The 56,182-nt window shown below is 74.8% G+C and carries 52 protein-coding genes (2 of these 52 only partly in view); 19 read left to right on the top strand and 33 right to left on the bottom strand.

Annotated features, from left to right (window positions below):
* On the top strand, nt 1-178 hold the end of the coding sequence (locus ACFCZN_RS05700) for an AMP-binding protein (RefSeq protein ID WP_430556125.1). The gene continues 1,478 nt to the left of window position 1, outside the view; only the last 178 of its 1,656 coding nucleotides appear in the window; its start codon lies beyond the left edge, outside the window; its stop codon occupies nt 176-178.
* Between the two features lie 74 nt (nt 179-252).
* On the opposite strand, the gene ACFCZN_RS05695 is transcribed toward ACFCZN_RS05700, so the two are convergent.
* The 9 genes from ACFCZN_RS05695 to ACFCZN_RS05655 form a co-directional block, all read right to left on the bottom strand.
* Complete coding sequence (locus ACFCZN_RS05695) at nt 253-1,527, bottom strand: ABC transporter substrate-binding protein (RefSeq protein WP_430556124.1); 1,275 nt, start codon at nt 1,525-1,527, stop codon at nt 253-255.
* A 5-nt stretch (nt 1,528-1,532) separates the two neighbouring features.
* On the bottom strand, nt 1,533-2,705 hold the full coding sequence (locus tag ACFCZN_RS05690) for a branched-chain amino acid ABC transporter permease (RefSeq protein ID WP_430556123.1): 1,173 nt from the start codon (nt 2,703-2,705) through the stop codon (nt 1,533-1,535).
* A complete protein-coding gene (locus ACFCZN_RS05685; protein ID WP_430556122.1) occupies nt 2,702-3,580 on the bottom strand; it encodes a branched-chain amino acid ABC transporter permease in 879 nt (292 codons plus the stop codon). The genes ACFCZN_RS05690 and ACFCZN_RS05685 overlap by 4 nt, the downstream gene beginning before the upstream one ends.
* A 48-nt stretch (nt 3,581-3,628) precedes the next feature.
* Complete coding sequence (locus ACFCZN_RS05680) at nt 3,629-4,348, bottom strand: ABC transporter ATP-binding protein (RefSeq protein ID WP_430556121.1); 720 nt, start codon at nt 4,346-4,348, stop codon at nt 3,629-3,631.
* Entirely contained in the window at nt 4,345-5,136 is a 792-nt protein-coding gene (locus ACFCZN_RS05675; protein WP_430556120.1) for an ABC transporter ATP-binding protein, read from the bottom strand. Before ACFCZN_RS05675 ends, ACFCZN_RS05680 begins: the two co-directional genes overlap by 4 nt.
* Before the next feature lie 128 nt (nt 5,137-5,264).
* Nucleotides 5,265-6,020 carry a glucose 1-dehydrogenase gene (locus tag ACFCZN_RS05670; RefSeq protein ID WP_430556119.1) on the bottom strand — a complete coding sequence of 252 codons (756 nt, stop codon included), beginning with the start codon at nt 6,018-6,020 and terminating at the stop codon, nt 5,265-5,267.
* A 48-nt stretch (nt 6,021-6,068) separates the two neighbouring features.
* On the bottom strand, nt 6,069-7,118 hold the full coding sequence (locus ACFCZN_RS05665) for an NADPH:quinone oxidoreductase family protein (protein WP_430556118.1): 1,050 nt from the start codon (nt 7,116-7,118) through the stop codon (nt 6,069-6,071).
* Between the two features lie 60 nt (nt 7,119-7,178).
* Entirely contained in the window at nt 7,179-7,763 is a 585-nt protein-coding gene (locus ACFCZN_RS05660; protein ID WP_429763316.1) for a TetR/AcrR family transcriptional regulator, read from the bottom strand.
* An 11-nt stretch (nt 7,764-7,774) separates the two neighbouring features.
* Complete coding sequence (locus ACFCZN_RS05655; RefSeq protein WP_430556117.1) at nt 7,775-8,536, bottom strand: SDR family oxidoreductase; 762 nt, start codon at nt 8,534-8,536, stop codon at nt 7,775-7,777.
* A gap of 165 nt (nt 8,537-8,701) precedes the next feature.
* On the opposite strand from ACFCZN_RS05655, the gene ACFCZN_RS05650 reads away from it, so the two are divergent.
* Together ACFCZN_RS05650 and ACFCZN_RS05645 are read left to right on the top strand one after the other, a co-directional pair.
* Nucleotides 8,702-9,232, top strand: a complete 531-nt coding sequence (locus ACFCZN_RS05650; RefSeq protein WP_429763314.1) for a YbhB/YbcL family Raf kinase inhibitor-like protein — start codon at nt 8,702-8,704, stop codon at nt 9,230-9,232.
* Nucleotides 9,233-9,252: 20 nt separating this feature from the next.
* A complete protein-coding gene (locus ACFCZN_RS05645) occupies nt 9,253-9,822 on the top strand; it encodes a YbaK/EbsC family protein (protein WP_430556116.1) in 570 nt (189 codons plus the stop codon).
* Between the two features lie 70 nt (nt 9,823-9,892).
* Here ACFCZN_RS05645 and ACFCZN_RS05640 read toward each other — a convergent pair whose 3' ends face one another.
* From ACFCZN_RS05640 to ACFCZN_RS05620, 5 genes are all read right to left on the bottom strand, one after another.
* Nucleotides 9,893-10,945: a siderophore-interacting protein gene (locus ACFCZN_RS05640; protein WP_430556115.1), complete on the bottom strand. Its 1,053-nt coding sequence runs from the start codon at nt 10,943-10,945 to the stop codon at nt 9,893-9,895.
* A gap of 96 nt (nt 10,946-11,041) precedes the next feature.
* Entirely contained in the window at nt 11,042-11,977 is a 936-nt protein-coding gene (locus tag ACFCZN_RS05635; protein WP_430556114.1) for a universal stress protein, read from the bottom strand.
* Nucleotides 11,978-12,023: 46 nt separating this feature from the next.
* Nucleotides 12,024-14,120 (bottom strand): iron ABC transporter permease, encoded by a 2,097-nt coding sequence (locus ACFCZN_RS05630; protein ID WP_430556113.1) that lies wholly within the window; start codon nt 14,118-14,120, stop codon nt 12,024-12,026.
* 20 nt (nt 14,121-14,140) lie between these two features.
* Nucleotides 14,141-15,127, bottom strand: a complete 987-nt coding sequence (locus tag ACFCZN_RS05625; RefSeq protein WP_429763309.1) for an ABC transporter substrate-binding protein — start codon at nt 15,125-15,127, stop codon at nt 14,141-14,143.
* A gap of 99 nt (nt 15,128-15,226) precedes the next feature.
* On the bottom strand, nt 15,227-16,033 hold the full coding sequence (locus ACFCZN_RS05620) for an ABC transporter ATP-binding protein (RefSeq protein WP_430556206.1): 807 nt from the start codon (nt 16,031-16,033) through the stop codon (nt 15,227-15,229).
* Between the two features lie 227 nt (nt 16,034-16,260).
* On the opposite strand from ACFCZN_RS05620, the gene ACFCZN_RS05615 reads away from it, so the two are divergent.
* The gene (locus ACFCZN_RS05615) at nt 16,261-18,213 is read left to right on the top strand and encodes a beta-N-acetylglucosaminidase domain-containing protein (protein WP_430556112.1); all 1,953 of its coding nucleotides are present in this window, start codon (nt 16,261-16,263) and stop codon (nt 18,211-18,213) included.
* A 73-nt stretch (nt 18,214-18,286) separates the two neighbouring features.
* Here the strand turns inward: ACFCZN_RS05615 and ACFCZN_RS05610 are convergent, their stop codons facing one another.
* A complete protein-coding gene (locus ACFCZN_RS05610) occupies nt 18,287-19,138 on the bottom strand; it encodes a TrmH family RNA methyltransferase (protein WP_430556111.1) in 852 nt (283 codons plus the stop codon).
* A 51-nt stretch (nt 19,139-19,189) separates the two neighbouring features.
* The gene (locus ACFCZN_RS05605) at nt 19,190-20,209 is read right to left on the bottom strand and encodes an AraC family transcriptional regulator (RefSeq protein ID WP_430556110.1); all 1,020 of its coding nucleotides are present in this window, start codon (nt 20,207-20,209) and stop codon (nt 19,190-19,192) included.
* A gap of 135 nt (nt 20,210-20,344) precedes the next feature.
* Here ACFCZN_RS05605 and ACFCZN_RS05600 point away from each other — a divergent pair, with 135 nt between their 5' ends.
* Both ACFCZN_RS05600 and ACFCZN_RS05595 read left to right on the top strand, forming a co-directional pair.
* Nucleotides 20,345-21,046: an NAD(P)-dependent oxidoreductase gene (locus ACFCZN_RS05600; RefSeq protein WP_430556109.1), complete on the top strand. Its 702-nt coding sequence runs from the start codon at nt 20,345-20,347 to the stop codon at nt 21,044-21,046.
* A gap of 34 nt (nt 21,047-21,080) precedes the next feature.
* The gene (locus ACFCZN_RS05595) at nt 21,081-21,614 is read left to right on the top strand and encodes an N-acetyltransferase family protein (RefSeq protein WP_429763304.1); all 534 of its coding nucleotides are present in this window, start codon (nt 21,081-21,083) and stop codon (nt 21,612-21,614) included.
* A 32-nt stretch (nt 21,615-21,646) separates the two neighbouring features.
* Here ACFCZN_RS05595 and ACFCZN_RS05590 read toward each other — a convergent pair whose 3' ends face one another.
* The 6 genes from ACFCZN_RS05590 to ACFCZN_RS05565 form a co-directional block, all read right to left on the bottom strand.
* Nucleotides 21,647-23,671: an ABC transporter ATP-binding protein gene (locus ACFCZN_RS05590; RefSeq protein ID WP_430556108.1), complete on the bottom strand. Its 2,025-nt coding sequence runs from the start codon at nt 23,669-23,671 to the stop codon at nt 21,647-21,649.
* Nucleotides 23,668-25,419 (bottom strand): ABC transporter ATP-binding protein, encoded by a 1,752-nt coding sequence (locus ACFCZN_RS05585; protein WP_430556107.1) that lies wholly within the window; start codon nt 25,417-25,419, stop codon nt 23,668-23,670. Before ACFCZN_RS05585 ends, ACFCZN_RS05590 begins: the two co-directional genes overlap by 4 nt.
* Entirely contained in the window at nt 25,419-26,189 is a 771-nt protein-coding gene (locus tag ACFCZN_RS05580) for a TetR/AcrR family transcriptional regulator (protein ID WP_430556106.1), read from the bottom strand. The genes ACFCZN_RS05585 and ACFCZN_RS05580 overlap by 1 nt, the downstream gene beginning before the upstream one ends.
* A 141-nt stretch (nt 26,190-26,330) precedes the next feature.
* On the bottom strand, nt 26,331-27,518 hold the full coding sequence (locus tag ACFCZN_RS05575; RefSeq protein ID WP_430556105.1) for an SPFH domain-containing protein: 1,188 nt from the start codon (nt 27,516-27,518) through the stop codon (nt 26,331-26,333).
* A 94-nt stretch (nt 27,519-27,612) separates the two neighbouring features.
* On the bottom strand, nt 27,613-28,092 hold the full coding sequence (locus ACFCZN_RS05570; RefSeq protein ID WP_429763299.1) for an NfeD family protein: 480 nt from the start codon (nt 28,090-28,092) through the stop codon (nt 27,613-27,615).
* A gap of 125 nt (nt 28,093-28,217) precedes the next feature.
* Nucleotides 28,218-29,015, bottom strand: coding sequence for an ABC transporter ATP-binding protein (locus tag ACFCZN_RS05565; RefSeq protein WP_429763298.1), 798 nt, complete (start codon nt 29,013-29,015; stop codon nt 28,218-28,220).
* 87 nt (nt 29,016-29,102) lie between these two features.
* Between ACFCZN_RS05565 and ACFCZN_RS05560 the strand changes: the two genes are divergently transcribed.
* The gene (locus ACFCZN_RS05560) at nt 29,103-29,870 is read left to right on the top strand and encodes a hypothetical protein (protein ID WP_429763297.1); all 768 of its coding nucleotides are present in this window, start codon (nt 29,103-29,105) and stop codon (nt 29,868-29,870) included.
* Nucleotides 29,871-29,901: 31 nt separating this feature from the next.
* Here ACFCZN_RS05560 and glgA read toward each other — a convergent pair whose 3' ends face one another.
* Nucleotides 29,902-31,215, bottom strand: coding sequence for a glycogen synthase (gene glgA, locus ACFCZN_RS05555; RefSeq protein WP_430556104.1), 1,314 nt, complete (start codon nt 31,213-31,215; stop codon nt 29,902-29,904).
* Between the two features lie 65 nt (nt 31,216-31,280).
* Between glgA and glgC the strand changes: the two genes are divergently transcribed.
* From glgC to ACFCZN_RS05535, 4 genes are all read left to right on the top strand, one after another.
* The gene (gene glgC, locus ACFCZN_RS05550; RefSeq protein ID WP_429763295.1) at nt 31,281-32,525 is read left to right on the top strand and encodes a glucose-1-phosphate adenylyltransferase; all 1,245 of its coding nucleotides are present in this window, start codon (nt 31,281-31,283) and stop codon (nt 32,523-32,525) included.
* On the top strand, nt 32,518-33,258 hold the full coding sequence (gene serB, locus ACFCZN_RS05545; RefSeq protein ID WP_430556103.1) for a phosphoserine phosphatase SerB: 741 nt from the start codon (nt 32,518-32,520) through the stop codon (nt 33,256-33,258). The genes glgC and serB overlap by 8 nt, the downstream gene beginning before the upstream one ends.
* A gap of 74 nt (nt 33,259-33,332) precedes the next feature.
* Nucleotides 33,333-34,817 carry a purine-cytosine permease family protein gene (locus ACFCZN_RS05540; RefSeq protein WP_430556102.1) on the top strand — a complete coding sequence of 495 codons (1,485 nt, stop codon included), beginning with the start codon at nt 33,333-33,335 and terminating at the stop codon, nt 34,815-34,817.
* Nucleotides 34,814-35,380: a cysteine hydrolase family protein gene (locus ACFCZN_RS05535; protein ID WP_430556101.1), complete on the top strand. Its 567-nt coding sequence runs from the start codon at nt 34,814-34,816 to the stop codon at nt 35,378-35,380. The genes ACFCZN_RS05540 and ACFCZN_RS05535 overlap by 4 nt, the downstream gene beginning before the upstream one ends.
* Before the next feature lie 4 nt (nt 35,381-35,384).
* On the opposite strand, the gene ACFCZN_RS05530 is transcribed toward ACFCZN_RS05535, so the two are convergent.
* The 3 genes from ACFCZN_RS05530 to fabG are packed head-to-tail and all read right to left on the bottom strand — an operon-like array spanning nt 35,385 to nt 37,545.
* Entirely contained in the window at nt 35,385-35,933 is a 549-nt protein-coding gene (locus ACFCZN_RS05530; RefSeq protein ID WP_429763291.1) for a SixA phosphatase family protein, read from the bottom strand.
* A 51-nt stretch (nt 35,934-35,984) separates the two neighbouring features.
* Entirely contained in the window at nt 35,985-36,749 is a 765-nt protein-coding gene (gene fabI, locus ACFCZN_RS05525; RefSeq protein ID WP_429763290.1) for an enoyl-ACP reductase FabI, read from the bottom strand.
* A 55-nt stretch (nt 36,750-36,804) separates the two neighbouring features.
* On the bottom strand, nt 36,805-37,545 hold the full coding sequence (fabG, locus tag ACFCZN_RS05520) for a 3-oxoacyl-ACP reductase FabG (RefSeq protein ID WP_429763289.1): 741 nt from the start codon (nt 37,543-37,545) through the stop codon (nt 36,805-36,807).
* Between the two features lie 217 nt (nt 37,546-37,762).
* Between fabG and ACFCZN_RS05515 the strand changes: the two genes are divergently transcribed.
* The 3 genes from ACFCZN_RS05515 to ACFCZN_RS05505 are packed head-to-tail and all read left to right on the top strand — an operon-like array spanning nt 37,763 to nt 39,470.
* Entirely contained in the window at nt 37,763-38,242 is a 480-nt protein-coding gene (locus tag ACFCZN_RS05515; protein ID WP_430556100.1) for a DUF3099 domain-containing protein, read from the top strand.
* Nucleotides 38,242-38,478 carry a hypothetical protein gene (locus ACFCZN_RS05510; protein WP_429763287.1) on the top strand — a complete coding sequence of 79 codons (237 nt, stop codon included), beginning with the start codon at nt 38,242-38,244 and terminating at the stop codon, nt 38,476-38,478. The genes ACFCZN_RS05515 and ACFCZN_RS05510 overlap by 1 nt, the downstream gene beginning before the upstream one ends.
* Nucleotides 38,475-39,470 (top strand): SURF1 family protein, encoded by a 996-nt coding sequence (locus ACFCZN_RS05505; protein ID WP_430556099.1) that lies wholly within the window; start codon nt 38,475-38,477, stop codon nt 39,468-39,470. Before ACFCZN_RS05510 ends, ACFCZN_RS05505 begins: the two co-directional genes overlap by 4 nt.
* On the opposite strand, the gene ACFCZN_RS05500 is transcribed toward ACFCZN_RS05505, so the two are convergent.
* A complete protein-coding gene (locus tag ACFCZN_RS05500) occupies nt 39,443-41,041 on the bottom strand; it encodes an ABC-F family ATP-binding cassette domain-containing protein (RefSeq protein ID WP_429763285.1) in 1,599 nt (532 codons plus the stop codon). The two genes, ACFCZN_RS05505 and ACFCZN_RS05500, sit on opposite strands and share 28 nt — an antisense overlap.
* A gap of 111 nt (nt 41,042-41,152) precedes the next feature.
* Here ACFCZN_RS05500 and ACFCZN_RS05495 point away from each other — a divergent pair, with 111 nt between their 5' ends.
* Nucleotides 41,153-42,634, top strand: a complete 1,482-nt coding sequence (locus ACFCZN_RS05495) for a DUF2809 domain-containing protein (RefSeq protein ID WP_430556098.1) — start codon at nt 41,153-41,155, stop codon at nt 42,632-42,634.
* A 22-nt stretch (nt 42,635-42,656) separates the two neighbouring features.
* Here the strand turns inward: ACFCZN_RS05495 and ACFCZN_RS05490 are convergent, their stop codons facing one another.
* Entirely contained in the window at nt 42,657-43,391 is a 735-nt protein-coding gene (locus tag ACFCZN_RS05490) for a Type 1 glutamine amidotransferase-like domain-containing protein (RefSeq protein ID WP_430556097.1), read from the bottom strand.
* 95 nt (nt 43,392-43,486) lie between these two features.
* On the opposite strand from ACFCZN_RS05490, the gene ACFCZN_RS05485 reads away from it, so the two are divergent.
* The 4 genes from ACFCZN_RS05485 (at nt 43,487) to ACFCZN_RS05470 (ending at nt 47,828) form a co-directional block, all read left to right on the top strand.
* Nucleotides 43,487-44,392 (top strand): neutral zinc metallopeptidase, encoded by a 906-nt coding sequence (locus tag ACFCZN_RS05485; protein WP_430556096.1) that lies wholly within the window; start codon nt 43,487-43,489, stop codon nt 44,390-44,392.
* 66 nt (nt 44,393-44,458) lie between these two features.
* Nucleotides 44,459-45,385, top strand: coding sequence for an ATP-grasp domain-containing protein (locus ACFCZN_RS05480; protein WP_430556095.1), 927 nt, complete (start codon nt 44,459-44,461; stop codon nt 45,383-45,385).
* Entirely contained in the window at nt 45,382-46,656 is a 1,275-nt protein-coding gene (locus ACFCZN_RS05475; protein ID WP_430556094.1) for a glycosyltransferase, read from the top strand. The genes ACFCZN_RS05480 and ACFCZN_RS05475 overlap by 4 nt, the downstream gene beginning before the upstream one ends.
* Nucleotides 46,584-47,828 carry a hypothetical protein gene (locus ACFCZN_RS05470; RefSeq protein WP_430556093.1) on the top strand — a complete coding sequence of 415 codons (1,245 nt, stop codon included), beginning with the start codon at nt 46,584-46,586 and terminating at the stop codon, nt 47,826-47,828. The genes ACFCZN_RS05475 and ACFCZN_RS05470 overlap by 73 nt, the downstream gene beginning before the upstream one ends.
* Here ACFCZN_RS05470 and ACFCZN_RS05465 read toward each other — a convergent pair.
* From ACFCZN_RS05465 to ACFCZN_RS05445, 5 genes are all read right to left on the bottom strand, one after another.
* The gene (locus ACFCZN_RS05465) at nt 47,800-49,542 is read right to left on the bottom strand and encodes an ATP-binding protein (protein ID WP_430556092.1); all 1,743 of its coding nucleotides are present in this window, start codon (nt 49,540-49,542) and stop codon (nt 47,800-47,802) included. The two genes, ACFCZN_RS05470 and ACFCZN_RS05465, sit on opposite strands and share 29 nt — an antisense overlap.
* Complete coding sequence (locus ACFCZN_RS05460; protein WP_430556091.1) at nt 49,542-50,684, bottom strand: PIG-L family deacetylase; 1,143 nt, start codon at nt 50,682-50,684, stop codon at nt 49,542-49,544. The genes ACFCZN_RS05465 and ACFCZN_RS05460 overlap by 1 nt, the downstream gene beginning before the upstream one ends.
* Nucleotides 50,685-50,767: 83 nt before the next feature.
* The gene (locus tag ACFCZN_RS05455; protein WP_430556090.1) at nt 50,768-54,055 is read right to left on the bottom strand and encodes an RICIN domain-containing protein; all 3,288 of its coding nucleotides are present in this window, start codon (nt 54,053-54,055) and stop codon (nt 50,768-50,770) included.
* A 102-nt stretch (nt 54,056-54,157) separates the two neighbouring features.
* A complete protein-coding gene (gene galK / locus ACFCZN_RS05450; protein ID WP_430556089.1) occupies nt 54,158-55,432 on the bottom strand; it encodes a galactokinase in 1,275 nt (424 codons plus the stop codon).
* On the bottom strand, nt 55,432-56,182 hold the 3' portion of the coding sequence (locus tag ACFCZN_RS05445) for a beta-galactosidase (protein ID WP_430556088.1). The gene runs 1,058 nt beyond the window's last position; the window shows 751 of its 1,809 coding nt (coding positions 1,059-1,809); the start codon falls outside the window, past its right edge; the stop codon is at nt 55,432-55,434. The genes galK and ACFCZN_RS05445 overlap by 1 nt, the downstream gene beginning before the upstream one ends.

The following is a 56,182-nucleotide window of genomic DNA, read 5'->3' as shown; positions in this document are numbered from 1 at the left end:
CGTCGTGCCGGCCGACGGGCGCACGCTCGACGCCGACGCCCTCGCCGCCTGGGTCCGCGAACGTGTGGCCGCGTTCAAGTACCCGCGCGTGGTGCACGTGGTGGACGAGCTCCCCCTCGGCCCCAGCGGCAAGATCCTCAAGCGCGAGCTGCCCGCCCGCTTCGCCCCCGTCCGCTGAGCCGTGGTGGGCGCACGTCTGGCGCCATCCGGTACTCGGATGGCGCCAGACGAGCGCCCACGACGGCGGCGAGACTACGGGGCGGGAACGCCGCCGCCTCGCAGCTCCACCGGCTGCGGCTCCACCTCGGTGACCTTCCCGCCCCCGACGGCGTAGGTCGCGCCGACGTAGTCCTGCACGCCGTCGGCGACGACGGTGATGCCGACGCCGTCGAACGCGGAGTGGTCGTCCGGGCCGAACATGAGCGGCAGGATGCCGTTGCCCTCGAGCTTGCCCGATTCGACGGCCTCGACCAGGCTCTCGCGCGTCGGGTCCTCGCCCGCCTGGGCCAGCGCCTCGGCGAACAGGTAGCCGACGCTCATGCCGTACACGGTGTTGCCGTCGAAGCGCGCGCCGTCGTTGTACTCGTCGTTGATCTGCTCGAACAGCTCGACCCACTCGCCGTCCGGCCCGAAGGGCAGGTAGTTCGCGCTGACGAAGCCCTGGAGCAGGGCGGGCGTCACGTCCTCGCCCAGCAGCTCGACGAGCGTCGGGTAGTCGCCGCCCGACGACGACGCCAGCCACCGCGGGCTCCAGCCCATCTTCGCGGCCGTGCCGACCGCGAGCGCCGTGAAGCCGTTCACCGTGGCGAGCAGCACGTCCTCGCACCCCGCGGCCTGGAGGGCCCCCATCTGCGCGGTGACGTCCTGGTTCGACGTCGAGTACGACTCGTGGGCGGTGACGCCGTCCGCGCCGAGGGCGAGCTCCACACCCTCGAGGAACTCCGCCCCGAAGTCGTCGTCCTGCCCGAGGACGCAGACCTTGCTGCCGGCGTGCTCGTCGGCGGTGTACTGCGCGAGCGCGGCGCCCTCGACCACGTAGTCGGCGTTGAAGCCGAACGTGTTCGGGTGCCCCTCGGGGTCGTCCCACATCGTGCTGCCGGACGCGACGAAGAGGTCGGGCACGTCGTTCTGGTCGAGGTAGTCGAGCACGGACGAGTGCGTCGGCGTGCCGAGGCCGCCGAGCAGGGCGAACACCTGGTCCTCCTGCACCAGCTCGCGGACCACGGTCTGGGTGTTCGCCGGGTTGTACCCGTCGTCCTTGACGACGTACTCGATGGAGCGGCCGTGGACGCCGCCGTTCGCGTTGACGTACTCGAAGTACGCCTTCGTGGCGGCCGAGATCGACGCGTACCCGGCGGCGGCCGGGCCCGTCAGCGGCTGGTGCGTGCCGACCGTGACGGTGTCGTCACTGATGCCGGGGGCCGCCGCGGCGGGCGTGCTGCAGCCGGCGAGGGCCAGGCACGCGACGACGGACGCCGCGGCCACGCCGGCCGTCGTACCGACGGTGGCGGTGCGGGGGTTCCGCATGGGGATCACCTCTCGAGTGGTTGTGACGCTGGGGGTGGTGGCGGGGCCGCGGGCGCGTCGGTGCGGCCGCGGGGACGGTGGGGACGGTGGCGACGACGGGCCGCGGCGCGGGCGAGCCCGCCCGGCCAGGCCAGGGTCACGACGATCAGCAGGGCGCCGAAGACCAGCACGGCGAGGTTGCCGGACAGCCGCTGCTCGAGGTCGGCCGGGACGCCGACGGCGCCGGTGACGGTGTCGACGAGCCACGGCAGCAGCACGACGAGCGCCGCGCCGGCGGCCGCGCCGCCGAGGCTGCCGAGCCCGCCGACGACGGCCGCCACGACGAGCAGCAGCGAGAACGCGAGGTCGTAGCGGCCGGGCCCCACCGACTGGGTGACGAGGCACAGGACGGCGCCGCCGAGCCCGGCGGCGAGCGAGCTCGCGACGAACGCGCCGACCTTGACGCGCGCGGGCGACACCCCGGAGAGCCGGGCCGCGGTCTCGTCGCCGTGCACGGCGCGCATGCGCAGGCCCGCGCGCCCGGAGCGCAGCACGGCCAGCGGCGTGACCGCGAGCGCGGCCACGACGATCGCCACCCAGGCGTGCCACTGCTCCACGACGATCAGCCGGGACAGCACCTCGGGCACGCCCTCGAACGGGACCGCCAGGCCCTGGTCGCCGCCGAGCGCCGGCACCTGCGTCGTGAGGGCGGGCAGCGCGACGACCATGGCGAGCGTCAGCCCCGCCAGGTAGGGCCCGCGCAGGCGGGCTCCCGCGAGGCCGAGCAGCCCGCCCAGCGCGCCGGAGGCGACCAGCGACCCGACCAGCCCGAGGACGACGCGCGCGGTGCCGGCCGCCCCGTCGCCGTCGAGGCCGGCGGAGGACGCCGCGTTCACGGCGAGGGCGTAGCCGTAGCCGCCCGCGGCCATGAGCACGGCGTGACCGAGGGAGAGCTGGCCCGTGAGCCCGACGAGGAGCGTGAGGCCGGCCGTCGCGCAGAAGGTCGCGGCGACGACGGCGAGCTGGTAGTTGCGGTACGGGTCGAGCAGGAACGTGGCGGCGACCGCCAGCAGCGTGAGCACGACCGCACGCAGCAGGATCCGCTGGGTCGGGGTGAGGCGGCGGGCGGGCCGCGGGTCGGGGCGGCGCGCGTCGCGCACGGCGGTCTCCTCGGTCTCGGCGGGTCTCGTGGCGGTCATGCGGCACGCACCTGGGCGGCCGCGAAGATCCCGGCGGGCCGCACCAGCAGCACGAGCGTGAGCAGGGCGAGCACGGCGAGCGGCGCGACGCCGGCGCCGAGGTACCCGGTCACGAGGCTGACGAGCACCCCCACGAGGACGCCGCCGATCAGCGCGCCGGTCGGCGAGTCGAGCCCGCCCAGGACTGCGACGGTGAAGGCGTGCACGAAGAGCAGGTCGGCGGAGTGCGCGTTGAGGCCGAGCTCGGTGGGCACGAGCAGGAGCGCCGCGAGAGCGGCGACGGCGCCCGACAGCGCCCAGCCGAGGGTGACCATGCGCGGCACGCGCACGCCCAGCAGCCGGGAGACCTCCGGCGCCGCAGCCGACGCCCGCAGCTGCAGGCCCAGCGTCGTGCCGTTGAAGAGCCACGCGAGCAGCCCGACCACCGCCAGCGCCACGGTCAGCACGAACAGGTCGTACGGCGAGAGCAGGGGGACGCCGCCCACGACGAACGGGCGCTCGTCGAACGGCGCGGCCATCGGCCGGTGCCGGGGGCCGAAGGCGATCCCGAGCGCCGACTGCAGCACCATGACCAGCCCGATGGCGACGATCATCCCGGGCAGCGGGCTGCCCTGCGGCACGCGCCGCACGAGGCCGCGCTCCACGGCCGCGTTCACCGCTGCCCCGGTGAGGAGGGCGGCGGCCAGCCCCGCCCAGAAGGACCCCGTCGCGCCGGTGACGGCGAACGCGGCGAAGACGGCGACGGTGGCGACGGCGGCCTGCGCGAAGTTCACGAGGCGGACGGCGCGCCAGACGATCACGAGGGACAGCGCGAAGAGCGCGACGACGAGCCCCCGGGCGAGCCCGGTGGCGAGGAGGAAGACGAGTCGGTCCATGGGGAGCCTCTCTCGGGGGACGCGGGTCGGGAGCCGGTCGGAAGCCGGTCAGAAGCCCAGGTAGGCGTGGCGGAGGGCGGGGTCGCCGGCGAGCTCGGCAGCGGGGGCGTCGACCACCACCGCGCCGAGGCTCAGCACGACGCCCCGGTCCGCGATCGACAGGGCGCTGGTGACGTTCTGCTCCGCGAGCAGCACCGTCAGGCCGGTCGCCCGCGCCGTGGCGCGCAGCACGCCCATGAGCTGCGCGACGACGCGCGGCGCGAGGCCGAGCGACGGCTCGTCGAGGAGCAGCACGCGCGGGCGGGCGAGCAGGGCGCGGCCGAGCGCGAGCATCTGCCGCTCGCCGCCGGAGAGCTGGTGCCCGAGGCTGGAGCGGCGGCGCGCGAGCGGCTCGAACAGGTCGTAGGTGCGGGCGACGGCGACCCGTCGGGCGGCGCGGCCGGGATGGCACCACAGGGCGCCGAGGTGGAGGTTCTCGTCGACGGTCAGCTCGGTCACGACGCTCCGGCCCTCGGGGACCTGGGCCAGCCCTCGCCGGGCGCGGTCCTCGACGCTCAGGTCGGAGAGGTCGGCGCCGTCGAGCAGCACGCGGCCCGCGCGCGGCGCCGTGAGGCCGGACAGCGCCCGCAGCAGGGTCGTCTTGCCGGCGCCGTTCGCCCCGAGCAGGGCGACCACCTCGCCGGGGGCGACGGCGAGAGCGAGACCGTCGAGCACGGGCGCGCCCGCGTAGCCGACGGTCAGGCCCTCGACGGCCAGGGCGGCGCTCACGCTGCCTCCAGCCCGAGGTAGGCCGCCTCGACGGCGGGGTCGGCGCGGACCTCGTCGGGCGTGCCGCTCGCGACGACGCGCCCGAAGTCGAGCACGACGACCCGGTCGGCCACGGCCATGACGAAGTCGACGTGGTGCTCGACCAGGAGCACCGCGCAGCCGTCCGCCACGACGTCGCGCACGACGTCGGCGAGGGCCTCCACGTCGTCGGCCCCGAGGCCGCCGGCGGGCTCGTCGAGCAGCAGGAGCCGCGGCCGCGCCACGAGCGCGCGGGCGAGCGCCACCCGCTTGCGCACGGGATAGGGCAGGGCGTCGACCGTGGTCCCGGCGTCGACTGTCAGGTCGAGCCGCGCGAGCGCGGCCGCCGCGGCGTCGGAGGCGCCGGCGGTCCCGGCCACCGGCACCAGGACGTTCTCGAGCACCGTGAGCCCGGCGAAGAGGCCGAGCCCCTGGAGCGTGCGCGCGAGCCCGCGCTCGAGCAGCCGGGACGGGGACGCGGGCGCGGGGCGCCCGTCGAGGCGGATCTCCCCCGCGGACGGGCGCACCAGGCCGCACACCGCGTTGAAGACGGTGGTCTTGCCCGCCCCGTTCGGCCCGATCAGGGCGACGGTCTCGGCGCCCTGCCCGGCCCCCTGATCGGCACGGCCGGACGGGTCGCCCACCGTGAGGTCGACGCCGTCGAGGGCGGTGAGGCCGCCGAAGGTCACGGTGAGGCCGGACACCTCCAGGCGCGGGCGGGCGGCGGGGCTGTGCGCGGTCACGGGGGACGCGGGGATACGGCGGGACATCGGCACCTCTTCGTGTCGGGTGGTGCCACGCTAGCCGATAAACCGACTAGCCGGTATGCCCTGGCGAGACATTCTTCAGAATGTTGCAGTGCCGTGACGTCCGGCCCGCCCGGCGGGCCCGGGGACGCTCAGACGCCCGCGGTGAGGCCACCGTCCACGACGAGCTCCGTGCCCGTGAGGTACGCCGACGCGTCGCTCGCGAGGAACACCACGGCGCCCGCCACGTCGTCCGGCACGGCCGCGCGCCCGATCGGGATCGGCACGGCGTCGGTGTCGATGCGCGTCGTCATCTCCGTCCGCACCAGGCCCGGGTGCACGGAGTTCACCCGGACGCCGTCCCGCCCCAGCTCCACCGCGAGCGACTTGGTCAGCCCCCGCACGCCGAACTTGGACGCCACGTAGCCGTGCAGCCGCTCCCCGCCCCGCAGCCCCTCGACCGACGACACGTTGACGATCGACCCGCCCCCGGCGGCCCTCATCACCGGCACGACCGTGCGGCAGCCCAGGAACGTCCCGGTGAGGTTCACGGCGATCACGGCGTCCCACTTGGCCGTGGAGTAGTGCTCGATGGGGGCGGAGTTGGCGATGCCGGCGTTGTTCACGAGCACGTCCAGGCCCCCGAACGCCTCGACCGTGGCCTCGACCGCCGCCGCCCACCCCGCCTCGTCCGTCACGTCGAGACGGACGGACCGCGCCCGGTCGCCGAGGTCGGCCGCGAGGGCCGCGCCCTCGTCGTGGAGCACGTCCGCGACGACGACGGCGGCGCCCGCCGCGTGCAGGGCGCGGACGTACGCCGCGCCCAGGCCGCGGGCACCGCCGGTGACGAGCGCGACCCGCCCCTCGAGCGGGCGGTCGGGGACGGTCGGGACGGGACGAGCGGGCATGGTTCCTCCGAGCGAGATCTGGCGTGCCCCTTCGGTCAGGGGTTCGCGTCAGCCGGCGACGTGGACGACGAGGCGGCCGGTCGTGGTGCCGCCGGCGAGTCGTTGCACGGCGGCGGGGGCGTCCTCGAAGGGCACCTCGTCGGCGACGACCGGCCGCACGGCGCCCTCCGCGACCAGGCGCGTCAGCGCGTCGTGCGCCGCGTCGACCAGGTCGGGACGGCGCTGCTGGTAGAGGGCCCAGTGCAGGCCGAGCACGTCGTAGTTCTTCACGAGGGCGTGGTTCGAGCGCACCGGCGGGACGTCGCCGCTCGCGAAGCCCACCACGACGATCCGCCCCTCTAAGGCTATGCAGCGCGTCGACTGCTCGAACGACGCGCCCCCGACCGGGTCGACGACCACGTCGGCGCCTGCGCCTCCGGTGAGCTCCTTGACCCGGGCGGCGAGGTCGTCGTCGCGCACGAGGACGTGGTGCGCACCGGCCGCCGTCGCGACAGCGGCCTTCGCCGGGCTCCCGACGACGCCGATCACCCAGGCCCCCGCCGCGACGCCGAGCTGCACCGCCGCGGTCCCGACGCCGCCGGCCGCGGCGTGCACCAGCAGGTGCTCCCCCGGCCGGATGCGGGCCTTGCGGTGCAGGGCGAACCACGCCGTCTGGTACGCGATCGTCAGCGCGGCCGCCTCGGCGTCGCCCAGGCCCTCGGGCGCCGGCCGCACGGCGGCGGCGGGCAGCGCCGCCAGCTCGGACAGCACGCCGATCGCGGAGCCGACCACCCGTGCGCCCGGCGCGAGCCCGCGCTCTCCCACCGCGACGCCCTCGCCGAGGGCGACCACGTCGCCGCACAGCTCGATGCCGGGCACGAACGGCGGCTCGGGCCGCACCTGGTACTCGCCGCGGGCCAGCAGGACGTCGGGGAAGTTCACCGCGACGGCGCGCACCCGCACGAGCACCTCCCCCGGCCCCGGCTCGGGCGCGGGCACCTCGTCGAGCCGCAGCACGTCGGCAGGTTCGCCCGGGCCGGTCACGCGCCAGGCGCGCATCGTCGCGGGACCCTCGGCGGCGGGGGTACGGGCGGGGGTCGTGCCGGGCAGAGTCGTCATCGTCGCTCTCGTCTCGTCGGTGTCGTGCCCGCCCGGTCGTCGGCGCCGCGGCGGACCTGGTCAGTCCGCGGCGGTCCGGATCCCGCGCAGGAAGAGCTCCGTGAGCTGCTCGGCCACCTCGGACTTCGTCTCGGGCCCCTCGGGCGAGTACCAGTGCGACAGGTAGTGCACGTCGCTGAAGAAGTGCGCCACCAGCAGCGGCCGCGGGACGTCGGTGCGGAAGACGCCCTCGTCCTGGCCGCGCCGCAGGAGCGCCGCGAACGCGTCGTGGTACTCGCGACGGCGCTGCGTGACCTCCTTGAGCCGCGGCTCGGTGAGCATGTGCATGCTGCGGAAGAAGACGGTGCCCTCCGGCAGGAAGTCGATCGACGTCTCGACGACGTCGACGCACACGGCCCGCACGACGTCCTCGACCGGCCCGCCCGCGGCGACGATCTGGTCGAGGTGGGCCTTCTGCAGCGCCAGCATCCGGTCGTAGATGGCGAACAGGAGGTCGTCCTTGGACTGGAAGTAGTGGTACATGGCGCCCTTGGTGACGCCCGCGGCCTCGACGATCTGCTGCACGCTGGTGGTGGCGTACCCCTGCGTGGCGAACAGGTCCAGGGCGGCCGCGGTGACCCGGTCGGCGACGTTCGTGCTCTTCATGCCCCCATCCTTCACCCGACGGGCGCGATGCTCGCGCCGCCGTCGATCCGGAGCGTCTGGCCGGTGACCCAGGCCGCGTCGTCCGAGAGCAGGAAGGCGACCGGCCCGGCGACGTCGTCGGGCACGCCCAGCCGCGCGAGGGGGTAGCGCTCGGCCACCTGCCCCTCGTGCCCCTCGTAGAGCGCGCGGGAGAACCGCGTCTTCACGACGGCCGGGGCGACGGCGTTGACCCGGAGCGCGGGCGCCAGCTCCTGGGCGAGCTGCTGGGTGAGGTTGATGAGGGCAGCCTTGGACGCGCCGTAGAAGGCGATGTTCGGGCTGGACGACGTCCCGGAGATCGACGCCACGTTCACGACAGACCGGCTCAGCCCGCCGACGACGGCGTCGCGGATCCACTCGAGCGCGGACACGACGTTGACCTCGAGGATCTTGCGCGCGACGCCCGGGTCCACCTCGAGCGCGGGCCCCCACGCCGGGTTGATGCCGGCGTTGTTCACGAGGTGGTCCAGGCGCCCGTGGCGCTCGGCGACGTGAGCCAGGACGGCGGCACGGTGCGCGGGGTCGTCGACCCGGCCCGCCACGCCCGAGGCGCGCTCCGGCCCGAGGGCCGCGACGGCCTCGTCGAGCGCCTCCTGCTTGCGCCCGGTGACGACGACGGCGCAGCCCTCGTCCACGAGCCGCCGGGCGACCGCGAGCCCGATGCCCCGGCTGCCACCGGTCACCAGCGCGACCCTGCCCGTGAACCTGCCCGTGAACCGGTCGACCGACCCCACCATCGCCTCCTCGCGACGCTCCCTGCCGACCGGCGTACCGTCCGGTCGGTTTGCGCAAGCACCGTACCACGGCCCGCCCGCGCCGCGCTCTGGCCTGCATCGCCGCCCTGGCCAGCACCGCGGGCGGTCGGGCAGCATGGCCCCATGACAGGCACGGACACAGGCATGGAATTCGCACGACCGCTGCCCCCGGACCCGTACTCGCTGCTCCCCGTCCCGGCGACGTTCACGCTCAAGAGCGCGGACGTCACCGACGGCGAGCCGCTCGCCGTCGAGTTCAGCGTCGACGGCGCCGACGTGTCGCCCCACCTCGCGTGGTCGGGCGCGCCCGCGGCGACGCGGTCGTTCGTGGTGAGCTGCTTCGACCCGGACGCACCGACGCCGTCGGGCTACTGGCACTGGACCGCCGTCGACGTCCCCGCGGACGTCACCTCGCTGGAGCGCGGCGCGGGCGCGGTCGGCGGGGCGAGCCTCCCGGCCGGGGCGTTCCACGTGCCGAGCGACGGCGGACGGCTCGGCTTCGAGGGGGCCGGCCCGCCGCCCGGCGACCACCCGCACCGCTACGTCTTCGCGGTGCACGCCCTCGACGTCCCGTCGCTCGGCCTGTCCGAGGAGAACAGCCCGGTGCACGTCGCGTTCAACGTCTACTTCCACGTCCTCGCGCGCGCCACGCTCACGGCGACCTACCGCCGGTGAGCGGCGCGACGACACCCGGGATGCCCGGGCTCCCCACCCTCGGCGACCTGACGTGGACGCCCGCGCTCGACCGTCCCGACCTGCTCGCGCCGCCCGTCGCCGACGCGCTGCGCGCCTGGGCCGCGCTGGACGACCGCGTCGGCGGGCTGGTCGCCGTCACGGAGATCGACCCGGACCACGCGGACACGGCCACGCTGAACGACCTGCACGGGCTGCCGCCCGAGGCCTCCGCCAACTGCGTCGTCGTCGCGGGCCGGCGCGGCGACGTCGAACGCGTCGCCGCCTGCGTCGTCACCGCGGCCACGTTCGCCGACGTCAACACCCGCGTGCGCAAGCTGCTCGACGCGCGCAAGGCGTCGTTCCTGCCCATGGAGCGCGCGACCGACGAGTCGGGGATGGAGTACGGCGGCATCACCCCGGTGGGCCTGCCCGCCGGGTGGCGGGTGCTCGTGGACTCCCGCTTCGCCGCACCGGGGGCGCTCGCGCTGATGGGCTCCGGGGTGCGGCGGTCCAAGCTGCTCATGTCCGGCGAGCTCCTCTGCGCGATGCCGGGCGTCGAGGTCGTCGACGGGCTCGGCGTCACCCGCTGACGCCGCACGCACGACGGCGCCCCGCTCCCGAGGTTCGGGAACGGGGCGCCGTCGTCGGCTCAGCGGACCGTCAGCACTCCGCGCGGCCGCGACGCCAGTAGCCCATGAACGCGACGGCCTTGCGGTCGACGCCTTTCTCCGAGACGAGGTAGCGGCGCAGCGTCTTGATCGAGCCGGCCTCGCCGGCGAGCCACGCGTACAGCACCGTGTCCTGCGCGAGCGGCTGGCCGGTCGCGTCGACGGGCACCTCCCAGAGGATGTCCGCGTCGATGTCGACGTCGGGCAGGTCGCCGTCCAGGTCGACGCCCGCGGCGGTCAGCGCCGGGCCGTCGCCCTCCGCGGCCAGCAGCTCGGGAACGGCAGGGGCGTCGGCCGACGGGCGCACGCCCATGGCGAGCAGCCGGTCCGCGGCCTCCTTCACGGCGGGCACGAGCACGTCGCCGTGCTCGCGGTCCTCGCGCGGCAGCCACGAGATCCGCACGCCGGCGGGCGCGGCGAGGGTCCAGCGGTCCTCGCGGTGCGGGACCTCGAGGAAGACCTCGCCGACGGCGTCGTCGGGCAGGGACTCGCAGATCGCGGCGATCGCCGGGACAGCGGTCTCGTCGCCGGCGAGCAGCAGGGCGTGGCTGCGGGCGGGCGGGTTGAACTCGAGCCCGCCGTGCGGCCCGTCCGTGTACGCGGCGTTGGGCCCCATGATGACGAGCGGGGCGCCCGGCTTCGCGCCGTTGGCCCAGCGGGAAGCGGGCCCCGTGTCACCGTGCAGCACGATGTCGACGTCCACCTCGCGCAGGTCCTGCCGGACGGCGCGCACGGTGTAGGTGCGCAGCGGGTTGCGGCGCTCCTCGGGCAGCGCGCGCCACGAGGTGAACCAGTCGGGGTTCTGCCGATCGAGGTACTCCCAGCCGCCGCACGGCGCGGGGAGCAGGAACTTGATCCGCTGGTCCTTGCCGTTGTCGGCGAACCCGTCGAGGTCCTCGCCGGTGAACGTGATGCGGATGAACGACGGGCAGAGCCGGGTGACCCGGGAGACGGTGACGTCGAACATGCGGTACGGCTGCTCGGGGACGACGTCCTGCGCGGCGGTCTGGTCGGCGCGCTCGGTCGCCTCGACGGTCTCGGTCACGGTGGTAAGCCTAACCTCACCTCGCCGGGGGTCCGCAACCCCGGGTGACCGTCGTCACACACGCGCTGAGCACCGGTGGGCACCGGCGCGCACCGCCTACGTGGTCGCCTCCACCGCGCCCGGCGCGCGGACCACCACGACCGGGCAGGCCGCCGTCCGCACCAGGGTGTGCGTCGCGGAGCCCAGGAGCAGGGACGCGAAGCCGCCGCGGCCGCGCGTGCCCAGCACGAGTCGCTCGGCGCGCTCCGCCTCGCGGTGCAGCACCCGGACCACCTGGCCCTCGCGCGTCTCGCCGAGCACCTCCAGCGCCCCCTCGGGCGCGCCGCGCTCCCGCAGCCGCTCCTCGACCCGGGCCAGGGCGTGCTGCAGCACCGGCCCCGCGTCGGCCTCGGTGATGTCGTGCGCCTCGTGCTCGGTGGGTCCGCGCGACGTCACCCACTCGGTCACACCGGGCCGCCACACCACGACGACGCGGAGCACGCGTCCCAGCTCCCACGCGGCGTCGACGGCGGCGTCGAGGGCCACGGCGGACTGCTCCGAACCGTCGAAGCCGACGACGACAGGGGCGTCCGGCGGCAGGTCCGCCCGCGGGCCCTCGGCCGGCACGACGACGACCGGGCTGTGGGCGTGCGCGGTCACCTGCAGCACCACGGTGCCCCGGATCGCCTCGTACAGGCCGCCGTGCCGGGTGGCGCCCAGCACGAGGGCGCCGGCGTCGGCCGACATGCCCACGAGCGCCGCGGACGGGGAGGCGTACTCGACGAAGGTCTCGACGGTCACGCCGGGGGCGACGTCGCGGGCGCGGGCCGCGGCCTCCTCGACGACGGGCCACGCGCCGCCTTCGCCGCGCTCCCCCAGGTCCTCCCCGTGCGGCCGCGCGGCCACCCCCGTGTCGTGGGCGTCGCGCACGTAGACGACGCGCAGCACGGCGCCGCGCGTGCGCGCCTCCCGCGCCGCCCAGGCGAGGGCGACGTCGGCGGGCTCCGACGCGTCGTAGCCGACCACCACCGGGGCGGCCCTGTGCTCGTCCACCCCGTCATCGTCCCTCGCCGCGGCCCCGCTCGAAAGGCGGCGAGGGTCAGGCGGTCGCGCGTCCCCGCGACCGCCAGAGCAGGTAGACGAAGTACGGCGCCCCCAGCAGCGCCGTCCCGAGGCCCGCGGGGATCTGCCCGGGGGCGATGACGACGCGGCCGAGCGTGTCCGCCGCGGACACCAGCACGGCGCCGACGAGGATCGCCACGGGCAGCACCCGCGCGTGCCGGGCCCCGACCAGCGCGCGGGCGGCGTGCGGGGCGACGAGCCCGACGAATCCGATGACGCCCACGGCGCACACGGCGGCGGCCGTGGTCAGCGCGGCGGCCCCGAGCAGCACCAGCCGCGAGCGGTCGACCGGGAGCCCGAGGACGCGGGGGGTGTCCTCGTCGAGCGACAGCACGTCGAGCTCGCGGCGGTAGGTCGCCGCGAGCGGCACCATGACGAGCAGGGCGAGGGCGACGGGCAGGAGCTGCTCCAGGCTGCGCCCGTACGTCGAGCCCGACAGCCACGTGAGCGCGAGGTTGACGTCCCACGGCGCGATGACGAGGACGACGAGCGTGATGAGCGCCGTCGTGCCCGCCTGGGCGCCGATGCCGACGAGGACCAGGCGTTCGGAGCCGAGCCCGCCGCGCGACGACAGCACGTACACGAGGGCGAACACGCCGAGCGCGCACGCGCCCGCAGCCGCCGACATCGGCCAGATGCCGACCCCGGGCACGAGCAGGATCATCAGCACCGCGCCGAGGCCCGCGCCCGACGTGACGCCGAGCAGGCTCGGCTCGGCGAGCGGGTTGCGGCACACGGCCTGCACGATCGTCCCGGCGAGCGCCAGCGCCGCCCCCGCGAGCACGGCGGCGAGCACGCGCGGCACGCGCTGGTCGAGCACGAAGCTCACCTGGCGCCCCGCAGCGCCCTGCACCCAGTTCGAGACGTCGCCGAGCAGCACGATCCGGTCCCCGAGCAGCAGGCCCGCGACCACGGCCGCGACCAGGGCGACGGAGAGGACGACCAGGACGGTGACGACCCACGCTCGTGAGCGGGGCCGCCCCAGCGCCCCTCGGGCGCCCCGTGCCCCCGCCCCGGCGTCGCGCAGCCGCCGGGCCATCCACACGAGGATGCCTGCGCCGAGCACGCTGGTCACGACGCCGGTCGGCACCACGACCGAGGCCTGACCGGGCAGGATCGCGCGCAGCAGCACGTCCGCGCCGAGCACCACGACGACGCCGACGAGGGCCGCGAACGGCAGGAGCAGCACGTGCCGGCCGAGGCCGGGCACCCTGCGACCCACGAGCCGGGCGATGACGGGCGCGGCGAGTCCGACGAAGCCGATCGGGCCGGCCACCGTCACGGCGATCGCGGCGAGCAGGACGGCCGCCAGGACGGCGAGCACCCGCGTGCGGCGCACGTCGATACCGAGGACGCGCGCGGCGTCGTCCCCGAGACCGAGGAGGTCGAGCCGGCGGGCCAGCAGGAGCGCGCCGAGCACCCCGGCGGCCACCACCGGCGCCGCGAGGCTCACCGTCCGCGTGCCCGACTGCACGATGCTGCCGCTCCCCCACGCGAACAGGCCGGTCGTCTCCTGCTCGAAGAGCACGAGCAGCACCATCGTCAGCGAGTGCAGCGCGAGCATGATGGCCGAGCCGGCGAGGACCAGCCGGGTGGGGCCGTCGGCGCCGCCGCGCGCGAGCGCGAGCACGAGCGCCGCGGCCGCCAGGCCGCCCACGAACGCGATGCCGCCCTGCAGGTAGAACGGCACCGACAGGCCGAGCGCGGCCGCCGCGACCACCGTGACGTAAGCGCCGGCGTTGACCGCCAGGGTGTCCGGCGAGGCCAGCGGGTTGCGCGCCACCGACTGCAGCACCGCCCCCGCGACGCCGAGGGCCACGCCCACGAGCAGGCCCGCCAGCAGGCGCGGCAGCCGGGAGGAGACGAGCACGGCGACCGTGCCGTCGTGGTCGGCGCCGACGAGCGCGCGCAGCACGTCGAGCGCACCGACGTCCGCCGTGCCCTGGGTGAGGTGCACCGCGGCCAGGACGAGAACGGCCAGCAGCGCGACGGCGAACGCCGCCACGACACGGACGGGCGCCGCCCGCCGCCCCGGCACGGTGGCGGGGGCGGCGGACAGCGGGGAGACGGTCACGGACACGTGCTGCGGGCGGGTCAGGCGAGCGCGTCGACGAGCGCGTCGATGTACGCCGCGCCCGACAGCGGGCCGCCGAACATCCAGATGCCGTCGGGGATGCGGTGCACGTCGCCCCCCGTGACGAACGGCAGCTGCTCCCACACCTTGTTGCCCTTCAGCCCGTCGGCGAACGGGTCCGCCTCGGAGTCGTTGGCGGCGTAGACGAACTTCACGTCGCCGAGCTTCGTCAGGCCCTCGACGTCGGTCTGCGCGAGCCCGTAGTCGGGGTCGCCGCCCTCGGTCCACGCGTCCTTGAGGCCGACGGCCTCGCCCAGCGCGCCGAAGAAGGACCCGGGCGTGTACATGCGCACGGAGACGGTGCCGTTGGCGATCCACCCGTCGGCCATCGTGAACTCGGCGCCGCCGAGCCCGGCCTCCTCGAGGGCGGCCTTGCCCTCGGCGACCTTGGCGTCGAAGTCGTCGAGCGCGGCCGCGGCGGCGTCCTGCTTCCCCGTGACCTCACCGAGGGTGGTCACGGTCTCCCTCATGTACCCGAGCGGGTCGGTGCCGTCGGAGCCGCGCAGCGTCAGGACCGGCGCGACCTCCTCGATCTGGGCGATGACGTTCTCGGGGAGGTCGGTGGTGGTGACCACCAGGTCCGGCTCGAGCGCCGAGATCGCGTCGAGGCTGGGCTCGCCGCGCGTGCCGACGTCGGGCGTGCCCTCGTCGATCGGCGCGACCGTGTCCCACGTGTTGTAGCCGGCCACGTCGGCCTGGCCCGCGGGCTCGACACCGAGCGCGACGAGGTTCTCCGTGAGGCCCCACTCGAGCGAGACGACGTCGGCCGCAGGGGCGTCGAGGGTGTGCTCGCCGCGCTCGTCGGTGTACGTGACGGGACCGGTCGCGGCCGACGGCTCGGCGGCGGCCTCGGCCGCCGGGTCCTCGGTGGTGCCGCACGCGGTGAGGGCGAGCGCGGCCACGGCGGCGGCGGTTCCGGCCAGCAGCGAACGGGTGGGGATGCGCATGGGTGTCTCGGTGTCCTTCGGGTCGGTGCGCCACGGGTGCGGGCGCGACGGTGCCGGGCGGGGCGCCGGCGGGGTGTGGGTCTGGTGGCGAGGGGGAGGTCAGGCGCCGCGCGCGGCGTGCCTGCCGACCGCCTCGCAGCGGGTGCGGCCGGTGTCCGGGTGGGTCGTGACGTCGACGCGGATGCCGTAGACCTCGGTGAGGAGCTCGCTGGTGAGCACCTCTCCCGCCGGGCCGGAGGCCCGCACCTGGCCGCGGTGCAGCACCACGACGTGGTCCGCGACGGCGGCAGCCTGGTTGAGGTCGTGCAGGACGACGCCCACGGCGACGCCGTGCTCGGTGGCGAGGTCGCGTACCAGGTCGAGCAGCTCCACCTGGTAGCGCAGGTCGAGGTAGGTGGTGGGCTCGTCGAGCAGCAGCACGCCGGTGTCCTGCGCGAGGCAGGTCGCGAGCCACACCCGCTGCAGCTCGCCGCCGGAGAGCTCGTCCACGCCGCGCTCGGCCATCTCGGCGACGCCGGTGACGTCCATGGCGTGCGCGATCGCCCGGGGGCCGTCCGCGTCCGCGGACCGGAAGCGTCCGCGGTACGGGTGCCGGCCGTAGGCGACGACGTCGCGGACGGTCACGCCGCTCGGCGTCGGGTGGCTCTGCGACAGCAGCGTGACCCGCCGCGCGAAGTCCTTGGGGTGCAGGGCGAGCGCGTCGGTGTCGCCGTCACGGTCGCCGTCGGCGAGCGTGACGCTGCCCGCGTCGGGGCGGTGCAGCCGCGCGAGCGAGCGCAGCAGGGTCGACTTGCCCGAGCCGTTGGGGCCGAGCAGCGCCGTCACGGCGCCGGGCCGCAGCTCGATCTCCGCGTCGTCGACGACGGTGCGGCGGTCGTAGGACAGCCGCAGCCCGCGCCCGGCCATCGCGGCGGCGGGACGGGACTCGACCACGGGGGGCGCCGTGGGCGCCAGGGTCTGACTCACGTAGGTGAGGCTAACCTTCACCCCAGGGTTTCGTCATCCCCCTGTTGCGTAATTCCGTGTGGCGCGGGTCACCGACGAGCCCCCTGGCGACGACCTTGCGCTCCTGTTGACAGGAGCATCGACCTTCGCCAGGGTGGTCAAACTGGTCTAGACCAATGGAGGTTCTCATGACCACCGTCAGACGACGACTCGCCGCCGGCACGCTCACGGCCACGATGCTCCTCGCCGCCGGCGTGACGACGACCGCGTCCGCGTCGCCCCCCACCCGGGACGACCTTCCCACCGTCAGCCCCGCACCGCAGGAGATATGGCGTTCCGACGACGACCTCCGCCTCCCCCGGTCGGTGGACGTCGTGGTCGACGCCGACACCGACGACGAGGCGCGCGACGCGCTCACCCGCACGCTGCAGGAGCACGGGGTGCGCACCGTCGTCCGCGGCCCCGACAGCCGGCGTCCGGGCGGCGCGGGGGTCCGCGTCCTCCTCGGCGACGCGTCGCGCACCGACGTCCGGGCCGCCCTGGGCCGCGTCACGGTGCCCGACCACGACGAGGCGTACGCGGTGCAGGTCGACGCGCACAGGGGCCGCGGCACCGTCGTGCTCGCCGGGGCCGACGCGACCGGGCAGTTCTATGCCGTCAAGACCCTCGGGCAGCTCCTGGTCGACGGTCGGCGAGGTACGGCGCTCGCCGGCGCCACGGTCCGCGACTTCCCCGCCATGCCGTTGCGCGGCACCATCGAGGGCTTCTACGGCGAGCCGTGGACGCACGCCGAGCGACTGGACCAGCTGGCCTTCTACGGCGACGTCAAGGCCAACACCTACGTCTACGCCCCGAAGGACGACCCGTACCACCGCGAGAAGTGGCGCGAGGACTACCCGGCCGACAAGCTCGCCGAGCTCGCCGAGCTGGCCGAGGCCGCGACGACGAACCACGTGCGCTTCACGTTCGCGCTCTCCCCGGGCAACAGCGTCTGCTACTCGAGCGACGAGGACATGGCGGCCCTCGAGCGGAAGTTCCAGGCGTTGTACGACGTCGGCGTCCGGGCCTTCAGCGTCCCGCTCGACGACATCGACTACTCGCGCTGGGCCTGCGACTCCGACCAGGAGGCCTACGGCGACCCGTCGCCGGGGAACGCCGGGAAGGCGCAGGCGGACTTCCTCACCCGCGTGCAGCAGGGCTGGATCGAGACCCACGACGGCGCCCGGCCGCTCCAGATGGTACCGACGGAGTACTACAACACCACCGAGTCGCCGTACAAGGCCGCGCTGCGGTCGATGGACGAGGACGTCGTCGTCATGTGGACGGGCAACGACGTCGTGCCCCAGTCGATCTCGGTGGACCAGGCGATCGAGGCCGACACCGTCTTCGGCGGCCCGACCTTCCTGTGGGACAACTACCCGGTCAACGACTACGGCCAGACCAGCGGGCGGCTCCTGCTGGCGCCGTACGACAAGCGCGAGCCGGGGCTGTCGGACCACCTGGCCGGCATCGTCTCGAACCCGATGAACCAGGCCGCGGCGAGCAAGGTCGCCGTCTTCGGTATCGCGGACTTCGCGTGGAACGACCGCGGGTACGACCGCGACCGGAGCTGGCTCGAGGCGATGCGCTACCTGGCCCACGACGACCACGACGCGGTGGAGGCGCTCCTGGCGTTCGGGGACCTCAACCACCTGGCGCCGAGCTTCGGCGACCCGTGGCAGCCGCAGGCCCCCGCCCTCGCGGCGGAGATCGACGACTTCTGGGAGCGCTGGGAGGCCGGCGACCAGGCGCCGGCGATCGCCCGCCTCCGGGACGACGCCCGGACGGTCGCGGGCATCCCCGAGACGCTCCGGCGGTCCGGCGTGGACCCCGCGTTCGTGTCGGACGCCGCGCCCTGGCTGGAGGCGAACGACCTGTGGGGCGACGCGTTCCTGGCCACCCTCGACGCCGCCAGGGCCGACCTGCGCGGCGACGCCGCGCGGCGCGACGCGCTCCTCGCCCGGGCCGACGCCTCGGCCGTGGCGGCCGAGCAGGTGATCGTGGACCCGCCGGACAACCGCTGGGGCGCCGCCCCGGTGAAGCTGGGCGACGGCGTGCTCGACGTCTTCCTCGAGGACCTGACGGCCGAGCTGAAGGGTTGACCGGGTTCACCGAGGGGCGACGAACGGCGAGGGGGTCGGTGCGGTTGCACCGGCCCCCTCGTCCGTGCCGGGATCAGGCCCGGGTCGCCCAGAACGCCACGGCGGACGCGGCGGCGACGTTGAGCGAGTCCACTCCCCCGGCCATGGGGATGCGCACGACGACGCCGGCCGCGGCCACGGCACCGCGCGACAGGCCGTCGCCCTCGGTGCCCAGCACCATCGCGAGGCGCTCGGGCGGGTCCGTCACGAGGTCGTCGAGGGACACCGAGTCGTCGGACAGGGCGAGCGCCGCCACGGTGAAGCCGTCGTCCTGCAGCGCGTGCAGGCCGCCAGGCCAGGAGTCCAGCCGTGTCCACGGCACCTGGAACACGGTGCCCATGGACACGCGCACCGAGCGGCGGTAGAGCGGGTCGGCGCAGCGCGGCGAGACGAGGACGGCGTCCACGCCCAGGGCCGCCGCGCTGCGGAAGATCGCGCCCACGTTCGTGTGGTCCACGATGTCCTCCAGCACGGCGACGCGGCGCGCGCCCGCGCCCCCGCGGGCCGCGGCGAGCAGGTCGTGCACGGAGGGCAGCACCGGTCGGTGCATCGCCGCGAGCGCCCCGCGGTGCAGGTGGAACCCGGTGATCCGCTGCACCACGTCGTCCGACCCGACGTACACGGGGGCGTCGGGGTGGGCGGCGAGCACGTCGGCCATGGAGTCGAGCCACTTCTCGGCCATGAGGAACGACCGGGGGCGGTGGCCCGCCTCGAGCGCACGCCGGATCACGGACGACGACTCGGCCATGTACAGCCCCTCGGCGGGCTCCCTCGCGGCGCGGAGCTTCACGTCCTTGAGGTCGGTGTAGTCGTGCAGGCGCGGGTCCGCGGGGTCGGTGACGCGGGTGGTGCGGGCGTCGTCGACGCCGGGCTCGGGGATGCTCACCGAGGCATTCTCCCCCGCACCGGCACCCCCACCGGACCGGTGCAGCCGCCCTCAGCGTGCGAGCACCTCGGCGAGGCTGCGCGCAGGGCCGGTCGAGCGCCACGCGCCCGGCGTGGCGCCGTGCCGCCGCACGAAGGCGCGGTGGAACCCCGGCACCGAGTCGTAGCCGACCTGCCGGGCCACGCGCTCGACGCTCGCGTCCGGCGCGCGGAGCAGCCGCGCGGCGGCGTCCATCCGGCACCCGGCCACGTAGCCCATGGGCGGCTCGCCCACGGTGCGGGCGAACCGTTCGGCGAACGCGGACCTGGACAGCCGCGCGACGGCGGCGAGCGACTCCAGCGTCCACGGGCGCTGGGGCTCCGCGTGCACGGCACGCAGCACGGGCCCGAGCGCCGGGTCGCGCAGCGCGGCGACCCACCCCGACGCCGGCTCCTCCGCCTCGAGCCAGCGCCGCACCACGTGCACCAGGAGCACGTCGGCCAGCCGGGCCGTGACCACGTCCGTGCCCGGCCGCGGGTGGTGCACCTCGTGGTCGATCGCGGCGACGACGGCGCGCAGCCAGCCGCCGTCCGGCCCGTCGTCCGCGCCCGACCCGCTCGCGGCGTCCGGCGCCCGCAGCACCGGCGGCAGGCTCGCCAGCAGGCGGCCGACACCCGGGTCGGTGAACCCCACCGCCCCGCAGACCAGGGTCGCCGGGCGTCCGCCCCCGTCGATCCGCAGCTGCTCGTACCGGTCGGCGACCACCGTGCGGTCGACGTCCCACAGCCCGGTGGCGGGGTCGTCGGCGGTGCCCGTGATCGCGTGGCCGGCGCCGTGCGGCACCAGCACGAGGTCGCCGGGGCCGAGGTCGTGCCGCCCGCCCTCGACGTCGACGACCGCCCGGCCGTCGAGCAGCAGGTGGAACATGAGGACGCCCGGCAGCGCCGGCATCGCGATGCCCCACGGCTCGGAGAACCGGCCGGTGGAGCAGAAGACGGCGTCCATCTCGAGGGTCCCGAGCACGTCGGCCCAGGGATCGGCCTGAGGCTTCCCGGCGCCCGGGACGGGCAGCAGGGCGGCAGCGTCGCTCATCCCGCCATCCTGCGACCCTCCGGACGAACGGTCAAGACTCCCGGATGTCACCTCATGGTTCGTCCGGCGCCGTGTTGGAAACCTGGAACCAGACGCCGAAGCCGCACGGGGCCCGGCACGACGAGGAGGACTCTCATGGACGTACTGGTGGTCGGAGCGACGCGGGGCAGCGGCCTCGCCATCACCCGCGAGCTCGTGGCCGCGGGGCACCGCGTGACCGCGTTCGGCCGGACGGCGAGCACCGCGTTCGCCGCACCGGTCGCAGGTCCGGACGCGCAGCCGGGGTCCCTGCGGCCCGTCGACGGCGACGCCCTCGACCCCGAGGCGGTCGCCAAGGCGGTCGCCGGGCAGGACGCCGTCGTCGTCACGCTCGGCATCTCGGACAACCCGCTCGCCGTGCAGTGGCTGCGCCGGTCGAGCACCCCTGCGGACGTGCGCTCGCGCGGCACGGCGACCGTGGTCGCGGCCATGCGCGAGACCGGCGTACGCCGCCTGGTCGTGCAGAGCACGTACGGCCTCGGCGGCTCGTGGGCGCACCTCGACCTCACCTGGAAGCTGGTGTTCCGGTTCGTCATCGGCCGCCAGTTCACCGACTCGGGTCGGCAGGAGGAGGTGGTGCGCGCCAGCGGCCTCGACTGGACCCTCGTCCGCCCGGTCTCGCTCACCGACGTCCCGGACGACGCGGCCGACGGCGCCGGCGTCGGGGGCCCCGCCCACGTCACGACCGACGACACGCGGCGCGGGCTCAAGGTGTCCCGCGCGCAGCTCGCGCGGGTGCACGCCGAGGCGCTGGCCGACGTCGCCACCGTCGGCGCCACCCTCAGCGTCTCGGGCTGATCCCGGCGTCGGGGCCCCGTGCGAGGATCGCCTCGTGCCACGCCGAGTGACCACCGCCCCCGCCATCACCGTCCGCCCCCGCGTCGAGGCCGACGTCCCGACGTTGATCGACGTCGTCCGCGAGCAGCAGCCGACCAGCGGTTACCCGCGGGCCTGGCCGCCCGTCGTCGGGGTCCGCGAGTTCCTCGTGCGACCGGACGAGGAGGCCGCGTGGGTCGCCGTCCACGAGGGCCGGGTCGTCGGGCACGTCAGCGTGACGTCGGTGCACGACGACGAGCACGGCGCGATCTGGTCGGCCGGCGCGGGGCGCCCGGTCGACCAGCTCGGGTGCGTCTCGGTGCTCTTCGTCGCGAGCGACGTCCAGGGCATGGGCGCGGGAGGTCGCCTGCTCGACGCCGCGGAGCAGCACCTGCGCGCCCAGGGCCGCACGCCCGTCCTCGACGTCGACGACCGCGACGGCGTCGCGCACGCCGTCTACGTGCACCGGGGCTGGCAGGTCGTGGGCGAGGCCCGCTTCTTCTGGCAGGCCCCCGACTCTCCGCCCGCCCGGCTGCTCGTCCTGCCCTGACCCCTGACGACATCGAGCGTGCCGGGGCGAGGTCAGACCCCGGCGGGACCGGCGACCACGTCCTCCTCGTCCACCACGGGGGCGCTGAACTGCGACTCGTAGAGCCGCGCGTAGGCCCCGCCCGCGGCGAGCAGCGTGTCGTGGTCGCCCTGCTCCACGATCTGCCCGTGCTCCATGACGACGATGGTGTCGGCGTCGCGGATGGTCGACAGGCGGTGCGCGATGACGAACGACGTGCGGTTGGCCCGCAGCGCGTTCATCGCCTGCTGGACGAGCACCTCGGTGCGGGTGTCGACGGAGCTCGTCGCCTCGTCGAGCACGAGGATCTCCGGGTCGGCGAGGAACGCCCGGGCGATGGTCAGCAGCTGCTTCTCGCCCGCCGAGAGCGAGGTCGCCTCGTCGTCGAGCAGCGTCGCGTACCCGTCGGGCAGCGTGCGCACGAACGGGTCCACGTGCGTGGCCCCGGTCGCGGCGAGGAACTCCGCCTCGCCGACCGAGGCGCCGTCGCGCACCCCGTACCGCAGGTTCTCCTCGATGGTGCCCTTGAACAGCCACGTGTCCTGCAGCACCATGCCGATCCGCGAGCGCAGGTCGTCGCGCGTCAGGTCCCGGCTGTCCACGCCGTCGAGCGTGATCCGGCCGGAGTCGACCTCGTAGAACCGCATGAGCAGGTTGACCAGCGTCGTCTTGCCGGCGCCCGTGGGGCCGACGATCGCGATCGTCTGCCCGGGCTCCGCCACGAGGTCGAGATGCTCGATGAGCGGCGTCTCGGGGTCGTAGGAGAACGAGACGTCCTCGAACGCGACCCGGCCCTGCACGTGGTCCAGCCGGCGCGGGTCGGCCGGGTCCGGCTCCTGCTCGGGGGCGTCGAGCAGCTCGAAGACCCGCTCGGCCGACGCGACGCCCGACTGGAGCAGGTTCATCATCGACGCGATCTGCGTGAGCGGCTGCGTGAACTGCCGCGAGTACTGGATGAACGCCTGCACGTCGCCCAGGGACAGCTGCCCCGAGGCCACGCGCAGCCCGCCGATCACGGCCACGATCACGTAGTTGAGGTTGGCGAGGAAGCCCATCGACGGCTGCATCGTGCCGGAGATGAACTGCGACTTCCGGGACGCGTCGTAGAGCGCCTCGTTCTCCGCGCCGAAGGTCCGGGCCGCGGCCTCCTGGCGACCGTAGACCTTGACCAGCGAGTGGCCGGTGAACATCTCCTCGACGTGCGCGTTGAGCCGCCCGGTCGCCGCCCACTGCGCCACGAACTGCGGCTGCGACCGCTTGGCGATCTGCATGGTGAGGATCACCGACAGCGGCACGGTCACCAGCGCGACCAGCGCCAGCACCCACGAGATCCAGAACATCATCCCGAGCACGCCGATCACCGTGAGCACGGAGGTGACGAGCTGCGCGAGCGTCTGGGTCGTCGTCTGCGCGACGTTGTCGATGTCGTTGGTGACGCGCGAGAGGATCTCGCCCTTGGCCTGCTTGTCCACGTAGCTCAGCGGGATGCGGTGCAGCTTGGCCTCGACGTCGTCGCGCAGCCGGCGCATCGTGTTCTGCACGGCGATGGTCATGATCCGCGCCTGCAGCCACCCGAAGAGGAACGCCCCCAGGTAGATGGCGATCACCCACATCAGGATCTCGCCGAGGCGGGTGAAGTCGACGCCCTGGCCCGCCACCACGTTCGGCAGGGAGGAGATCAGGCCGGCCTGTGCGCTGTCCCCGGAGGCGCGCAGCATGGCGGCGGCCTCGTCGCCGGTGGTCCCGGCGGGCACGCCGGCGGCCGCCAGTCCCTTGCCGACGAAGCCCGCGAAGATGACGTTGGTCGCGTCGCCCAGGATCTTCGGCCCCGCCACGGTGAGCGCCACCGAGACGACGCCGCACAGGGTGAGCAGGACGACGCGCGCCCGCTCGGGGCGCATCACCCCCGCGAACCGCACGAGCGACCCGCGGAAGTCCATCGCCTTGGCGCCCGGGGCGCCGCCCATCATGCCCATCGGGCCGCCGCCACGGGGGCCGCCACCCGGCCGGGCCGCCGGTGCCTTGCGTTCGGTGCTCATGCCGCCTCCTCGAGGGACATCTGGGAGGTGACGATCTCCTGGTAGGTCTCGTTGTCGGCCAGCAGCTCGGCGTGCGTACCGCGCCCGACGATGCGCCCGTGGTCGAGCACGAGGATCTGGTCGGCGTCGCGGATGGTCGCCACGCGCTGCGCGACGACGAGCACTGTCGCGTCCTGGGTGCGCGGCCGCAGGGCGGCGCGCAGCCGCGCGTCCGTGCTGTAGTCGAGGGCCGAGAACGAGTCGTCGAACAGGTACACGCGCGGACGCCGGACGACGGCGCGCGCGATCGCGAGCCGCTGGCGCTGCCCACCGGAGAACGTCGTCCCGCCCTGCGCGACCGGCGCCTCGAGCCCCTCGGGGAGCGCCTCGACGAAGTCGCGCGCCTGCGCGATCTCCAGCGCGGCCCACATCTCGTCCTCGGTGGCGTCGGCCTTGCCGTAGCGCAGGTTGTCCGCGACGGTGCCGCTGAACAGGAAGGCCTTCTGGGGCACCAGGCCGAGCTGCGACCCGAGGTCGGCCGTCGCCAGGTCGCGCACGTCCACGCCGTCCAGGAGGACTCGGCCGCCCGTGACGTCGAAGAGCCGCGGCACGAGGTTGACCAGCGTCGTCTTGCCCGCACCGGTGGAGCCGATGATCGCGGTCACCCGGCCGGGCGACGCGGTGAACGTCAGGTCGTGCAGCACGGGCTCGTCGGCGCCCGGGTACCGGAACTCGACGCCCTCGAACGTCACCTCGCCGCGCGGCCCCTCTCCGTCGGCCAGGGAGGTGAGGGAGGCCGGCGCGGCTGGCTCGGTGACCGAGGTCTCGGTGTCGAGGACCTCGGTGATGCGGCCCGCGGCGACCGACGCGCGCGGCACCATCATCACCATCATCGTCGACATCATGACGGCCATGAGGATGTACATGATGTAGCTGAGGAACGCCATGAGCGCCCCCACCTCCATCTGGCCGTTGTCGATGCGCTGCGCGCCGAACCACAGCACGGCGACGCTCGACGCGTTCATGATGAGCATGACCATCGGGAACGCCAGCGCCATGAGCTTGCCGGCGTTCAGCGACGTGTCGTACAGGGCCTCGTTCGTGGCACCGAACCGCTCCAGCTCGCGGTCCTCGCGGACGAAGGCGCGCACCACGCGCAGGCCGGTGATCTGCTCGCGCAGCACGCCGTTGATGGCGTCGATCCGCTTCTGCATGGCCCGGAAGTACGGCACCATCCGCCACATCAGCAGGCCCATCGCGATGCCCAGCACGGGCACCACCACGAGCAGCAGAGCGGACAGCTCGACGTCCTCCTGCAGCGCCATGATGACGCCGCCGACCAGCATGATCGGCGCCATCACCATGATGGTGAAGGTCATCAGCACGACCATCATCACCTGCTGCACGTCGTTGGTCGTGCGGGTGATGAGCGACGGGGCGCCGAACTGACCGAGCTCGCGGGCGGAGAAGCCCTGCACCGAGTCGAACAGGTCGCGGCGCACGTCACGGCCCAGCGCCGTCGCGGCCCGGGCGCCCAGGAACACCGCGCCGATCGCGCAGGCGACCTGGACGAGGCTCACGACGAGCATCCACCCGCCCACCCGCATGATGTAGGCCGTGTCCCCGGTCGTCACGCCGTTGTCGACGATGTCCGCGTTGAGGGACGGCAGGTAGAGGGAGGCGAGCGTCGCGAGCAGCTGGAGCACCAGCAGCACGCCGACGGCGCCGGCGTACGGGCGCAGATAGGTCCGCGCCAGGGAGACGAGCATCAGGGCTCCTGGGGGTGGGAGGTACGGGGCGTCGCCGTCCCGGGGGGAATCTCGGACGCGGTGGTCTTCCGGTCCGCAGTGTTCTGCGCCGCGGTGGCCTCGGGCACGTGTTTTTCTCCTCGATCCTCCGCGATGCCGTGGACGAGCGCATCGGCGACGACCCGGGGCGAGGGTGCCGGCAGCAGGTGGTCGACGCGGGCGTGCGTGCCGGCGATGCTCGCCTCGACCAGGGCCACGGCGACCTCGATCGGCACCCGGAGCCGGTGCTCGTCGGGCTGCAGCACCCCGATCAGGCCGGCGACCGTGGCCTCGCGCTGCTGCTCCCGCTGCTCCATCAGCTGCGCGCGGAAGTCCTGCACGTGCCCGGGCTCGACCTGGTCGCGCGCCCCGGTGCGGTGGTGCAGCGCGCGCAGCACACCCATCCAGCGCATGACGTCGCTCATCCGGCGGCGGCCGAGCTCGATGACCCGCTCGAGCCGCTCCTCGAGCGGCGCCTCGCGGTCGATCGCCGCCAGCTCCGCGCGCGTCTCGACCGGCCCGGACGCGCGGTGCAGGCCCTCGACCGCCACCGCGCCGATGAGCGTGTACTTGTCCCCGAAGGCGCGGAACAGCGTGCCCTCGGCGACACCGGCGGCGTCCGCGAGCTCGCGGGACGTGACGTCGAGGCCGAATTCGCCGACGAGCGGGAGCACGGCGTCGACGATCGCCGAGCGGCGGTCGTCCGGCGCCATGGGGGCGGCACGACCGGTCGGCGTGGGCGGGGGGCTCATGGGCGACACACTAAATGAGTGAGCACTCACTCCGCAACGCGGTCGTCGCTCCCCCGACGGCACCGTCCGGAGACGCACGAGGGCCGTCACCCCTCGGGGTGACGGCCCTCGCGACCGCGCCGGCGACGTGCCGGGCTGCTGCTACTGCTGCGGCTCCTCCGGCTCGCCGCCGAGCGACCGCGGTTGCGCGCCGGGCGACGGCGGCGCCGTCGGGCCGTCCGACGGCCGCTGGCCGCGCTCGGCGGACGGGTCGAACGGCGCACCCGACCGGGTGCCCGCGCTCGTGGCGTCCGCCGTGGCGGCCTCGGCCTGGCGCCGAGCCTCCGCGAGCGCCTCGCCCGGGTCCTCCAGGGCCTGCGCGGGGAGCGACGACGCCCGCGGCCGCGGCTCGGCGGCGCCCTCGTCGTCAGCGGGCGGGGTGGGGATGCCGGGGGTGCCGGGCACGCCGCCGAAGCCCTGGGCGATGGACCCCAGCGCGGCCGTGAACTCGGTCGGCACCACCCACAGCTTCGAGGCCGTGCCGTTCGCGATCTGGGGCAGCATCTGCAGGTACTGGTACGCCAGCAGCTTCGGGTCGGCGTCGCCCTCGTGGATCGCGCCGAACACCTGGAGGATGGCGCGCGCCTCGCCCTCGGCCTGGAGGATCGCCGCCTGGGCGTTGCCCTCGGCCCGCAGGATCTGGGACTGCTTCTCGCCCTCGGCGGTGAGGATCTGCGACTGCTTGACACCCTCGGCGGTGAGGATCGTGGCGCGGCGGTCGCGCTCGGCGCGCATCTGCTGCTCCATCGCGCCCTGCACGCTGGCGGGCGGGTCGATCGACTTGAGCTCGACGCGGTTGACGCGCACGCCCCACCGCCCGGTGGCCTCGTCGAGGACGCCGCGCAGCTGGCCGTTGATCTGGTCGCGGCTGGTCAGCGTCTGCTCCAGGTCCATGGACCCGACGACGTTGCGCAGCGTGGTGACCGTGAGCTGCTCGATACCGGTGATGTAGTTCGCGATCTCGTAGACGGCCGACTTCGGGTCGGTGACCTGGAAGTAGATGACCGTGTCGATGCTCACCACCAGGTTGTCGCTGGTGATCACCGGCTGGGGCGGGAACGAGACGACCTGCTCGCGCAGGTCCACCCGTGCCCGCACCTTGTCGATGAACGGGACGAGCCAGTGCAGCCCGGGCTCGAACGTCTTGTTGTAGCGGCCGAGACGCTCGATGACCTGCGCGCTGGCCTGCGGCACGACCTGGACCATCTTGAACAGCGCCACGACCACGAAGATCACGAGCGCGAGAATCACGATCCACAGCACGATGGTGCCGGCGGAGGGGTCGGACACGAGGGTCCCTTTCTGTCGACGTCGATCAGGGCGCCGGCGGACCGGCGGGTGGTGCAGGCTCAGGAGGTGCGCGGGCGGGGCGGTCGAGCGTCGGTCACGCGGTGCGCTCGGGCTGGGTGTGCGAGGACCCGGCGGGCTCGACGACGGCGGTGGCCCCGTCGATCCGCACGACGCGCAGCTCGGCACCCACGGGCACGCGGCCCGTGGAGTCGGGGACACCGTCGTCGACCAGGCGCGCGCTCCAGACCTCGCCCATCAGCTTGACCCGCCCACCGGCCTCGGTGACCTCGGTGATCGCCACGGCGGGGCGCCCGACGTGAGCGGCGGCGTTGGTCTCGACGAGCGGCACCCGCTGCTTGAGATGCTGAAGCAACCACGGGCGCAGGACGAAGAGCAGCAGCAGGGCGACGGCGCACGCGACGACGAACTGCAGCCACACCGGCCCGCCTGCCGCGGCCGTCACCGCACCACCGAGCGCGCCGCCCGCGAGCATGATGAACACGAGGTCGAGCGAGAGCATCTCGATCGCGGCGAGCAGCAGCGCGCCTCCGACCCACCACAGCCAGGAGTCCACGGCCCTCTCCCCTCGTCGTCCCTCGCGGGAGCGTGCGGTGCCGGGAGACCCCTCAGGGGGGCGACGCTCCCGCCACCAGGTTTTGCACAGACTTTACCAAGCCTGAGCCGACGCGGGAAGCCGTCTCAGCGACCGGCGGGTCGCGCCGCGCGGGCCAGCCAACGGCCGCCGCCGTGGGCGACCATGAGGGGCGTGCCGAACGCCTGCGAGAGGTTGTCCGCGGTGAGCACCTCGCGGATCGGGCCCGCGGCCTGGATGCCGCCACGCTTCATGAGCATGAGGTGCGTGAACCCCGGCGGGATCTCCTCGACGTGGTGCGTCACGAGCACCAGGACCGGCGACGCCGGGTCGGCCGCGAGCTCGGCGAGCGCCCCGACGAGCTCCTCGCGGCCCGCGAGGTCCAGGCCCGCCGCGGGCTCGTCGAGCAGCAGGATCTCCGGGTCGGTCATGAGGGCACGGGCGATCTGCACGCGCTTGCGCTCGCCCTCCGAGAGGGTCCCGTAGAAGCGGTCCGCCAGGTCGGCGACGTCGAACGCCGCGAGCAGGTCCTTGGCCCGCTGCTCGTCGAACTCCTCGTACGTCTCCTGCCAGCGGCCGGTCACGCCGTACGCCGCCGTGAGCACGACGTCGCGCACGGTCTCGCTGCCCGGGATCCGGTCGGCGAGGGCGGCGGAGGCGAAGCCGATCCGGGGGCGCAGCTCGAAGACGTCGACGCGGCCCAGCCGCTCGCCCAGGAGCTCGGCCGTGCCGGCCGTGGGGTGCGAGCGCGCGGCGAGGATCTGCAGCATGGTCGTCTTGCCGGCGCCGTTGGGGCCGAGGACGACCCAGCGCTCGCCCTCGTTCACCTGCCAGTCCACGGCGTCGAGGATGGTGGTGGTACCGCGTCGAACGGTGACGCCCTGCAGGTCGAGAACCGCGCTCATGAGGCCCGACCCTACCCGAGCCGCGCGCCGCGACCGGCCCGCGTCCCGGCCTGCGACGACGGCGGCGGGACGTCTACTGTGAGGGCCGTGGAGACCGACCCGACCGCGCTGCCCCGCAGCGTCGTGCTGGCGCTCTGGCTCGCCACCACCGGCGCCGCGCCCGGCGTCGTCGTGCGCAGCGTGCAGGGCGACGACGAGCCGCACGGCGTCGTGGGGATGCCGGGGCGGGAGGACGACGCCGACCTGCGCGCCCTGGTAACCGCCTGGCTCGCCGGGCCCCGCGAGGTCTGCGCCCTGCTGCCCGCGCCCGGCGACCTGGGCGGCGCACCCGCGGCCGTCAGCGCCGAGGCCACCGACGCCGGCGAGTGCATGATGATCACCACCCCGGCCGGGTCGTGGGCCGCGGTCCCGGCCGTCACGGCGTTCGGCAGCGCGCTGGAGCCCGGCCACCTCGTGGCCTGGCAGGTGCGGCCCGTGCCCGCCTGGTCGACCCACGTCGCCGGGACCCTCGGTTCCCTCGCCGACGCCGAGCAGGAGCTGCGCACCAGCCTCGTCACCGCGACCGACGCCCTCGACGCCCTCGACGTCGCCCGGTGGCGCGACGACGCCGCGGACGCCATCGAGCGGCTGCGCGGCGGCAGCACGGACGGCTGGCCCGTGCCCGCGCTGGACGGCCGGCGCGCCCGGGTGCTGCAGCTCGCCACCCGGCTGCTCGCGATCGTCGACCTCGCGACCGTCGACGACGGCGGCGCCGTGAACCTCTGGCAGTCGGACCAGCGGTCCACCGCCCTGCGCGAGGTGGAGCGCACCGCACGGCACGCGCTCAGCGCCGCGACGTACGCCGCGGTCCGCTGACGGCCCGGGCGGCCCGTCCCCTGGCGTCCGGTCAGTCCGCGAGGACCGACCGGTAGACGTCGAGGGTGCGCTCGGCCACCGCCTCCCAGGAGAACAGCTCCTCGGCCCGGCGCCGGCCAGCCTCCCCCATCGCCGTCGCACGCGCGGGGTCGGCGAGCACCCGCTCGAGCGCGGCCGCCAGGTCCGCCACGAACCGCTCCGGGTCCAGCGGCGTGCCCGTGCCGTCGTCGGCCTGCTCGATCGGCACGAGCGCACCCGTGACGCCGTCGTCGACCACCTCGGGGATGCCGCCGGTCGCGGTACCGACCACGGGCAGGCCGACGGCCATCGCCTCGAGGTTGACGATCCCGAGCGGCTCGTACACCGACGGGCAGACGAAGACGGTGCTCGCCGCGAGCACGGCGACCAGGTCGGGACGGGGCAGCATCTGCTCGATCCAGACCACCCCGGCCTCGGCACCGGAGCCGCCGGGGCCGGCGACGTCGGCGCCGCCCGTGCCCCCGCGGGCGCGGCGCAGGTCGGCGACGAGCCCGCGCACCTCCGCCATGAGCTCCTCGGTGTCGGGGGCGCCCGCGCACAGCACCACCTGCACCTCGCGCGGCAGCCGCGCCGCGGCGCGCAGCAGGTACGGCAGGCCCTTCTGCCGCGTGATACGGCCGACGAACACGACGGCCGGGCGCTCGGGGTCGATGCCGAGCTCGCGGACGACCCGCTCGGCCGCCGGGTCGCCGTCCGCCGGGCGCCGCCAGCCCGCGAGGTCGATGCCGTTGTGCACGACGTGCACGCGCTCGGGATCGAGCTCCGGGTAGACCCGGAGGATGTCGGCGCGCATCCCGGCGGACACCGCGATCACGCCCGCGGCACCCAGGTAGGCGGTGCGCTCCGCCCACGACGACAGGGCGTACCCGCCGCCGAGCTGCTCCGCCTTCCAGGGCCGCAGCGGCTCGAGCGAGTGCGCCGTCACGACGTGCGGCACCCCGTGCAGCAGGCCGCCGACGTGCCCGGCGAGGTTGGCGTACCAGGTGTGCGAGTGCAGGACGTCGGCTCCCCCGACGTCCTGCGCCATCGCCAGGTCCACGCCGAACGTGCCGAGGGCGGGGTTGGCGGCGGCGAGCTCGGCCGGCACGCCGTACCCGGTGACGCCCGCCTCGGCGTCGTCACCGGCGCGCGGCCCGTCGAAGCAGCGCACCCGCACGTCGGCGTGCCGGCGCAGCACCGCCGACAGCTCCGCCACGTGCACGCCCGCGCCGCCGTAGACGTGCGGCGGGTACTCGCGGGTCAGCAGGTCGACCCGGAACGGGTCGCTGGAGAGGGTGCTTGCTGGGCTGCTGGCTGGCGTGCTCACGCGGCCAACCTAGCGGGGTCGGCGGGTCGCGGGCGCGGCGGCCTGCGACCCCCTAGGGTCGTGGCATGGCGTCGACCCAGCCCCGCGTGCTCGCGATCGTCCTCGCCGGCGGCGAGGGCAAACGCCTCATGCCGCTCACCGCGCACCGCGCCAAGCCGGCGGTCCCCTTCGGGGGCATCTACCGGCTCGTCGACTTCGCGCTGTCCAACATCATCAACTCGCACTACCTGCACGTCATCGTGCTGACCCAGTACAAGTCGCACTCTCTGGACCGGCACATCTCGAAGACGTGGCGCATGTCGTCGCTGCTCGGCAACTACGTGTCGTCGGTGCCCGCGCAGCAGCGGGTCGGCAAGCACTGGTACCTCGGGTCGGCGGACGCCATCTACCAGTGCCTCAACATCATCGACGACGAGCGGCCCGACATCGTCGTCGTGGTCGGCGCGGACCACGTGTACCGCATGGACTTCTCCCAGATGGTGGAGGCGCACGTCTCCTCGGGTGCCCGCGCCACCGTGGCAGCCATCCGCCAGCCGATCGCGATGGCCGACCAGTTCGGCGTCATCGAGGTGGACCGCGAGGACCCGACGCGGATCAGCGAGTTCCTGGAGAAGCCCGAGAGCCCGGTGGGGCTGCCCGACTCCCCCACCGAGGTGCTCGCCTCGATGGGCAACTACGTGTTCGACGCCGACGCGCTCGTCGAGGCCGTCACGAAGGACTCGGCCGACCCGGACTCCCGGCACGACATGGGCGGCGACATCATCCCGGCGTTCGTCGCGGACGGCACCGCCGGCGTGTACGACTTCATCCGCAACGACATCCCCGGCTCCACCGACCGCGACCGCGACTACTGGCGCGACGTCGGCACCATCGACGCCTACTTCGAGGCCAACACCGACCTCATCGCCGTGCACCCGGTGTTCAACCTCTACAACCAGGACTGGCCGATGTTCACGGGGTACACGGGCCTACCTCCGGCCAAGTTCGTGCACGCCGGGCCGGGTCGCCTGGGCCACGCCGCCGACTCGATCGTCTCGCCTGGTGTCCTCATCTCCGGCGCGACCGTCGCAGGGTCCATCCTGTCCCCGGGCGCGCACCTGCACTCGTGGGCCACCGTCACGGACGCCGTCGTGATGGACAACGTCCAGGTGGAGCGGCACGCCCAGGTCCACCGCGCCATCCTCGACAAGAACGTGGTGGTGAGCGAACGGGCCCGCGTCGGCGTCGACCACGACGAGGACCGGGCCCGCGGCTTCACCGTCTCGGAGTCGGGGATCACCGTCGTCCCGAAGGGCACCGTCGTTGCTTGATCCCGCTCCCCGTACCGCCCCCGCCCCCGGCAGCACCGCGGACGGCGGCGCCGAGGCGCCGCGCCGCCGGCTCGTCGTCACCGACGTCGACTCCACGTTCATCACCGCCGAGGTGATCGAGCTGCTCGCCGACCACGCCGGCACCCGCGCCCAGGTCGCCGAGGTGACGGAGCGCGCGATGCGCGGCGAGCTCGACTTCGCCGGCTCCCTGCGCGAGCGCGTCGCCACGCTGCGCGGCGTGCCCGTCGAGGCCCTCACCGCGGTGCGCGAGGCCGTCGTGCTGACCCCCGGCGCCGCCGACCTCGTGAGCGAGGTGCACCGCCGCGGCTGGGAGTTCGGGCTCGTGTCCGGCGGCTTCGCCGAGATCCTCGGCCCGATCGCCGACGCGCTCGGCATCGGCCGCTGGCGCGCCAACCGCCTCGAGGTGGCCGACGGCGTGCTCACCGGCCGCACCGTCGGTCCGGTCGTCGACCGTGCCGACAAGGCCGCCACGCTGCGCCGCTGGGCCGCCGAGTGCGGGCTCGAGATGGTCGACACGGTCGCCGTCGGGGACGGCGCCAACGACCTCGACATGATCGACGCCGCGGGCATCGGCATCGCCTTCGCGGCCAAGCCGCTCGTGCGAGCGCAGGCGCCGTTCAGCGTGGACGGCCCCCGGCTCGACGACGTGCTCGGCGTCATCGACGCCGTCGACGCCGCGGCGGGCCGCGGGCCCGGGAGCGCCCGCCCCTGAGCCGGCGGCCCGAGCGCACCGGCCCGAGCGCGCACCCGTAGCGCGAAACCCCTGGCAGGGGCCAGGATCGGACCATGGCGACGACGGTCGAGACCAACGCGCTCAACACCATCGACGAGTCCGAGCGGCACGGGAGGCCGCGGGACCTGTTCTGGCCGTGGTTCGCGGCCAACGTGTCCGTGCTGGGCCTGGGCTACGGCGCGTACCTGCTGGCGTTCGGCGTGTCCTTCTGGCAGGCCGTGGCCGTGGGTGCGGTCGGCATCGTGGCATCGTTCCTGGCGTGCGGGTTCATCTCCCTCGCCGGCCGGCGCGGGTCGGCGCCCACGATGGTGCTGAGCCGGGCGGCGTTCGGCGTGGACGGCAACCGGCTGCCGTCGCTGCTGTCCTGGATCCTCACCGTGGGCTGGGAGACGGTGCTGGTCGCCCTCGCGACGCTCGCCACCGCGACCGTGCTCGGCACGCTCGGGTGGGGCGGCGGCACCGTGACGCAGGTCGTGACGCTCGCCGTCGTGGCCCTGGTCGTGGTGGCCGCGGGGATCTTCGGGTTCCAGCTCGTGATGAAGCTGCAGCAGGTCATCACCGTGCTGACCGCCGTGCTCACGGTGGTCTACGTCGTGCTCGTCGCGGGCCACGTCGACTGGGCGACCGTCGCGGCCATCCCGGCCGGGCAGGCGCCGCAGGTCATCGGCGGGCTCGTCTTCATGATGACCGGCTTCGGCCTCGGCTGGGTGAACATGGCGGCCGACTACTCGCGCTACCTGCCGCGCACGGCGTCCGGGGCGGGCGTCGTCGGGTGGACGACGTTCGGCGCCTCCCTCCCGCCGGTGCTGCTGCTCGTCGCCGGGATGCTGCTCGCCGGCTCGGACCCCGCCCTCGCCGACGCGATCGGCGCCGACCCGATCGGCGCGCTGGCCGTGCTGCTGCCGGAGTGGTTCCTCATCCCCTTCATGGTCGTGGCGCTGGCCGGGCTGATCGGCGGCGCGGCGCTCGACATCTACTCCTCGGGCCTCGCCCTGCTGTCGCTGGGGCTGCCCGCCCCGCGCTGGGTGGCGGCCGCGATCGACGGCGTCCTCATGGTGCTCGGTGCCACCTACGTCGTCTTCGTCGCCGACGACTTCTTCGGCCCGTTCCAGGGCTTCCTCATCACGCTCGGCGTACCGATCGCCGCCTGGTGCGGCGTGCTGCTCGCCGACATCGCGCTGCGCCGCAAGGACTACGCGGACGACGAGCTCGCGGACCGGCGCGGGCGGTACGGCAGCGTGCGGTGGTCGGCGGTGCTGCTCGTCGTGGCGGGCACCGCCATCGGCTGGGGTCTCGTCACCAACACGTACGCCGGGTGGCTGTCGTGGCAGGGCTACCTGCTGGGGCCGCTCGGCCTCGGCGGCCGCGACGGCCAGTGGGCGGGCGCGAACCTCGGCGTGCTCGTGGCCCTCGCGCTCGGGCTGCTGGGCACGTTCGTCCTCTCGGCGCGCGCGGTGCGACGCCAGGAGTCGGTGCAGGACTCGGTGCAGGACTCGGTGCAGGACTCGGTGCAGGACTCGGCGCAGGAGTCGGCGTGAGCGCCGCGCTCGTCGTGGTCGACATGCAGGTGGTCTTCGGCCGGCCGGGCAGCCCGTGGGCCGCGCCGGGCTTCGACGCCGCGTCCGCGCACCTGCGACGGCTGCTGCCGGCCTTCGCCGGCCGGACGGCGTGGACCCGCTACGTGGCGCCCCTCGCGCCGCAGGGCGCGTGGCGGGAGTACTTCGCGCAGTGGCCGTTCGCCCTCGTGCCGCCCGACGACCCGCTGTACGGCTTCGCGGACGGCCTGGACCCCGCGGGGGCGCCGGTCGTCACCGCCACGACGTTCGGCAAGTGGGGGCCGGAGCTCGACGCGGCGACCGGGCACGCGGACGAGCTGGTGGTGGCCGGCGTCTCGACCGACTGCTGCGTGCTGTCCACGGTGCTGCCCGCCGCGGACGCCGGGCGGCGGGTGCGGGTGGTGGCCGACGCGTGCGCCGGGGCGAGCGACGCCGACCACGCGCGGGCGCTCGACGCGATGCGGCTCTACGCGCCGCTGGTCGAGGTCACGACCGTCGACGAGGTGCTCGGCGAGCTGCCCGACGACGGTCGCGGCACGTCCTGACGGTTCAGGAGGGGCGGCCGACGTGCACGAGGCGGGCGCCGTCGCGGCCCCACTCGGCCCAGGGCTCCGCGGACTCCAGCACCGCGTAGGTGGCGGTCGGGACGCCCACGCGCACCTGCGCGACGGCCGCGGCGTCCGAGCCGTCGCCCGCGAGGTACGCCGCCGTCGCCGCCATGGTCGGCTCGTGCCCGACGACGAGCACGGTGCGCGCGGACGCCTCGACCTCCCGCAGGAGGCCGAGCACGTCGCGCACGCTCGCCTCGTAGAGCTCGTCGCGCACGTCGAGCGCGGCGTCGGCGGAGCCGTCCAGGTGCGAGGAGGCCAGGTCCCAGGTCTGCCGGGTGCGCAGCGCGGAGGACACCAGCGCGACCTGCGGGCGCAGGCCCGCCGCGGTGAGCGCCATGCCGACGCGGCTCGCCTGCTTGCGACCGTTCAGCGCCAGCGGGCGCCGGTCGTCGGGGATCACGCCCTTGCCGGGCTCGGCCTTGGCGTGCCGCAACAGCACGAGGCGCCAGGTCGGCGCGTCGCCCTCGGCCTGCGTTACCGCTCTCATGCGCTCCGTCTCACAGGTCGTCCCAGGGGCCCGTGCCGGGCCCCCGACCCGTCACTGACCCATCGCGTGCACACCGCCGTCGACGTGGACGATCTCCCCGGTCGTGGCGGGGAACCAGTCCGAGAGAAGGGCCACGACGGCGCGCGCAGCTGGCTCCGCCGTCGTCTGGTCCCAACCCAGCGGGGCCCGCTGCGGCCAGGCGTCCTCCATGGTCGCGAAACCCGGGATGGACTTCGCGGCCGTGGTGCGGATGGGCCCGGCGGAGACGAGGTTACACCGGATGCCGTGGGGCCCGAGGTCGCGGGCCAGGTACCGGTTGGCGGACTCCAGGCCCGCCTTCGCGACGCCCATCCAGTCGTAGACCGGCCAGGCGAAGGAGGCGTCGAACGTGAGCCCCACGTAGGCGCCACCGGACATCAGCGGGCGGGCCGCCTCGATGAGCGACTTGTACGAGTACGTCGAGACCTGCAGGGCCGTCGCGACGTCGCCCCACTCGGCCGCGAGGAAGTTGCCGCCCATCACGGTCTGCGGGGCGAAGCCGATGGAGTGCACGACGCCGTCGAGGCCGTCCACGTGCTCCTTGACGCGCTCGGGGAGCGCCGCGAGGTCCTCCTCGCTGGTGACGTCCAGCTCCACCACGGGCGCCGTGACCGGCAGCCGCTTCGCGAACGCCTGCGTGAGCTTCATCTGGCGGCCGAAGGAGGTGAGCACCACCTCGGCGCCCTCCTCCTGGGCGAGGCGGGCCGCGTGGAACGCGATGGAGCTGTCCGTGAGGACGCCGGTGACGAGGAGCTTCTTGCCGTCGAGCAGAGCCATGATGACCTTCCGGTTGTGCGGGGGTGAGGTAGCGAGGGGGCAGGGCCTGGGCTGGTCAGTGACCCATGCCGAGGCCGCCGTCGACCGGGACGACGGCGCCGGAGACGTACGCCGCGGCGTCGGAGGCGAGGAACTCCACGACGCCGGCGACCTCGTCGGTCGAGGCGAAGCGGCCCGCGGGGATGGACGCCTGGTACTGCTTCTGGGTGGCCTCGGGCAGCGCCGCGGTCATGTCGGTCTCGACGAAGCCCGGCGCGACGACGTTCGCGGTGATGCCACGACCGCCGAGCTCACGGGTGATCGACCGGGCCATGCCGACGAGCGCGGCCTTGGACGAGGAGTAGTTCACCTGGCCGGGGCCGCCGTAGAGGCCCACGACCGAGCCGACGAGCACGATGCGGCCCTTGCGCGCGCGGATCATCCCCTTGGAGGCGCGACGGACGCAGCGGAAGGTGCCGGTGAGGTTGACGTCGAGCACCGTCTCGAACTCCTCGTCGCTCATGCGCATGAGGAGCTGGTCGCGCGTGACGCCGGCGTTGGCGACGAGCACCTCGACCGGGCCGAGGTCGGACTCGACGGCCGAGAACGCGGCGTCGACGGCGGCGCTGTCGGTCACGTCCGCGACGTAGCCGTGCACCCCGTCCGGCAGGTCCCCGCCCCGGTAGAGCGTGGCGACCGTGTCGCCCGCGGCGACGAAGCGCTCGGCGATGGTGCGGCCGATGCCGCGCGCCGCACCGGTCACGACGACGACCCGTCCGGCGGGCGCGGCGGGCTGGGGGGCGGGGGCGTCGGTCACGGGTTCTCCTCGGCGGTCGTGCGGGTGGTCACGGACGGGGGGTGGGCGGGACGGCGTGCGGGCGGCCGTCGACGCCCTGGTGACGCTACCCCGAGCGAGCGGCCACGCAGGGTCGCGGCGCGTCACACGTCCTCGCGACGCTTTGTCGGATCCCTACAAGGCGGGTCGCTCGGCGGAGAGGTCCCTGGGGCTCCGCGCGCCGTCCTAGACTGGCCGGGTGAGCAACGCCCGCGCGACCTCTCCCGGTCCGCGCCCCTCCGGAGGCCGCCGCCACGGTGCGGACCAGGGCGCCGAGGTCCCCTCGATCACCAGCGCCCCCGAGCCGCTGGAGGAGGACCAGGCGCGCCGCACGCGGCGCTACCTCGTCCAGATGGGCATCCGGATCGTGTGCTTCCTCGGCGCCATCGCCGCGGACGGCTGGGTGCGCTGGACGCTCGTGGTGCTCGCCGTCGTCCTGCCCTACTCGGCGGTGCTCTTCGCCAACGCCGGCCGCGACCGCGTCTCCTACGACACGTCGCCGATGGTCGACGTCGCGCCCACCGAGCTGACCGCGTCCGCCCAGGGCGACGCCGACCCGCACCGCCAGGAGGCTTCCGGGCCGGAGACGTTCGACGGCCCGCACCGCGTCGTCGAGCACCAGGACGACCCGGCGGACGAGGACGAGGACGAGAACGAGAACCCCGGAGGGACCCGCTGATGGACGTGCTCGGGACGAACGCCGACCCGGTGGTGGGCGAGCTGGTCTGCTCCGCCAAGGGCTGCCGCGCCGAGGCCGCGTGGGGCCTGCTGTGGAACAACCCGCGGCTGCACACCCCGGAGCGCCGCAAGGTGTGGCTCGCGTGCGACGACCACCGCGAGCACCTCGAGCAGTTCCTGGGCGCGCGCTCGTTCTGGAAGCAGACCGTCCCCGTCGCGGAGCTGGATCGCGCGTGACGACCGACCGCTCCCCCGACGCGCCGACACCCCCGCGCACCCGCCGGCAGTGGATCACGCTCGGCCTGGGCGCCGTGCTCCTGGCCGCCGTGTGCGTCCTGGCGGCCGTGTGGCAGTGGCACCGGTACACCTGGCGCGAGGCGCAGATCGACCTGGTGCAGTCCAACTACGCGGCGTCCCCCGTCCCCCTCGCCGACGTGCTGCCCGAGCCCGGCGCCGTCCTCGACCCGGACGACGAGTGGCGCCCCGCCGTCGCGACCGGCACCTACCGCCCCGAGGACACGGTGCTGCTGCGCAACCGCCCCGTCGGCGGCCAGCCCGGCTTCCACGTGCTGGTGCCGCTCGAGACCACCGGGGCGGACGGGCAGCCGGTCGTCCTCGTCGTCGACCGGGGGTTCGTGCCGCTGGGCGAGGACGCGAGCGCGCCGTCCTCCGTGCCCGACCCGCCGGCCGGCGAGGTCGAGGTGACCATGACGATGCGGCCCGACGAGCCCGCCTCCGACCGGGGCACCCCGGCGGGGCAGGTGCAGGCGATCCACACCGACCAGGTGCTCGCCGCGGGCCCGGACGGCGCCGCGTGGGCCGACGGCGACACCGTGGGCGGGTACGGGCAGCTGCGCTCCGAGGACCCGGCCGCCGCGACGACGCCGGGGGCCCTCCCCGAGCCGGACACCGACCCGGGGTCGCACCTCAGCTACACGGTGCAGTGGTGCATCTTCGCGCTCGGCGCGCTGGGCGGCTACGTCGTGCTGTGGCGGCGCGAGACCCGGCCGGTGCACGTGACGGCGGGCGACCTCCTCGCCGCGGGCGACGGCCCGGACCCCCTGGACGGGACCGGGCGGCCGGGCGCCGCGGTGCGCCCCCAGCGCCCCCGCCGACGGAAGGTCGACGAGGACTACGAGGACGCGCTGCTGGACGCCGCCGAGCGGCCGCGGGCCGACGCCGACAGGCCCGCCGGCGAGCGTCAGGCCAGCGACACCAGCTCGGCGTAGTCCGCGGACCACAGGTCCTCGTCGCCGTCGGGCAGCAGCAGCACCCGCTCCGGGTTGAGCGCCTCCACGGCGCCGTCGTCGTGGGTGACCATCACGACGGCGCCCTCGTAGGTGTCGAGCGCCCCGAGGATCTCGGCGCGCGACGCCGGGTCGAGGTTGTTGGTGGGCTCGTCGAGCAGCAGCACGTTCGCGCTCGAGACGACGAGCGTGGCGAGGGCGAGGCGGGTCTTCTCGCCGCCGGACAGCACGTTCGCCGGCTTCTCCGCGTCGTCGCCGCTGAACAGGAACGAGCCGAGCACCGAGCGCACCTGCGTGTCCGTGAGGTCGGGCGCCGAGTGCCGCAGGTTCTCCACGACCGTGGCGTCCAGGTCGAGGGTGTCGTGCTCCTGGGCGTAGTAGCCGATCTTCAGGCCGTGCCCCGGCACGACGCGGCCGGTGTCCGGCTCCTCCACGCCGCCGAGGATGCGCAGCAGCGTCGTCTTCCCGGCGCCGTTGAGGCCGAGGATGACGACGCGCGACCCGCGGTCGATCGCGAGGTCCACGCCGGCGAAGACCTCCTGCGAGCCGTAGCTCTTGGACAGCTCCTCGGCGGTGAGCGGGGTGCGGCCGCACGGCGCGGGCTTCGGGAACCGCAGGTGCGCGACCCTGTCGGCGCGCCGCTCCCCCTCGACGCCGGAGAGCATGCGCTCCGCGCGCTTGATCATGTTCTGCGCGGCGGTGGCCTTGGTCGCCTTGGCGCGCATCTTCTCGGCCTGCGCGACCAGGGCGCCGGCCTTCTTCTCGGCGTTGGCGCGCTCGCGCCGGCGGCGGCGCTCGTCGGTCTCGCGCTGCGCGAGGTAGGCGTCCCAGCCGAGGTTGTACTGGTCCAGCTCGCCGCGGTTGGCGTCCAGGTGGAACACCTTGTTCACCGTGGCGCGCAGGAGGTCGTTGTCGTGGCTGATCACGATGAACCCGCCGCTGTACGCCTTGAGGTAGTCGCGCAGCCAGGCGATCGAGTCGGCGTCGAGGTGGTTGGTCGGCTCGTCGAGGAGCAGCGTGTCGACGCCCGAGAACAGGATCCGCGCCAGCTCGATGCGGCGGCGCTGACCGCCGGACAGCGTGTTCAGCGGCTGGGCCAGGACGCGGTCGTCGAGGCCCAGGTTGCTGGTGATCCGGTGCGCCTCGGACTCCGCCGCGTACCCGCCCGCGGCGAGGAACCGCGCCTCGAGCTTCGGGTAGCGCTCGAGCGCCGCGGCCTGCGTGTCGGCGTCGGCCGAGGCCATGAGGCCCTCGGTCTCGCGCATCTGCGTGACGATGTGGTCGAGCCCCCGCGCGCTGAGCACCCGGTCCATCGCGACGACGTCGAGGTCGCCCGTGCGCGGGTCCTGCGGCAGGTAGCCGATGTCGGTGCCCCGCGTGATCTGCCCGGCCGCGGGGAGCGTCTCGCCCGCGAGCGTCTTGGTGAGCGTCGTCTTGCCCGCGCCGTTGCGGCCGACGAGGCCGATGCGGTCGCCCGGGGCGATGCGGAACGTCGCCTCGTGCAGGAGGGTGCGGGCGCCGAAGCGCAGCTCGACGCCGTGGGCGGTGATCAAGGCAGGGGTGTCCTTCGACAGGGGGTGGGAGGCCCCCCGAGTCTAGTGCTCTCGGGGTCCGGCCCACGACGACCTAGGTCACACCCCCGCCGGGCTCGGTAAGGTTCGCGCGTGAACCGCGCCCCTCGCCCGACGACGGCCGTCCTCGCCGTCGCCGTGGTCCTCGCCGGCCTCGGTGGCCGCGCCCTGCTCCCGCCCGCGGTCGGCGGGCCGCTCGGGGACGCCCTCTACGCGACGCTCGTCGTGCTGCTCGTCGCGTTCCTCGCCCCGCGCACGCGCCCCGTCGTGGCCGGCGTCGTCGGGCTCGTCGTGTGCGCGGGGATCGAGGCGGCCTGGCTGACCGACGTCCCGGCCCAGGTGGTCGCGCGGTTCCCGCTCACGCGGTACGTGCTCGGCGCGGCGTTCACGCCCACCGACCTGGCGTGGTACGCCGCGGGGGCCGTGGTGGGCGGGGCGCTGATCGCCCTGACCCGCCCCCGGCCGCGCGGGGTCGACCTCTCGCTGCGGCACGTGCGCGCCGAGACCGGGGGCCGACGACGGGGGGCGCGTGTCGCGGTCCCGGTGGTGCTGGTCGTCGCGCTCGCCGCGGGCGGCGGCACCCTGGCCTGGGTGCTGCGTTCCGAGACCCAGGAGCTCTCCGCGCGCGTCGTCGTCGCGCAGGACGCCCTCGACGGTTCCGCCGACCGGGTGGCCGACGCCGGCGTCCGCGACGACCTCGCCGCGACGATCGACGAGGCCCGCGCCCTGCTCGACGCGACGCCGGTCCTGGACCGGATGCCCGGCGACGCGCCCGCGCTCGCGACGCGGCTCGACGGCGACGTCGAGGCGGTGGAGGCCTCGCGGCTCGTCCTCGCCCGCACGCAGGCCGCCGACGCGCGCGACGCGCTCGCCCCGGTGGCGCGTCGCGCCGACCGCGTGCTGGCCGCGACCGACGAGCTCGCCGAGAGCGGGCGGGACGCCGGCGAGAGGGTGCGCGCGTCGTCCCGCGACGCGCTCGGCACCGCGGACGAGCTGACCGCCGAGACCCAGGACGACCGGATCGCCACCGCGTCGTTCACGGAGCTCGAGTCCGCCGCGGCGGACCTGGCCGCGCTGCGCGCCGACCTGGCGGACGCCACCACGGACCTCCTGACGGCGCAGGACGCCGTCGTCTGCCCCGAGCCGGACCAGGTGTGGTTCCCGGAGGCCGGGAAGATCTCGGCGACGAAGCTCGCGCCGATCCCGTGGGCGCCGCAGCACTCCGTGCGCGCGGACGTCCTGGACGGGCTGGTGGCGCTCGACGCCGCCTACCGCGCCGAGTTCGGCCAGCACCTGACGGTGAACTCCGCCTACCGCAGCTACGACCAGCAGGTCGAGGTGTACCACCCGGACGACCCGAACCCGCTGGCCGCGCCGCCCGGCTGCTCCAACCACGGCCTGGGCACCGCCGTCGACATCTCCATGGGCCCCGAGGGGTTCGACGGCGCGCGCTACGCCTGGCTCAAGAAGCACGCCGAGGAGCACGGCTGGACCCACCCGGGCTGGGCCGAGCCCGACGGCCGGCTGCCCGAGCCGTGGCACTGGCAGTCGGTGGAGACGCCGACGGAGTACTGAGGAGCCGGGCGGCGACGTCCCGTCACGCCCCGGGGAGGCGTCGCACGTCAAACGGCACCTCGCGCGCACCGTCGCCGTCGCGCTCGACGCGCAGGACGGGGCGGTCGGGTCGCTCGCTCACGGCCTCGACGGGCACGCCGTCGACGAACCGCAGGGCGGCGTACTCGTCCACCGCGTACCCCTCCGCGAGCGCCCCGGACGACACCCAGCCCAGGTAGGCGTCGCGGCGGTCCGCCTCGCCCAGGTAGTGCGGGCAGGCGCTGCCGGGCAGGAACCCGAGCCCGTCGTCGAGCGGCGCGAGGGGGCCGAACGAGTCGGTCGAGGAGGACTCGAACCAGCAGTTCATCCCGGCGCTGATGCCGGCGAGGACCGTCCCCTGCGCCGCGGCGCGGGCGAGCAGGTCGGGCAGGCCGTGCCGACGCCAGACGACCAGCAGGTTCGCCGTCGAGCCCCCGCCCACGTACACGACGTCCTGCTCGAGCAGCATCTCCGGGTCGGCGTACCCCCACGGCTCGTGGCAGAAGAGCGACAGCACCGACGTCCGGGCCCGACCGGCGAACGCCTCCTCGAAGCGGCGCGCGTACCCGTTGTCGTCGCCGCTCGCGGTGGGCACGAAGCAGACCCTCGGGGTGTCCTTGCCGGTGAGGTCGAGCAGATGGTCGTCGATCGCGGAGGAGCCGTCGTCCGACATCGAGAATCCGCCGCCGCCGAGGGCGAGCACCGTACCGGTCATTCCCGTGGGCATCGTCGCGAGCATGCCCGCACCCTACGGAGCGGGCGGCGCCCCGGCCCGCTGTTTTCCGCGCGGCCGCTTCCCGCGCGATCGCCCAGACCCCGGCCTAGCGTGGTCCCGTGACCTTCAACGAGGGCGGCGAGTTCGAGGGTGGCCGGGTCCGCAAGGGCGGGGGCGGACGCCGCGGCGCGGTCGTCGGCGGCGGCATCGGCGCCATCGTCGTCGCGCTGCTGGCCGTGTTCCTCGGCGGCGGCGACCTGGGCCAGCTCACCGGCGCCCTCGGCGGCGCCGTCCAGGACGCCGGGGCGCCCGCGGGCGACGGGCAGGAGCAGTACGTCGAGGCGTGCACGGCCGAGCAGGCGAACACCGACCGCGAGTGCCGGCTCTCGGCCACCGTGCAGTCGCTCGACGCCTACTGGGAGCGCGTGCTGCCGCAGCAGGCCGGCGTGGAGTACGCGCTGCCGTCGGTGGAGAGCTTCTCCGGGTCGACGACGACGGGGTGCGGGGCCGCGACCAGCGCGACGGGCCCCTTCTACTGCCCGCCGGACCAGACGGTGTACGTCGACGTCGCGTTCTTCGACCAGCTGAGCTCCCAGTTCGGCGCCGAGGGCGGGCCGCTCGCCGAGGAGTACGTCGTGGCGCACGAGGTGGGCCACCACGTCGAGCAGCTCACCGGCGCCATGGACGCCGCCGACCGGCGCGGCAGCGGGCCCGAGTCCGACTCCGTGCGCATCGAGCTCATGGCCGACTGCCTCGCCGGCATGTGGGCGGGCTCCGCCGCGACCGAGGTCGACCCCGACACGGGCGTGACGTTCCTCGACCCGGTCTCCTCCGCCGAGCTGCGCCAGGCGCTCGACGCTGCCGCAGCGGTCGGGGACGACCGCATCCAGCAGCGGGCCACCGGCCAGATCAGCCCGGAGGGCTTCACCCACGGCACCTCCGAGCAGCGGGTGCGGTGGTTCACCGTCGGCTACGAGGGCGGCACCCTGGACGACTGCGACGCCCTGGCCGCGCGCGCTCTCTGACGCTCGACCCGACCGCGCAGGGCGCTCCCGGCTGCATCGACGCAGACGGGCCCCTACGATCCGAGCATGGGTGACGCGCCACGGCTGCACACGATCCTGGTGACCGGAGCGGCCGGGCCCGCGGGCAGGGCGCTCGGCCCTCAGCTCGCACGCCGCGCCGACACGGACCTCCGGCGGGTGGTGGGGGTCGACCTGGCACCGGCCGCGGGCACCGGCTACGACGTGGTCGAAGCCGTGCCCGCGGCGGCCGACCCCGCCTACGACGCGGCGACTCTCGACCTGCTGCGCCGTCACCGTCCCCGTCTGGTCGTGCCCACCGTCTCCGACGAGCTGCCACGGCTCGCGGTGCTCGCGGGGGCGGCCGGGCTCGGGACGTCGGTCGTGCTGTCGGCGCCGGGCCCCACCGCCGTCGCCGCGGACAAGCTCCTCACGATGTGGTCGCTCGAACGGCACGGGGTCTCCGTCCCCCGGCACCTGCCCGCCGACGCGCTGGGCTCGGCGGCCGAGGCCCTGGCGTGGGCCGACGGACCGGTCGTCGTCAAGCCGCGCGTCGCCCGCGGCGGGCGGGGCGTGCACGTGGTGGAGGACCCTGACGACCCGGTCTGGGCGAGCACGGACGCGTCGTGGGTGGTGCAGGCCTTCGCCCCAGGCACCGAGTACAGCCCCCAGGTGTACCGCTCCCCCGTCGACGGTCGCTGCGTCGTCGTCGTGCTCGAGAAGACGGGCCGCAAGGAGGGACGCGTGGGCAACGCCACCGCGGTGGAACGGCTGGCCACCGGGACGGCGGACGACGTCGCGAAGCTCGCCTCCCGCACCGCGGAGGCGCTCGACCTCGTCGGCCCGCTCGACGTGGACGTCCGGCTCCTCGCGGACGGCACGCCCGTGGTCCTCGAGGTCAACGCCCGGTTCGGCGCCGTCTCGGCGGCCGCACCGGAGGTGCTCGACGCGGTCCTCGACGAGTGGCCCTCGACGAGCGATCGGGTCGCGCCGTGACGTCCGTCCTCGTCGCGCTCGTCCTGGTGCTCGGGCTCTCGCTGCTGGTGGTCGGGCTGGTCCGCCTCGCGTTCGTGCCCGCTGCTCTCGTGTTCGAGGCCCGGCGCCGCCGCGACGACCCCGGCCCGGCGGGTTGCGGCCCGATGTTCCCCGAGGCGCCCATGGTGAGCGTCGTCGTGCCGGCGTACGAGGAATCCGTGGTGATCGAGAACTGCGTGCGCTCCGTGCTGCGCAGCGAGCACCCTTCGCTGGAGATCGTGTGCGTCGACGACGGCTCGTCCGACGACACGTTGGTGTGCATGGAACGGCTCGCAGCGGAGCACCCCCAGGTGCGAGCCCTGCGCCAGGACAACGCCGGCAAGGGGGCGGCGCTCAACACGGGGATCGCGGCGGCGCGGGGCGACGTCCTGGTCCTCGTCGACGCGGACGGCCTGTTCCGGCCGGACACGGTGACGCGGCTGCTGCGCGGGTTCCGCGACGACCGGGTCGGCGCCGTGTGCGGGAACGACCGGCCCGTCAACCTCGACCGCGTCCTCACCCGGCTGCTGTCCCTCATCAGCCACGTCGGGACGGGGCTCATGCGCCGTGCGCTCGACGTCCTGGGGTGCCTGCCGATCGTGTCGGGGAACATCGGCGCGTTCCGGCGGGACGTGCTCGACCGCGTCGGTGCGCTGCACACCGACACCCTCGGCGAGGACCTCGAGCTGACATGGCGCGTCGCGCGGGCGGGCTACCGGGTGACGTTCGCGCCCGACGCCCTCGTCTACGCCGAGTCCCCGTCGACCCTGCGCGGCCTGTGGCGCCAGCGCGTCCGGTGGGCCCGCGGTCTCCTCCAGGTGACCTCCATGCACCGCTCGATGGTCGGCAACCCGCGCTACGGTGCGTTCGGCGTGTACCTGCTGTACAACACCGCGGCCCAGGTCGTCGCGCCGTTCGTGCAGGTGCTGGCCATGATCGCGCTCGCGGTCCTCGTGCTCGTCGACGGGCCCTCGTGGGTGCCGTCGTCCTGGTGGGGATGGGTGCTCCTGCTCGGCCTGCCGCTGTCGCTCGCGCTGCTGCTGCTCGCGGTCCTCCTGGACCGGGCACCCGGGGACCTCCGGCAGCTGTGGACCCTCCCGTTGTGGCCCGTCTACTCGCTGATGATGACCTTCGTCGTGCTCGACGCCGCGCGACTGGAGCTGGGGAACGCGGAGAACCGATGGAACAAGCTGGACCGGAGCGGGACGGTGTCGGTGCGCGGGCTCGTCGACGACGATGGCCCTGGCTCCTGACCGTCGTCGCCACGCTCGGCGTCGCCGTCGGAGCCGCCGTGCTCCTCGCGCGACCGTGGGAGGACGTGCCGCCGACCATGCGGCCCACCGTCACCCCCGAGCAGGAGCGCTCCGTCAGCGTCGACTTCGGCATCGTGACCGACCCCGACACGGACTGGGCGGCGATCGACCGGCACCTCGACGCCGTGGGTGCCAACGGCGTCGACCTCAACGCGGGACGGGTCGAGTTCACGGCGTTCGACTGGCCCGCTCACCCGGAGGTCGCGGCCGAGCCCGGCAGCGACCACCTGTCGCGCGCTGCCCGCGCGCTGCAGAGGACCGCCGACGGCACGCCGCGCGAGATCGGGCTCATCGTCGACGCCTACGTCCCCGAGTGGATCAAGTCCGACCCGTCGATCGCCGGGGTCTCGGCCAAGGGCACCCCCTCCCCCTACCGCGCGTCGGCCTCGGAGCTCGCCACGGGCGAGGTGGGAGACCGGCTCGTCGAGTACGTCACCGATCTCGGTGAGCGCTACAACCCCAGTCGGATCGCCGTCACCGAGCTCTTCCTCAACTTCTACAGCTTCGGCGACGACGACCTCGCCCTCTACCGCGAGATGACGGGCGCCGACGACTGGCCGCGGGACGCCGACGGCCAGATCGACGAGGACGACCCCGAGCTCGGCACGTGGCGGTCGGAGGTGCTGGCCGGGCTGCTGGCCCGGATGCGCGCCGGTCTCGACGGCGTGCGCGACGGCCAGGGCGAGCAGATCGAGCTCGCGATGGACGTCCGCGTCGGCTGGGACGACCCTGCCGCCGGTGCGCCCGCGAGCGGACACGACTACGAGATCCTCCTGCGGTCCGCCGACCGCCTGGTCGTCTGGGCGTACGTCGGGGCCAGGGCACGCACTCCCGCGGACGTCGAGCGGGTCACGGCGGCGCTGCAGTCGGCAGGCTTCGACATGTCCCGCTTCACGGTCTCCGTCGGTCTGTGGGCGGCCTCGGCGGACGCCGACCCGCCCCAGGCGATCTCGCCGGAGCGCATGGCCGCGACGCTCCGGGCCGCGACCACCCACGGCGTCGGGGACGTGAACGTCACGCCGCTCTCGCACCTGTCCCCGGCGCACCGGGCGACGCTGGCCCGGGTCTGGGGCGGCGCAGCGCCTAGCGCGTCGGCAGGTCCGGGAGGGTGACGTCCACCTCGGTCCCCTGACCCGGCACGCTGCGGATCGACATCACGCCGCCGTGGTCGTGCACGACCCGGTCGACGAGCGCGAGCCCGAGGCCCGCGCCGCGCACGCGTCGCCGTCGGGTGTTGCGGGTGCGGTAGAACCTCTGGGTGACGCGGTCGAGCTCGTCGGCCGGGATGCCGATCCCCGCGTCCGCCACGAGCAGGCGCGCCAGGTGCGACCCGGTGGGCGTCGCCCCGCTCGTCACGGAGACCTTGACCTGGGAGCCCCGGTCGCTGTACTTCACCGCGTTGCTGAGCAGGTTCTCGACCACGTGGCCCAGACGGTGGGGGTCGGAGACGAGCGGGACGACGGCGTCTCCCTCGACCACCACCTCGATCCCGGCGGCCTCGGCCGCCGGGCGCTCGCTCTCGACGGCGTCACGGACGACCTGGACGACGTCCAGCTCGTGCCCCTCGAGCACCTGACGACCCGCGACGATCTGGGCGCTGGTCAGCAGGTCGTCGATGAGCGCGCTCAGCCGTCGCGCGTTGCGCTCGACGACCCCCAGGTAGTGCCGCTGCTCGTCGTCCAGCCGGTCCTCCTCGAGCCGCAGCAGGTCCACGTACCCCAGGATCGACCCGAGCGGAGTCCGCAGCTCGTGGCTCACGAGCCCGACGAACTCGTCCTGGATGCGCTCCTCCTCGTGGCGGGCGGTGACGTCGGTGGCGACGACGAGGAAGCCCGCGGGGAGGTCCGACGCGGCCCCGGCGAGCGCGGATCGCTCGGTCACGGTGAGCTCGAGGTACCGGCGCTCCCCGTCGGGCAGCATCACGGGCCACTCGGCGACGTGGGTGGCTCCCGTGACCGCGGTACCCAGCACGACCCGGTTCGCCGCGACCCTGTCCGGGGCTCGTCCCGTGCCGGGGCCGTCCGCCTCGGCCAGCCGCGCGGCGATGGCCGCCGGTTCCACGAGCTGCGAGACGTCGAGGCCGATCAGGTCCTCCTCGGCGCGCGCGAGCACCCGCACGGTGCCCGGGCTGGCCCAGACGATCCTGCCCGAGACGTCGGTCGCCACGAAGCCCTGCTCCGTCGCGGCGGCCATGATGCCCCGCAGGTCGTCCCGGGACTCGCGCAGGTGCCGCGCCGCGGTAGCGAGCTCGTCGCGCGCACGACCCAGCTCCTGGGCCTGGCCGCGCGCCACCCCCACGAAGCCGTGCGTCCCGACCGCCACCAGGCCGAGCACCAGCAGCACCACCAGCGCGTGCATGGCGGGATGGACCCGCTCGACGGCCGTGACCGGCATCATCATCGGGCCGAACAGGACCAGCACCGAGCCGCCCATCGCCAGCACCAGCCCCCAGGCCTCCCGCTGCAGCGCCAGGCTCACGACCGGGAGGAACAGCAGCGCGTCGAAGCTCGCCAGGATCAGGCCGGAGCCGACCTCCAGCGCACCGATCGCCACCATCTGCGTCAGGGGGAGCACGCATCGCCAGCCCGGCGACCACCGGTCCCAGCGCCCGAGGCTGCCCGCCAGCTGCACCGCGACGACCAGGACCACGGCGAGCGTGAGCCACACCGGGTCCCCGTCGATCCCGCTGATGCGCATGATCACCAGCACCACGAGGAACGAGACGGTGAGCGGAAGCTGCCGCAGCCCCACGGCCTCGTCGGCGAACCACGCGCCCCAGACCCGGTCAGACGTCCGACCGAGACGGTGGACCAGGTCTCGGGTCATCAGGGGCCCGCCCCCGCCCCGCCCCGCCGGACGTTCTGGTGCGCGGCGGGGGCCCGCGGGGTCAGCAGCGAGGACAGGTCGACCGGGGCGCCCGAGTCCTGCCCGTCCACGGCGGGCGTCGCACGCACGGCCGACGACCGGGCGAGCGTCTCGCTGGCCCGGACCGTCTCCAGGGGCTCGACCTCGCGCGCCGGGCTGAACCGCGCCCAGTACCGCGCGGTCGCTCGCACCACGTCCGGCTGCATGTACTCGCGGTGGGCCTGCGACACGTAGGCCGCGAGCATCCGCAGCTTCACCTCGACGAAGCCGTCGACGTCCACGAACCGGTTCGGGGCGAAGGCCACGGTCGAGGACGGGCTCTGGAAGCACCACAGGCTGGGCACCTGGCGTGCCGCGATCTGCACCGCCCCGTTCACCGCCCGGTGGTCCTGGTGCCGGTCGTTCGCGCTGTGCGTGTACACGCGGTGCGGGTCGACCTCGGCGACGACCTCCTCGATCGCCCCGATCACGCCAGCGGCCGGGTCGATCTGGGTGTCCGGGAAGTCGAGGTGCACCAGCCGCGCGCCGACGACGTCCGCCGCCGCGAGCGCCTCCTCGTGCCGTTCCGCGGCCAGACCGCCCACCGAGCCGCCCGAGAGCGTGAGGATCACCAGCTCGTCCCCCACCGCGCCGTGGGCCGCCAGGGTGGCGCCCACCCCGATCTCGACGTCGTCGGGGTGGGCGCCGACCGCCAGGACCCGTTGCCGCGACGACTCCCGCTCCCGGCGGGCGCGCTGCGCGAGCTCGGTGGCCCGCTCCACCACCGTGGACGCCGCGACCGGCTTGACCAGGAAGTCGTCGGCGGCCTCCCGCAGGGCGGTGACGGCGTGCGTCACGGTCGGGAACGCGGTGACGATCATGATCGGCAGGGTGGGGTCGATCGCCCGGACCTCGGGCAGGATGTCCAGCCCGGAGCGCCCCGGGAGCTGGATGTCGCTCACGAGGACGTCGTAGGTCGAGCGTCTCAGCGCGGCCAGAGCCTCCTCGGCGTCCGTGGCGATGTCGACGTGCATCCCCCCGTACCGCGCGAGCGCGATGCGGACGAACTCCGCCGAATCAGGGTCGTCCTCGAGCACCAGCGCACGGAAAGTGTCGTCGGACACCGGCTCTCCCCCTCACAAGTCCCGCCTGGTCAGACCGTACGCGCCGCGCGTCGTGGACGCGCGACGACGGGCACGGGCGGTGCTCACCGGCCGGCCGCGACGACCTTCCACGGCCCGTGCTTCGACGTGCCCGGCTCCTGGTCGCGGGTCCACCACCGCGCCTCGTACCGCGCGCCGTCGTGCACCACGACGTCGCCGTCGTCGAAGATCCGCGACCCCGTCCAGACCGCCGTGCCGTCGCCGGCGCGGACGAGCTCCTGCCACGGCCCGCTCGCGGAGGTGCCCGGCTCCTGGCCGCGCGTCCACCAGGTGGCGGCGAACTGCCCGCCCTGGTGGAAGACGACGTCGCCGTCGTCGTAGGTCGCCTTCGCGTCCCACGCGGGCTCGGCGTCGCCGGGCACCTTCGCCAGCACCTCGACCTCGCTGACGATCAGGTGCGTGTCCGGGTGCGCCGTCATCACCACGCGCACCGCGTCCGCGCGCACGTCCGCGGGGACCTCGGCCACGAGCGTCCCGTCGTCGGTCGACGCCTCGCCGACGGCCCGCCAGGCGCCGTCGACGCGCGCCTCGACGGCGACGTCGGTGGCCCAGCTCCGGTGCGAGCCGTCCCGGAAGAACCGCGTCACGACGCCGGTGACGTCGCGCGCGCCCGGCAGCGTCACGGTGAGCGTGTCCTCGGGGTTCTTGGCGTCGGGGCGCCAGTTGGACCAGCCCTTGTCGGAGGTGTCGCCGTTGATGACGCGCGACGCCGGGTAGCCGGGCTCGGTGGACGTGGCGGCCGCCGAGGTGCCCTCGGCGAGCGCGGCGTTCGCCTCGCCCGGCGGGGTGACCAGCACCCGCACCGTGGCGGGCAGCGTGCCGCCCGCGCCGTCGTCGGCGGCCCCGGTCAGCTCGACCACGCCGAGCTCGTCGAACGCGCCCGCGGGGACGTCGTCCCAGGTCACCGGGCGCTGCACCGCGCCGCCGCCGGCGGCGACGGCGGTCACCGTGGCGGGCAGCCCGACCTCGGCCGCCGCCTCGCCCGCGTAGGCCTCGGCGCGGGCCGTCTCGGTCCGCTCGAGCGTGTCGACCAGCACGGTGGCTGTCGCCTGGACCGTGCCGCCGGCCGGCACCTGCACGGTGCCGCCGACCTCGACCGTGCCGGCACGCGCCCACGCGTCGTCGCCGGGCACGTCCCACGTCACCGGCAGCTCGCCGCGCGCGCCGCCCGGGTGGACGGGGGTGACGACGTCCGGCAGCACCGGCGCGACGCCCGGCGTCGTGAACACGTCCACCGGCTCGGTGCCGAGCACGGTCTCGTCGACCACGGCCCAGCGCTGGTTGGCGCCGGACGTCGCCCGGTAGGTCCCGACGGGCGAGCCGCCGGCCGTGGCCTCGCCACCCACCTCGAGCAGGGTGCGCGACGACGCGTTGACCAGCGTGTACGTGCCGTCGCCGGTGGTGGACAGGATCCAGCGCGCGGCCTCCGGGGTGTCGGCGGGGTCGGCCGGGGCGTCCGCGAGCACCGCGGAGGTGTCCTCGCTCACCGCGAGCTGCTGCCCCGTGGCCACGTTCGTCACGGCGTACCGCGTGCGGTGCGAGCCCGAGCCCTCGGGGGCGCCGAGATCCTCGAGGGTCCAGAGCTGCTCGGCCGCGGCCGGGTCGTCGGTCGCGATCTGGAGGGCGTCGCCGTCAGGTGCCAGCGAGCGGCCCGACTGCGCCCCGTCGAGCCGGACGACGTGGCCGTCCTGCGCCAGCGGCGCGTCGTCCGCGACGCCCGAGACGCCGTCGACGACGAACGTCGTCACCGACTCCGCCGGCACGGTGACCGTGGCCGCCGCGTCCTGCACGGCCACCGGCTCGCCCTCGACGAGGTACCCGTCGGTGCTGGTGGTCACCGGCGTGACCGTCGCGCCCGCCGTGGTCGCGAAGCCCGACAGGTCGAGCGTGACGTCGCGCGACGCCGTCGTGTCGTTGACGTGCACGACGGTCGCGGCGTCGCCCGCGGCCGAGACCGCGGCGGTGCTGTCCGCGTCGTCCACCCCGACCAGCCGGTCCCCGGGCGCGATGTAGTGCGTGAAGTTCTGGGTGACCCAGTACTTGGTGTTGGTGTAGATCGGGCAGGTCTCGAGCGTGTCGTCCGCGGTGCAGGAGAACGAGAGCTGGATCTCGCCCCAGTTGCCGCCCTCGGGGCTCTCGCCGCCGGGCGCCATGTTGTCGTAGTCCTCCACGGGCTGCCAGAACACCCACGCGGACGGCTCCAGCTCGCGCAGGTCGTCGACGATCTGGTGCGCGCTGCCCAGGCCGGACTCCATGGACTCGAAGTCCTGCCCGGTGCTCGACCAGGAGCCGCCGACCTCGCTCATCCACAACGGCTTGTCCTCGCCCTTGGCGATGTCGCGGACCGTGGTGCGCTGGCCCGTGCCGTACGTGTGCACGTTGAGCTGCGACACCTGGTCGCGCACGGCGTCCGGGTAGGAGTTCCAGTTGGTGGCGAAGCGGCCGGGGTTGGTCTCGTCCATCGCCGAGATCACGGCGCCGGTGCCGGAGCCGTCGAGGGCGCCCGCGAGCGCCGGGATGACCTGCTGCTGCAGCTCGGGGCCGATGTGCGCGCCCTCCTGGCGGCCGCCGGTCGGGTTGCCGTCCGCGCCGAGCTGGGTGCCCCAGTAGTTCGTGTTCGGCTCGTTGAACGGGTCGATCGTGTCGACGTCGATGCCGTGCGCGTCCTCGAGGCGCTCGACGGCGCCCACGAGGTACTGCGCGAAGTCGTCGACGCTCGCGGTCTTGAGCTGGTCGGCGTTCGCGTCGAAGTTGCCCGACACGTAGCCGGACTCGGTCATGAACCAGGGCGGGGAGTTGCTGAACGCCTCCCAGTGCGTGACGTCGTCCTTGATGCGGTCCACCCACCAGCGCTGGGTGGCGTCGGCGTCCGCGTCCCAGTGGTCCGGGTCCGCCGGGTCCCACCAGTCCACGTCCTCGCGGGTGGTGCCCTCGGGCGCCTTCCACCAGCCGTCGACGGCGCCGCCCGCGCGCAGGTAGTCGGGCACGTCGGGGGCGTTGCCGCCGCCCACGTTGTAGCGCGCGATGTTGAGGTTCAGCCCCTCGTCGCCGAACACCATGTCGGCGAGCCGGTCGCGGATCTCGTCCGGGTAGCCGCCCGTGGCGTTGGCGAACCACACGAGGCTGGTGCCCCAGCCCTCGAACGGCTCCCCCGCGTACGACGGGTCGGGGCGGACCGTCACGCCGGCGGCGTCGGACCCGGCCGCTGCGGCGGGGACCGGGGAGGTCGCGGGCTGTGCGGACGCCGGGGCCAGGCCGGAGGCGAGCAGCGCGCCCGCCGCCCCGGCGACGACGGCGATGCCTCGTCGGTGGTGCCTTCTCGTCGGGCTCATCGGTGAACCTCTCTCTCGCGTCGGTGCGATGGGTGGGGTCGTGCGACGGGTCGTGCGGGTCGGTTCGTGCGGATGTGAGGTCGGTGCGGTCGGTCGGTGCGGTCAGTCGGTGCGGCCGGCCGGGGCGGACGGCGGGGCGAGGAGGAACGCGGGCGCGGCGAGGCCGGCGTCGGCGAACGCTGCGCGGACGTGCGCGACGACGGCGTCGACGTCGACGTCCCGCACCAGCGCGAGCGTGGAGCCCCCGAAGCCGCCGCCCGTCATGCGGGCGCCGAGCGCGCCGGCGGCGACGCTCGCGTCGACGGCCAGGTCCAGCTCGGGCACGGTGACCTCGAAGTCGTCGCGCAGCGACACGTGGGAGGCGGTCATCAGCGGCCCGACCTGCTCGTACGCGCCGGCGCGCACGAGCTCGGCCACGTCCGCCGTGCGCGCCGTCTCCGTGACGACGTGCCGCACCCGGCGGCGCAGCACGCCGTCGGGGTCGTGCGGGGCCAGCGCGGCGAGGGCGTCGTCCAGGGCCACGGGGCCGACGTCGCGCAGGCTGTCGCGGCCGAGCAGCGCGGCCGCCCGCTCGCACGACGCGCGCCGGGCGGCGTACTGCCCGTCGACGAGCCGGTGCGGCGCCCGGGTGTCGACGGCGAGCAGCGCCAACCCGGCCGACGCCAGGTCCCACGGCAGCGGGACGGCGTGCTCCTCCGGCGGCAGGCCCGCGCGGAAGTCGAGCAGCAGCGCCTCGCCCGCGCGGCACAGCAGGGAGGCGGACTGGTCGAGCCCGCCCGTCGCCGCGCCGGCCACGTCGTTCTCGGCGCGGACCGACGCCTCGACCAGGCGGGACCGGCCGGCGACGGAGCCGCCCAGGCCGAGCCCGTGCACGTCGTCCAGCGCCACGGCGACGGCGCTCTCCAGCGCCGCGGAGCTGGACAACGAGGCGCCGAACGGCACGCAGGAGTCGACGGCGGCGTCGAAGCCGCCGACCGCGTGCCCGGCCTCGCGCAGCGCCCACGCCACCCCGGCCAGGTAGGCGCCCCAGCCGGAGACGCCGCCGGCCGCGCCCCCGTCTGCGCCGACGTCGGCGAGGTCCGCCTCCCACAGGCCGTCGGCCTGCGCCGACGCGAGGCGGACGACGTCGTCGGTGCGCGGCCGCAGCGCGACGTACGTGCGGTGCGGCAGCGCGGTGGGCAGGCACAGCCCGGCGTTGTAGTCGGTGTGCTCGCCGATGAGGTTCACGCGGCCCGGCGCGGACCACACGCCGACGACCGGGTCGCCGGCAGGGTCGCCGCCGAACGCCCGGGCGAAGACGTCCCGGGCGCGCCGGGCGCCCTCGGCCGGCGGCCACGCGACGTGCCAGCCGGCGTCGTCCACGGGCTGCGCCCCCATCAGGCCTCCGTGGGGCCGAGGTCGGGGGCCGCGACGAACCGCGCGCGGGGTGCGGCGGCGCCGTGCAGCTCGAGCAGCACCAGCTCGTTGCCCTCGGTCCGCAGGAGCGGGCCGGGCACGTAGAGCGTGCCCGTGGGCCCCTGGCTCGAGTACCGGCCGAGCAGCTCGCCGTTGACCCACACGAGGCCGCGGGTCCAGCCGTCCAGGCGCAGGAAGTGGTCGACGCCCGCCACGGAGCCGAACGTGCCGCGGTGGAACGACGGCCCGGCGACGGGCCCGCCGACCGGCCCGTCGAGCCGGCCGGCGTCGTCCGCGGCCGCCCACAGGGCGTCGTCCAGGAGCGCCGGGGCGTCCTCGAGGCGCAGGGGCACGGCCTCCCAGTCGGTGAGCTCGCGGGTGGCGGTGCGCACCGTCCCGACGATCCCCTTGGGCTCGCCGATCCGGGGGCCGTAGTTGACGCGCCCCCGGTCCTCGACGAGCAGCGTCAGGGTGCCGGCCCGCCGCGGCAGCGGCAGCGACCAGGCGTGGGCGGTGCGGTCGAGCACGCCCACCGGATCGCCGTCGAGCGCGACGACGGCGCGGTCGCGCACCTCCTCGACCACCAGGACGGCGTCGTCGGCCGTGATCTTCGTGCCGTACAGCGCGAAGCCGGACCACTGGCGCAGGTCGTCCATCGTCGGGGGCTGCGGGGCCGACGTCCGCGACCTCCGCCCGGACACCAGGTCCAGGACGGCGTCGAGCGCCACGCGC

The organism is Isoptericola sp. NPDC056134, assembly GCF_042264825.1.
Taxonomy (GTDB): Bacteria; Actinomycetota; Actinomycetes; order Actinomycetales; family Cellulomonadaceae; genus Isoptericola; species Isoptericola nanjingensis.
The sequence above is the reverse complement of the archived record's forward strand: the minus strand, read 5'-3'. Positions and strand labels throughout refer to the sequence as shown.

What these genes read in the sequence shown, in the direction of transcription:
- ACFCZN_RS05665 (WP_430556118.1), bottom strand. Translation starts at nt 7,118, where the DNA reads ATGACGACTCTGCCCGGCACGACCCCCGCCCGTACCCCCGCCGCCGAG.
- ACFCZN_RS05695 (WP_430556124.1), bottom strand. Translation starts at nt 1,527, where the DNA reads ATGCGGAACCCCCGCACCGCCACCGTCGGTACGACGGCCGGCGTGGCC.
- ACFCZN_RS05660 (WP_429763316.1), bottom strand. Translation starts at nt 7,763, where the DNA reads ATGAAGAGCACGAACGTCGCCGACCGGGTCACCGCGGCCGCCCTGGAC.
- ACFCZN_RS05510 (WP_429763287.1), top strand. Translation starts at nt 38,242, where the DNA reads ATGGACGTGCTCGGGACGAACGCCGACCCGGTGGTGGGCGAGCTGGTC.
- ACFCZN_RS05670 (WP_430556119.1), bottom strand. Translation starts at nt 6,020, where the DNA reads ATGCCCGCTCGTCCCGTCCCGACCGTCCCCGACCGCCCGCTCGAGGGG.
- ACFCZN_RS05600 (WP_430556109.1), top strand. Translation starts at nt 20,345, where the DNA reads ATGGACGTACTGGTGGTCGGAGCGACGCGGGGCAGCGGCCTCGCCATC.
- ACFCZN_RS05490 (WP_430556097.1), bottom strand. Translation starts at nt 43,391, where the DNA reads ATGCTCGCGACGATGCCCACGGGAATGACCGGTACGGTGCTCGCCCTC.
- ACFCZN_RS05645 (WP_430556116.1), top strand. Translation starts at nt 9,253, where the DNA reads ATGCCCGGGCTCCCCACCCTCGGCGACCTGACGTGGACGCCCGCGCTC.
- ACFCZN_RS05685 (WP_430556122.1), bottom strand. Translation starts at nt 3,580, where the DNA reads ATGGACCGACTCGTCTTCCTCCTCGCCACCGGGCTCGCCCGGGGGCTC.
- ACFCZN_RS05530 (WP_429763291.1), bottom strand. Translation starts at nt 35,933, where the DNA reads ATGAGAGCGGTAACGCAGGCCGAGGGCGACGCGCCGACCTGGCGCCTC.
- ACFCZN_RS05480 (WP_430556095.1), top strand. Translation starts at nt 44,459, where the DNA reads ATGGGTGACGCGCCACGGCTGCACACGATCCTGGTGACCGGAGCGGCC.
- ACFCZN_RS05580 (WP_430556106.1), bottom strand. Translation starts at nt 26,189, where the DNA reads ATGAGCCCCCCGCCCACGCCGACCGGTCGTGCCGCCCCCATGGCGCCG.
- ACFCZN_RS05540 (WP_430556102.1), top strand. Translation starts at nt 33,333, where the DNA reads ATGGCGACGACGGTCGAGACCAACGCGCTCAACACCATCGACGAGTCC.
- glgC (WP_429763295.1), top strand. Translation starts at nt 31,281, where the DNA reads ATGGCGTCGACCCAGCCCCGCGTGCTCGCGATCGTCCTCGCCGGCGGC.
- galK (WP_430556089.1), bottom strand. Translation starts at nt 55,432, where the DNA reads ATGGGGGCGCAGCCCGTGGACGACGCCGGCTGGCACGTCGCGTGGCCG.
- ACFCZN_RS05605 (WP_430556110.1), bottom strand. Translation starts at nt 20,209, where the DNA reads ATGAGCGACGCTGCCGCCCTGCTGCCCGTCCCGGGCGCCGGGAAGCCT.
- ACFCZN_RS05590 (WP_430556108.1), bottom strand. Translation starts at nt 23,671, where the DNA reads ATGAGCACCGAACGCAAGGCACCGGCGGCCCGGCCGGGTGGCGGCCCC.
- fabI (WP_429763290.1), bottom strand. Translation starts at nt 36,749, where the DNA reads ATGGCTCTGCTCGACGGCAAGAAGCTCCTCGTCACCGGCGTCCTCACG.
- ACFCZN_RS05465 (WP_430556092.1), bottom strand. Translation starts at nt 49,542, where the DNA reads ATGACCCGAGACCTGGTCCACCGTCTCGGTCGGACGTCTGACCGGGTC.
- ACFCZN_RS05650 (WP_429763314.1), top strand. Translation starts at nt 8,702, where the DNA reads ATGGAATTCGCACGACCGCTGCCCCCGGACCCGTACTCGCTGCTCCCC.
- ACFCZN_RS05455 (WP_430556090.1), bottom strand. Translation starts at nt 54,055, where the DNA reads ATGAGCCCGACGAGAAGGCACCACCGACGAGGCATCGCCGTCGTCGCC.
- ACFCZN_RS05625 (WP_429763309.1), bottom strand. Translation starts at nt 15,127, where the DNA reads ATGCGCATCCCCACCCGTTCGCTGCTGGCCGGAACCGCCGCCGCCGTG.
- ACFCZN_RS05565 (WP_429763298.1), bottom strand. Translation starts at nt 29,015, where the DNA reads ATGAGCGCGGTTCTCGACCTGCAGGGCGTCACCGTTCGACGCGGTACC.
- ACFCZN_RS05690 (WP_430556123.1), bottom strand. Translation starts at nt 2,705, where the DNA reads ATGACCGCCACGAGACCCGCCGAGACCGAGGAGACCGCCGTGCGCGAC.
- ACFCZN_RS05620 (WP_430556206.1), bottom strand. Translation starts at nt 16,033, where the DNA reads ATGGCCGGGCGCGGGCTGCGGCTGTCCTACGACCGCCGCACCGTCGTC.
- ACFCZN_RS05585 (WP_430556107.1), bottom strand. Translation starts at nt 25,419, where the DNA reads ATGCTCGTCTCCCTGGCGCGGACCTATCTGCGCCCGTACGCCGGCGCC.
- ACFCZN_RS05615 (WP_430556112.1), top strand. Translation starts at nt 16,261, where the DNA reads ATGACCACCGTCAGACGACGACTCGCCGCCGGCACGCTCACGGCCACG.
- ACFCZN_RS05470 (WP_430556093.1), top strand. Translation starts at nt 46,584, where the DNA reads ATGGAACAAGCTGGACCGGAGCGGGACGGTGTCGGTGCGCGGGCTCGT.
- ACFCZN_RS05675 (WP_430556120.1), bottom strand. Translation starts at nt 5,136, where the DNA reads ATGTCCCGCCGTATCCCCGCGTCCCCCGTGACCGCGCACAGCCCCGCC.